Annotated in this window: 51 protein-coding genes (2 of these 51 cut by a window edge); 17 read left to right on the forward strand and 34 right to left on the reverse strand. The window is 63.8% G+C overall.

Annotation, left to right across the window (positions count from 1 at the left end; genetic code table 11):
• Positions 1-654, forward strand: the 3' portion of a protein-coding gene (locus ACWGTO_RS10440; RefSeq protein WP_454574774.1) for a 3-methyl-2-oxobutanoate hydroxymethyltransferase. It extends 150 nt beyond the left edge of the window; the window shows 654 of its 804 coding nt (coding positions 151-804); the start codon falls outside the window, past its left edge; its stop codon occupies positions 652-654.
• 24 nt (positions 655-678) lie between these two features.
• Here ACWGTO_RS10440 and ACWGTO_RS10445 read toward each other — a convergent pair whose 3' ends face one another.
• A complete protein-coding gene (locus ACWGTO_RS10445; protein WP_454574775.1) occupies positions 679-2,160 on the reverse strand; it encodes an HAL/PAL/TAL family ammonia-lyase in 1,482 nt (493 codons plus the stop codon).
• Positions 2,157-3,158 (reverse strand): ornithine cyclodeaminase family protein, encoded by a 1,002-nt coding sequence (locus ACWGTO_RS10450; protein WP_454574776.1) that lies wholly within the window; start codon positions 3,156-3,158, stop codon positions 2,157-2,159. The genes ACWGTO_RS10445 and ACWGTO_RS10450 overlap by 4 nt, the downstream gene beginning before the upstream one ends.
• Positions 3,159-3,270: 112 nt before the next feature.
• Here ACWGTO_RS10450 and ACWGTO_RS10455 point away from each other — a divergent pair, with 112 nt between their 5' ends.
• Together ACWGTO_RS10455 and ACWGTO_RS10460 are read left to right on the forward strand one after the other, a co-directional pair.
• Entirely contained in the window at positions 3,271-4,704 is a 1,434-nt protein-coding gene (locus tag ACWGTO_RS10455) for a DHA2 family efflux MFS transporter permease subunit (RefSeq protein ID WP_454574777.1), read from the forward strand.
• 133 nt (positions 4,705-4,837) lie between these two features.
• Positions 4,838-5,245, forward strand: a complete 408-nt coding sequence (locus ACWGTO_RS10460) for a carboxymuconolactone decarboxylase family protein (RefSeq protein WP_454574778.1) — start codon at positions 4,838-4,840, stop codon at positions 5,243-5,245.
• A gap of 52 nt (positions 5,246-5,297) precedes the next feature.
• Here ACWGTO_RS10460 and ACWGTO_RS10465 read toward each other — a convergent pair whose 3' ends face one another.
• The 12 genes from ACWGTO_RS10465 to ACWGTO_RS10520 all read right to left on the reverse strand — a co-directional run bounded on the left by ACWGTO_RS10465 (position 5,298) and on the right by ACWGTO_RS10520 (position 16,266).
• On the reverse strand, positions 5,298-6,185 hold the full coding sequence (locus ACWGTO_RS10465) for an amidohydrolase family protein (protein ID WP_454574938.1): 888 nt from the start codon (positions 6,183-6,185) through the stop codon (positions 5,298-5,300).
• On the reverse strand, positions 6,185-7,303 hold the full coding sequence (locus ACWGTO_RS10470) for a vWA domain-containing protein (protein ID WP_454574779.1): 1,119 nt from the start codon (positions 7,301-7,303) through the stop codon (positions 6,185-6,187). Before ACWGTO_RS10470 ends, ACWGTO_RS10465 begins: the two co-directional genes overlap by 1 nt.
• 146 nt (positions 7,304-7,449) lie before the next feature.
• The gene (locus ACWGTO_RS10475; protein WP_454574780.1) at positions 7,450-8,331 is read right to left on the reverse strand and encodes an AAA family ATPase; all 882 of its coding nucleotides are present in this window, start codon (positions 8,329-8,331) and stop codon (positions 7,450-7,452) included.
• A 7-nt stretch (positions 8,332-8,338) separates the two neighbouring features.
• Positions 8,339-9,343: a xanthine dehydrogenase family protein molybdopterin-binding subunit gene (locus ACWGTO_RS10480; protein ID WP_454574781.1), complete on the reverse strand. Its 1,005-nt coding sequence runs from the start codon at positions 9,341-9,343 to the stop codon at positions 8,339-8,341.
• Between the two features lies 1 nt (position 9,344).
• Positions 9,345-10,712 carry a xanthine dehydrogenase family protein molybdopterin-binding subunit gene (locus tag ACWGTO_RS10485; protein WP_454574782.1) on the reverse strand — a complete coding sequence of 456 codons (1,368 nt, stop codon included), beginning with the start codon at positions 10,710-10,712 and terminating at the stop codon, positions 9,345-9,347.
• A gap of 13 nt (positions 10,713-10,725) precedes the next feature.
• Positions 10,726-11,208: a (2Fe-2S)-binding protein gene (locus ACWGTO_RS10490; RefSeq protein ID WP_454574783.1), complete on the reverse strand. Its 483-nt coding sequence runs from the start codon at positions 11,206-11,208 to the stop codon at positions 10,726-10,728.
• 61 nt (positions 11,209-11,269) lie between these two features.
• Entirely contained in the window at positions 11,270-12,064 is a 795-nt protein-coding gene (locus ACWGTO_RS10495; RefSeq protein WP_454574784.1) for an FAD binding domain-containing protein, read from the reverse strand.
• 15 nt (positions 12,065-12,079) lie between these two features.
• Positions 12,080-12,523 (reverse strand): SRPBCC family protein, encoded by a 444-nt coding sequence (locus ACWGTO_RS10500; protein ID WP_454574785.1) that lies wholly within the window; start codon positions 12,521-12,523, stop codon positions 12,080-12,082.
• Between the two features lie 113 nt (positions 12,524-12,636).
• Positions 12,637-13,464 (reverse strand): helix-turn-helix domain-containing protein, encoded by an 828-nt coding sequence (locus tag ACWGTO_RS10505; protein WP_454574786.1) that lies wholly within the window; start codon positions 13,462-13,464, stop codon positions 12,637-12,639.
• A gap of 209 nt (positions 13,465-13,673) precedes the next feature.
• A complete protein-coding gene (locus ACWGTO_RS10510) occupies positions 13,674-14,444 on the reverse strand; it encodes an SDR family oxidoreductase (RefSeq protein ID WP_454574787.1) in 771 nt (256 codons plus the stop codon).
• Between the two features lie 24 nt (positions 14,445-14,468).
• Complete coding sequence (locus ACWGTO_RS10515; protein ID WP_454574788.1) at positions 14,469-15,467, reverse strand: ABC transporter permease; 999 nt, start codon at positions 15,465-15,467, stop codon at positions 14,469-14,471.
• A gap of 55 nt (positions 15,468-15,522) precedes the next feature.
• On the reverse strand, positions 15,523-16,266 hold the full coding sequence (locus tag ACWGTO_RS10520) for an ATP-binding cassette domain-containing protein (protein WP_454574789.1): 744 nt from the start codon (positions 16,264-16,266) through the stop codon (positions 15,523-15,525).
• 453 nt (positions 16,267-16,719) lie between these two features.
• Between ACWGTO_RS10520 and ACWGTO_RS10525 the strand changes: the two genes are divergently transcribed.
• Positions 16,720-17,709 (forward strand): sugar-binding protein, encoded by a 990-nt coding sequence (locus ACWGTO_RS10525; protein ID WP_454574790.1) that lies wholly within the window; start codon positions 16,720-16,722, stop codon positions 17,707-17,709.
• Between the two features lie 205 nt (positions 17,710-17,914).
• Entirely contained in the window at positions 17,915-18,697 is a 783-nt protein-coding gene (locus ACWGTO_RS10530; protein ID WP_454574791.1) for a FadR/GntR family transcriptional regulator, read from the forward strand.
• 52 nt (positions 18,698-18,749) lie between these two features.
• Here ACWGTO_RS10530 and ACWGTO_RS10535 read toward each other — a convergent pair whose 3' ends face one another.
• Complete coding sequence (locus ACWGTO_RS10535; protein ID WP_454574792.1) at positions 18,750-19,709, reverse strand: NAD(P)-dependent oxidoreductase; 960 nt, start codon at positions 19,707-19,709, stop codon at positions 18,750-18,752.
• 97 nt (positions 19,710-19,806) lie between these two features.
• Here ACWGTO_RS10535 and ACWGTO_RS10540 point away from each other — a divergent pair, with 97 nt between their 5' ends.
• Together ACWGTO_RS10540 and ACWGTO_RS10545 are read left to right on the forward strand one after the other, a co-directional pair.
• Entirely contained in the window at positions 19,807-20,697 is an 891-nt protein-coding gene (locus ACWGTO_RS10540) for an NAD-dependent epimerase/dehydratase family protein (protein ID WP_454574793.1), read from the forward strand.
• A 120-nt stretch (positions 20,698-20,817) separates the two neighbouring features.
• Positions 20,818-21,594, forward strand: a complete 777-nt coding sequence (locus ACWGTO_RS10545; protein WP_454574794.1) for a FadR/GntR family transcriptional regulator — start codon at positions 20,818-20,820, stop codon at positions 21,592-21,594.
• Between the two features lie 17 nt (positions 21,595-21,611).
• Here the strand turns inward: ACWGTO_RS10545 and ACWGTO_RS10550 are convergent, their stop codons facing one another.
• The 5 genes from ACWGTO_RS10550 to ACWGTO_RS10570 all read right to left on the reverse strand — a co-directional run bounded on the left by ACWGTO_RS10550 (position 21,612) and on the right by ACWGTO_RS10570 (position 26,840).
• Entirely contained in the window at positions 21,612-22,706 is a 1,095-nt protein-coding gene (locus tag ACWGTO_RS10550; RefSeq protein ID WP_454574795.1) for a Gfo/Idh/MocA family protein, read from the reverse strand.
• Between the two features lie 63 nt (positions 22,707-22,769).
• Positions 22,770-23,621, reverse strand: coding sequence for an ATP-binding cassette domain-containing protein (locus ACWGTO_RS10555; protein ID WP_454574796.1), 852 nt, complete (start codon positions 23,619-23,621; stop codon positions 22,770-22,772).
• The gene (locus tag ACWGTO_RS10560; RefSeq protein WP_454574939.1) at positions 23,618-24,733 is read right to left on the reverse strand and encodes an ABC transporter permease; all 1,116 of its coding nucleotides are present in this window, start codon (positions 24,731-24,733) and stop codon (positions 23,618-23,620) included. The genes ACWGTO_RS10555 and ACWGTO_RS10560 overlap by 4 nt, the downstream gene beginning before the upstream one ends.
• 145 nt (positions 24,734-24,878) lie before the next feature.
• Entirely contained in the window at positions 24,879-25,847 is a 969-nt protein-coding gene (locus ACWGTO_RS10565; protein WP_454574797.1) for a rhizopine catabolism ABC transporter substrate-binding protein, read from the reverse strand.
• Positions 25,848-25,910: 63 nt separating this feature from the next.
• Positions 25,911-26,840 (reverse strand): ChbG/HpnK family deacetylase, encoded by a 930-nt coding sequence (locus tag ACWGTO_RS10570; RefSeq protein WP_454574798.1) that lies wholly within the window; start codon positions 26,838-26,840, stop codon positions 25,911-25,913.
• Between the two features lie 256 nt (positions 26,841-27,096).
• Between ACWGTO_RS10570 and ACWGTO_RS10575 the strand changes: the two genes are divergently transcribed.
• Entirely contained in the window at positions 27,097-28,341 is a 1,245-nt protein-coding gene (locus ACWGTO_RS10575; RefSeq protein WP_454574799.1) for a DegT/DnrJ/EryC1/StrS family aminotransferase, read from the forward strand.
• Positions 28,342-28,360: 19 nt separating this feature from the next.
• Here the strand turns inward: ACWGTO_RS10575 and mocR are convergent, their stop codons facing one another.
• The 4 genes from mocR to ACWGTO_RS10595 form a co-directional block, all read right to left on the reverse strand.
• The gene (gene mocR, locus ACWGTO_RS10580) at positions 28,361-29,827 is read right to left on the reverse strand and encodes a rhizopine catabolism transcriptional regulator MocR (protein WP_454574800.1); all 1,467 of its coding nucleotides are present in this window, start codon (positions 29,825-29,827) and stop codon (positions 28,361-28,363) included.
• 1 nt (position 29,828) lies between these two features.
• Positions 29,829-30,035 (reverse strand): LacI family DNA-binding transcriptional regulator, encoded by a 207-nt coding sequence (locus tag ACWGTO_RS10585; protein ID WP_454574801.1) that lies wholly within the window; start codon positions 30,033-30,035, stop codon positions 29,829-29,831.
• Positions 30,036-30,237: 202 nt separating this feature from the next.
• Positions 30,238-31,149: a myo-inosose-2 dehydratase gene (iolE, locus tag ACWGTO_RS10590; protein WP_454574802.1), complete on the reverse strand. Its 912-nt coding sequence runs from the start codon at positions 31,147-31,149 to the stop codon at positions 30,238-30,240.
• A gap of 112 nt (positions 31,150-31,261) precedes the next feature.
• Positions 31,262-31,549, reverse strand: a complete 288-nt coding sequence (locus tag ACWGTO_RS10595; protein WP_454574803.1) for a DUF3175 domain-containing protein — start codon at positions 31,547-31,549, stop codon at positions 31,262-31,264.
• 228 nt (positions 31,550-31,777) lie between these two features.
• Between ACWGTO_RS10595 and ACWGTO_RS10600 the strand changes: the two genes are divergently transcribed.
• From ACWGTO_RS10600 to ACWGTO_RS10630, 7 genes are all read left to right on the forward strand, one after another.
• Positions 31,778-32,947: an MFS transporter gene (locus ACWGTO_RS10600; RefSeq protein ID WP_454574940.1), complete on the forward strand. Its 1,170-nt coding sequence runs from the start codon at positions 31,778-31,780 to the stop codon at positions 32,945-32,947.
• Positions 32,948-33,096: 149 nt separating this feature from the next.
• Positions 33,097-34,125: an HTH-type transcriptional regulator GntR gene (gntR, locus tag ACWGTO_RS10605; protein WP_454574804.1), complete on the forward strand. Its 1,029-nt coding sequence runs from the start codon at positions 33,097-33,099 to the stop codon at positions 34,123-34,125.
• A 320-nt stretch (positions 34,126-34,445) separates the two neighbouring features.
• A complete protein-coding gene (locus tag ACWGTO_RS10610; protein ID WP_454574805.1) occupies positions 34,446-35,570 on the forward strand; it encodes a sugar ABC transporter substrate-binding protein in 1,125 nt (374 codons plus the stop codon).
• Positions 35,571-35,651: 81 nt separating this feature from the next.
• Positions 35,652-37,199 carry a sugar ABC transporter ATP-binding protein gene (locus ACWGTO_RS10615; RefSeq protein WP_454574806.1) on the forward strand — a complete coding sequence of 516 codons (1,548 nt, stop codon included), beginning with the start codon at positions 35,652-35,654 and terminating at the stop codon, positions 37,197-37,199.
• On the forward strand, positions 37,196-38,176 hold the full coding sequence (locus tag ACWGTO_RS10620) for an ABC transporter permease (RefSeq protein WP_454574807.1): 981 nt from the start codon (positions 37,196-37,198) through the stop codon (positions 38,174-38,176). Before ACWGTO_RS10615 ends, ACWGTO_RS10620 begins: the two co-directional genes overlap by 4 nt.
• Positions 38,173-39,159 carry an ABC transporter permease gene (locus tag ACWGTO_RS10625; RefSeq protein ID WP_454574808.1) on the forward strand — a complete coding sequence of 329 codons (987 nt, stop codon included), beginning with the start codon at positions 38,173-38,175 and terminating at the stop codon, positions 39,157-39,159. Before ACWGTO_RS10620 ends, ACWGTO_RS10625 begins: the two co-directional genes overlap by 4 nt.
• Positions 39,160-39,161: 2 nt before the next feature.
• Positions 39,162-39,716 (forward strand): gluconokinase, encoded by a 555-nt coding sequence (locus ACWGTO_RS10630; RefSeq protein ID WP_454574809.1) that lies wholly within the window; start codon positions 39,162-39,164, stop codon positions 39,714-39,716.
• Here the strand turns inward: ACWGTO_RS10630 and ACWGTO_RS10635 are convergent.
• Entirely contained in the window at positions 39,711-40,799 is a 1,089-nt protein-coding gene (locus ACWGTO_RS10635; RefSeq protein ID WP_454574810.1) for a hypothetical protein, read from the reverse strand. The genes ACWGTO_RS10630 and ACWGTO_RS10635 overlap by 6 nt on opposite strands.
• A 172-nt stretch (positions 40,800-40,971) precedes the next feature.
• Here ACWGTO_RS10635 and ACWGTO_RS10640 point away from each other — a divergent pair, with 172 nt between their 5' ends.
• Positions 40,972-42,498 carry an acyl--CoA ligase gene (locus tag ACWGTO_RS10640; RefSeq protein WP_454574811.1) on the forward strand — a complete coding sequence of 509 codons (1,527 nt, stop codon included), beginning with the start codon at positions 40,972-40,974 and terminating at the stop codon, positions 42,496-42,498.
• Between the two features lie 72 nt (positions 42,499-42,570).
• Here the strand turns inward: ACWGTO_RS10640 and ACWGTO_RS10645 are convergent, their stop codons facing one another.
• The 9 genes from ACWGTO_RS10645 to ACWGTO_RS10685 form a co-directional block, all read right to left on the reverse strand.
• Positions 42,571-43,020, reverse strand: coding sequence for an RrF2 family transcriptional regulator (locus tag ACWGTO_RS10645; RefSeq protein ID WP_006202816.1), 450 nt, complete (start codon positions 43,018-43,020; stop codon positions 42,571-42,573).
• Positions 43,021-43,280: 260 nt separating this feature from the next.
• Positions 43,281-44,267: a sulfate ABC transporter substrate-binding protein gene (locus ACWGTO_RS10650; RefSeq protein ID WP_454574812.1), complete on the reverse strand. Its 987-nt coding sequence runs from the start codon at positions 44,265-44,267 to the stop codon at positions 43,281-43,283.
• A gap of 192 nt (positions 44,268-44,459) precedes the next feature.
• Complete coding sequence (locus tag ACWGTO_RS10655) at positions 44,460-45,500, reverse strand: sulfate/molybdate ABC transporter ATP-binding protein (RefSeq protein ID WP_454574813.1); 1,041 nt, start codon at positions 45,498-45,500, stop codon at positions 44,460-44,462.
• 13 nt (positions 45,501-45,513) lie between these two features.
• Entirely contained in the window at positions 45,514-46,398 is an 885-nt protein-coding gene (gene cysW / locus ACWGTO_RS10660; RefSeq protein ID WP_454574814.1) for a sulfate ABC transporter permease subunit CysW, read from the reverse strand.
• The gene (cysT, locus tag ACWGTO_RS10665) at positions 46,391-47,242 is read right to left on the reverse strand and encodes a sulfate ABC transporter permease subunit CysT (protein WP_454574815.1); all 852 of its coding nucleotides are present in this window, start codon (positions 47,240-47,242) and stop codon (positions 46,391-46,393) included. The genes cysW and cysT overlap by 8 nt, the downstream gene beginning before the upstream one ends.
• 31 nt (positions 47,243-47,273) lie before the next feature.
• Positions 47,274-48,302: a sulfate ABC transporter substrate-binding protein gene (locus ACWGTO_RS10670; protein ID WP_454574816.1), complete on the reverse strand. Its 1,029-nt coding sequence runs from the start codon at positions 48,300-48,302 to the stop codon at positions 47,274-47,276.
• 234 nt (positions 48,303-48,536) lie between these two features.
• Positions 48,537-49,259, reverse strand: coding sequence for a M15 family metallopeptidase (locus ACWGTO_RS10675; protein WP_454574941.1), 723 nt, complete (start codon positions 49,257-49,259; stop codon positions 48,537-48,539).
• Position 49,260: 1 nt separating this feature from the next.
• Complete coding sequence (gene pbpC, locus ACWGTO_RS10680; RefSeq protein WP_454574817.1) at positions 49,261-51,351, reverse strand: penicillin-binding protein 1C; 2,091 nt, start codon at positions 51,349-51,351, stop codon at positions 49,261-49,263.
• Positions 51,352-51,524: 173 nt separating this feature from the next.
• Positions 51,525-57,008, reverse strand: coding sequence for an MG2 domain-containing protein (locus ACWGTO_RS10685; RefSeq protein ID WP_454574818.1), 5,484 nt, complete (start codon positions 57,006-57,008; stop codon positions 51,525-51,527).
• Positions 57,009-57,288: 280 nt separating this feature from the next.
• On the opposite strand from ACWGTO_RS10685, the gene ACWGTO_RS10690 reads away from it, so the two are divergent.
• A protein-coding gene (locus ACWGTO_RS10690; protein ID WP_454574819.1) for an autotransporter assembly complex protein TamA crosses the window boundary here: on the forward strand, positions 57,289-57,671 show its 5' end (the start). The gene runs 1,546 nt beyond the window's last position; only the first 383 of its 1,929 coding nucleotides appear in the window; the start codon lies at positions 57,289-57,291; its stop codon lies off the right edge, out of view.

Genomic DNA, 57,671 nt, shown 5'->3' on the forward strand with positions numbered 1-57,671 from the left:
AATCCGCAATACCGCGACGCCGCACCCAGCCTGTTCACCATGCCGGGCGAGAACTTTTATGAGATCGGCACGGCGGACGATTTCCTGCGCTGGGCGTTCAGTCTCTACAAGGCGGGCGCCGACGCGGTCTATTGCAGCGCCGGCTTCGCCACCGTGAAGCGGCTGGCAGACGACGCGATTCCGGTGATTGGCCATGTCGGCCTCATTCCTTCCCGCGCTACCTGGACCGGCGGTTTCAAGGCGGTTGGCAAGACCGCCGACACCGCCGTGCAGATTTTTGAGGCCGTCAAGCAGTACGAGGCCGTCGGCGCGCTAGGCGCAGAGATCGAAGTGGTGCCGGTCGAGGTCGCCAAGGCAATCTCGGAACGCACCTCGCTGATCATGCTGTCGATGGGGGCAGGCACCGGCTGCGACGCGCAATATCTGTTCGCCGACGACATTCTCGGCCAGAACCGGGGCCACATGCCGCGCCATTCCAAGGTCTATCGCAACTTCGCCGCCGAGTATGACCGGCTGCAGGGGGAACGGGTGGCGGCATTTTCCGAATATGTCGCCGACGTCAACAGCGGCGCATACCCGGAAGACAGGCATGTCGTGCGCATGGACCCGGCCGAGCTCAGCCAGTTCATGAAAAGGGTGGATGAAAAGGCCTGAACTCGCCGATCTGGCTGGTCGCTGTTACGCCCGCCAACCGCCGTTGGCGAGCGAGGCGTAAAGCGGCTCGGCGTCCGGGCCGAGCGGCCTGTCTTCCCTAAGGCTCGCCACGTGCGCGCGCACCGCCGCATGGATGACTCCTGTCGCCGGCGCCAGCGTCAGGCCTTGGCGCAAATCGACCGCCTGCGCTGCCGCCATCAGTTCAAAGGCGATCAACCGTCGCCACAGGGTGATCATGCCGGAGCATTTCGTAACAGCGAGCAGCGTCTGTGTCGCATGGTCCTCGACGCCTTCCGAGACCGGAAGGAAGTCGAGCATCACGGGATTGGCCTTGTGGCGGATGGCGGCGAGGATCGCCGTGACTGTCTTTTGTAGCGGCACGAAGCCGGCCGAGGCGCCGCCGATTGGCGACAAATATTTGGGCAGGCCGTTGCGGCCGGAGCCGGTGAGCTGGACGAAGCGTGCGGCCGTTGCGGCTGAGGCCTGCGCGATGGCGAGGCCAAGCGTCTCGAAAGCGAGTGCCATTGACGCCGTGTGGAAATTGCCGGTCGACAACACCAGATTGTCCTCTCCGAGTACCAACGGATTGTCGGCCGCCGCGTTGAGCTCGATTTCTACCGCAAGCCTTGCATTGTCGATCGCCTGGATCAGCGCGCCGTGTATCGACGGCATGCAGCGGACCGAAAGCGGATCCTGCAAGGTGGTGGGCGGCTGCTGCTCGTCGCGGGCGAGCAGATCGCGAAGCTCCTTTGCCGCAAGCTGCTGGCAGGCCGCCGGCCGCGCCAGATGCAGACGCGGATCGAGGATGGTGCGGTTGGCGCCAAGTGCCTCCATCGTCAGTGCGCCGGCTTGTTGCTGTTGTTCAAAGGCTGAGAGGGCATCAACGAGCGCCAGCGCGCCGGCGCCCGTCGAGACCGCCGAAGCGTTGATCAACGACAGTCCGTCTTTCGGCGCCAGAGTGACCGGCGCCAACCGCGCCATCATCAGCGCCTTTGCCGAAGGCATGCGCCGGCCTTGGTAGTCGGCCTCGCCCTCCGCAATCAGCGTGCGGGCTATCGCGGTCATCAGCAGCAGGTCGCCGGCGCCGATTGAACCTAGAGACGGCATCACAGGATGCACGCCCGCATTGAGCGCGTCGACAAGGGCGGTCAAAACCGCCGGCGAAATACCCGAACCGCCAACCGAGAACATCGCGGCGCGCGCCAGCATGGTCGCCCGCACCGCCTCTTGCGGCAAGGGTTCGCCGACGGCGCCGCTGCGCCCTTCCAGCAACTGGCGCTGGAAGGCGCTGCCATCGCCCTCGACCGTGGTGCCGAGATTGGCGCCGAGCCCGGTGTTGAGGCCGTAAATCTGCTGGCCGGACGCGGCGGCCTGGTCGAGCACCTTGCGGGCCTTGTCGAGCCTCTCGATGACGGCGGGCTCAACCTCGACCTTGCGACCGCCACGGGCAACCGCCGCGACGTCCTCGACGCTGATGCCGACGCCGTTGAGGACGAGCGCGCTCATGCGAAGCGCAGCCTCTGGCCAATTCCCTTATCAGCGGCCTTGGCAAGCATCGCCTTGCCCAGCGCAATGTCGGACAGCGACAGGCCGCGATGCCAGAACAGGATCGTCTCGTCGTCGCTCTGCCTGCCCGGCTTAAGGCCGGCGGCGATCTGGCCGAGCTCGGCATGCAGCGTCGTTTCGCTCAGTCGTCCGGTCTCGACATGGGCGCGCAGCGAACCGAACTTGCCACCCTTGCACTGGCCCCAGTCGTCGACGACCATTTTCTGCATGATGTCGGTAAGTGATATCTCCACCGCGCTCATCGTGCCATAGGGCACGACGAACGCGCCGGGCTTGATCCATTCGGTCTTGAGCAGCGGCTGCGGTTCCGAAAGCCGTGAGGCCTCGACGACGATATCGGCGCCCTTGACGCAGCTCTCCCAGTCGGCCACCGCCGTGACTGTCTTGCCGAGATCGGCGGACAATCTTGCGGCAAAGCCGTCGCGGCTTTCCGGGCGGCGCGAATGGACGCGGATCTCGTCGAAGTCGAAGAGATAGTCGAGCAGGCGCACGTTCCAGTAGGCGGTGCCGCGCGCCCCGATATGGGCCAGAACCTTCGAGCTCTTGCGCGCCAGATGCTTGGCGCCGATGGCGGTGACTGCGCCGGTGCGCATGTCGGTGATGACGGTGGCGTCGAGAATGGCGCGCGGTGTGCCGGTGCGCGGATCAAACAGGTTCAGAATGCCGAATTCCGAGGGCAGGCCGTGCAGATAATTGTCGACATAGTCGCCGACGATTTTTACGCCGGCCGCATCGAGCGGCGCGACGTAGCCGCGCAGCACGTTGAAATGGCCGTGGAACGATGGGTCGGGTTCAAGATGGACTCGCGGCTCGATCACTGTCTGGCCGTTGCCTTGCGCGATAAGCCCAGCCTCGACGGCGGCAATGATTTCCCCGTCGGTCATCTCAAGGGCTTCGATATCGAGGGCATTGAGGTAGTCGATATAGATCGGCTTCATCCAGGCTCCTTGCCGCTATGGCGCTAATCCATAACAGGCTGCGGGCCGACACGGAAGTTTGTTGGCTAGGCTCTGGACTGGGCCAGCCATATGCTGTTCAACGCGGTTCGTCATGACTGCCGTTCCCGACACCGAAGCCTCGGCCGCAACCGCCAGCAATGCGCGGCGCGTGGCGCTGATCGTCGCCATCGCGTTTTTCATGCAGCTCTTGGATTCGACGATCATCTCGACCTCGCTGCCGCAGATGGGAGAATCCTTCGGCGTGCCGGCGGTGGCGATGAGCATCGGCATCACTGCCTATATGCTGACCATGGCGGTGTTCGTGCCGCTGTCGGGCTGGCTCGCCGACCGCTTCGGCGCACGCAACATCTTCCTGCTGGCGATCGTATTGTTCACGCTGGCCTCGCTTGCCTGCGGCTTTTCGCAGAGCCTTGCCCAATTCGTTGCCGCCCGCGTCGTGCAAGGCCTTGGCAGCGCGCTGATGACGCCGGTCGGCCGCATTCTTGTGCTGCGCAATGCGCCGAAGTCGGAATTGCTCAATGCCACGGCGCTGATCACCTGGCCGGCGCTGTTTGCGCCTGTCGTCGGGCCAATGCTTGGCGGCTTCATCACCACCTATCTCTCCTGGCACTGGAATTTCTTCATCAACATCCCGCTCGGGCTGATCGGGCTGGCGCTGGTTGCGCGCTTCATTCCGGGTGACCGCGAGGCCGATCTCAAACCGCTGGACTGGCCGGGATTTTTCCTGACATCGCTGGGGCTCGCGCTCCTGCTCTACGGCCTGGAACGCATCGCGCATCCGGAGGACGGCGCCTTGCCGACGGTGCTGCTGATTGCGGCGGGTATCGTCATCGGCTGGCTGGCGGTGCGGCATCTCCGGCGCGCGCCGCATCCACTGCTCGATCTATCCTCATTCAAGGTGCAGACCTTCGCCATCTCGACGCTTGCCGCCGGCACCATCTTCCGGGTGGCGATCAACGCCACACCGTTCCTGTTGCCGCTGCTGTTCCAGGTCGGCTTCGGGCTTTCGCCGGTCGATGCAGGGTTGATGATCCTGGCCTATTTCCTCGGCAATCTCGGCATGAAGACGGTGACGACACCGACGCTGCGGCGTTTCGGGTTCCGCGCAGTGATGGTCGTCAACGGCCTGATCGCCTCGGCCGCGATCATGGCCTGCGCCGCGATCTCGCCTGACACACCGCAGGCTCTGGTGGTGGCGCTGATGCTGGTCGCCGGCCTGTCGCGCTCGATGCAGTTCACCGCGCTCAACACGCTGGCCTTCGCCGATATCGACGCGACGCAGCGCAGCTCGGCGGCAACGCTGTCCTCCATGCTTCAACAGATATCGATGCTGTTCGGCGTCGCGGTCGCGGCGGCGATCCTCAACCTGTCGCAGATCACCAGGGACCGGCCGGCGCTCGACCTCGTCGATTTTCGCATCGCGTTCGTGGTGATCGGTGCCATCGGGTTGGTGGCGGCGTTGCGGTTCCTCGCGCTGCCGCCCGCTGCCGGCGCGGAGGTTTCCGGCCACGCGACGCGGGGTTAAGATCGGGACCGACGGTCGTGGAATAATTCGTTGCCTGGACGGGGCAAATTCAAAGTGCGGCAAAGAGATTAGCCGTGTTTGCTCACGCCTTGATTCACCCGCTTGCTGAATGATCCAAACGAAAGGACACATCATGGCCGCCATAAGACTGCTCAGCGATGATGAGGTGGAGACAATCCCGGTGGTCAAAGCCGTCTTCGACGATATCCGTGCGACGCGCAAATCCGATTTCGTCAACAATTTCTGGCGCGGGCTGGCCAATGATCCGGTGTTGCTGAAACGGACATGGGAGCAGGTAAAGGTAGTGATGGCCACGGAAAGCGCCATCGATCCGCTGACCAAGGAACTGATCTACGTCGCCGTGTCGACCGCCAATGGCTGCTCCTACTGCGTCCATTCGCACACGGCCGCGGCACGCGCCAAAGGCATGACCGATGCGCAGCACGGCGAACTGGTGTCGATCATCGGGCTCGCCGGCCAGACCAACCATCTGGTGACGGCAATGCAGATCCCGGTCGATCCGCAATTCGATGTGAAATAGAGGCGGCGGCACTACTCTTCTCCCACGAGAAGGGGAGAAGGCAGGGGCGCAACTACATCGGCCGATACACCTTCTCTGCCGTGTTCCAGAAGATATCCGCCTCAGCCGCCGCGCCGTGCTTGGCCACCGCAGCGCGGTGCGCCTTGATGAGTTCGGCGTGGCTGGTCCAGAGTTTCTCGATCGGAAAGTTCGAGCCGAACATCAAATGGTCCGCGCCTAAAATGTCGATCGCATTGTCGACGATGTAGGCTATCAGATCCGCGTCGTTGCGGTGGACGAAAGTGCCCAGGCCTGAGAGTTTGGCGTAGAAGTTCGGCGCCGCCGAGAGCGTTCGCAGGCCGGCTTTCCACGCTTCGGTGGTTTTCTCATCCGTTCCGGTCAGCATGCCGGCATGGGTGAGGATGAAATTGGTTTCAGGGTTCTCGCCGACCAGCGTCAGCCCGTCCTTCATCTGGGCGGGGAAAAGCTGCAGGTCGAAGGACAGGCCGTAGTCCTTCAGCCGGGCGACATTGGCGCGCACCCTGGGGTCGATGACCTGATCGGCGGAGGCGGCGAAGCGGAAGGCCGGCGTTTCGTGCCAGTGCAGTTGCATGCGCACGCCGCGCAGCAGGGGGTATTTCATCAGCCGGTCGATCTGGGGACGGACATCGTCCACTGTCATGTCGGCATAACCGACAATGGCATGCGGCCAGCCGGTTTCGTCGGCGGTCTTCTGCAGGAAGGCGACTTCCTTCTCGAAATCCTCCTTGGCCCAGTTGGTCTGGACATAGACTGCCTTTTCGACGCCCGAGCCTTTCTGGTCCTCGAGGAATTCCCCGATCGGATAGTCGCGGCGGATCGGCTCGTAAGGGCCGAAGATGCGCGGCACCATCGGCCCGACCAGCCAGGGCTGATCCTGCTGGCGCCAGATGTGAAAATGCGCGTCGATGGCTTTCTGCATCACGATACCCTTTTCCAGATTGTCGAAGCCGCCGGGGCGGGGCGGGCGAGCGACAGGATGAAATCGGTGAGACTCCTGAGCGACGAGCCGTCGATGAGATCGTCGAGGTCTGGCAGGATGGCTTTGAGTGCTGCTGTTTCAGGGTGGAAACGTGGATCGCCGGCCAAAGGTGTGGCAAGCGACAGCCGGAAGGCGCGGGCGCTCAGCCGGCGCATCGCTGTTACCAACGCGCCACGATCGCCGCGCTCCAGCGCATCCGAAAGGATGACGATTGCTGCACCGCGCGCAAAGGCGGAGAACCGTGGCACGGACAGGAATGCGAGCAAGGTCGGTCCCATGCGGGTGCCGCCATCCCAGTCGTCGACCTGGGCCGCAGCGCGCGCCAGCGCCTGGTCGCGGTCGCGGATGCGCAGCGCCGAGGTGATGCGGGTGAGCCGCGTGCCGAAGGTGAAGATTTCGGCGCGATCCGCGCCTTGCACCACTGCATGCGCGAGCTTGAGATAATCGGCGGTGTGCAATTTCATCGAGCCGGAGATATCGATGAGCATCAGCAGCTTGCGCGGCACCGTCTGTCGGCGGCGAAGCTGCGGCGAGGGGATATCGCCATCGGCGCTGACGATTTCGCTGAGCGAGCGACGCAGGTCGAGCTTGCCGCGCGAATGGGTGCGCACGGTGCGGAAGGAGCGGCGCGCGGGCAGGGCGGACGAGAGCTTGCGGCGAAAGGAACCGAGGTCATCGTCGTCGCGCTGGAAGTCGCGGGTGCTCAGTTGTTCGTTGGCCGACGACAGCTCGCCGCCCTTTTCCTGGCGTGTGGCCCGGTTCTCTTCCTCGCGCCTGCCGCCATCGTCCTTGATGCGTGTTTCCTCGTCTTCTTCGCCTTCGACGGAAGGTTGGCCATCGCCATGGAAGTGGCTGCGGAAATGCGCCTCGAATTCATTGCGGCGGTCGGGTGGAGGCGCGAGCGTCGCAAGAGCCGCCTCGCGGACGTCGTTCATGGAGCGTGGGCCGAGCAGGGTTACGGCTTGCATGAAGCTGGAGACTTGTTCGGGGGCGATGGGGAAAGCGTGGCCGCGCAGCAGGCGTGCGAAATCGAGGAAGGGAGCGGCGGCGCGGGGCAAGCTCACCTCTCCCCGTTTACGGAGAGAGGATGCCGGCAGGCAGGTGAGGGGCAGCCCCGACATCGAAGGTTGGCGCTGCCCCTCATCCGCCCCTTCGGGGCACCTTCTCCCCGTAAACGGGGCGAAGGGGTCACCTAGGTCCCGGCTCACCCCAGCGCCTCCTCGACGATGCGGCCGAGCTCCGGCGCAATCTCGGTCAGGTCTTCCTCGTCCTTGATCAGCACACCGATGGCGCGGCGGAAGGCTTCCGGCCACGGGCTGCCGCCCTTCTCCAGGATGGTCGCGGCATTGGCCCACTCCACCGCTTCGGCGATGCCGGGCGGCTTGGCGAGTGGGCGGGCACGGATGGTCTGCACTGCGCCTGCCACGGCGCGAGCCGTCGCCTCCGCGACATCGCCGGCGCGCAGCATAATGATGGCGGCCTCGCGCTCGGCATCGGGATAGCCGATCCAGTGATAGACGCAGCGCCGGCGCAGCGCTTCGGCGAGTTCGCGGGTGCGGTTGGAGGTCAGGATGACGATCGGCTGCGCTTCGGCGCGAATGGTGCCACGTTCGGGGATGCTGATCTGGAAATCGGAGAGGAATTCCAGAAGCAACGCTTCGAATTCGTGATCGGAACGGTCGATCTCGTCGACCAGCAGCACGCGTTGCCGAGGTGCCCGCAGCACCTGCAGCAGTGGCCGGGCGATCAGAAACCGGTCGTCGTAGATGTCGATCTCGTGTTCGCCGGCATGGCGGATGGCGAGCAACTGGCGCTGATAGTTCCACTCATATAGCGCATGCGCGGCGTCGATGCCTTCATAGCATTGCAGCCGCACCAGATCGCGGCCGAGCAATTCGGCAATCGCCTTGGCCGCTTCCGTCTTGCCGACGCCCGGCGCGCCTTCGAGCAGCAGCGGCTTGCCCAAGCGGACGGCCAAGAAGATCGCGGTGGCCAGGCTTTCATCCGCCAGATAGCGCGAAGCGGCGAGGCGATCGGCAATCGCCTCGGGTGAGGCTGCGAGCTGCTCGGCACTTGCTTCTATCATCGCGTCCTCAGCCAGCCGCTTGCGCCTTCAGCGCGCGCAGGATCCGTTCAGGCGTGATCGGCAGCGTGTCGATGCGGACGCCGACGGCGTCAAAGACGGCATTGGCAACGGCGGGTATCTGCGGGTTGGCGCACATCTCGCCCGGTCCCTTGGCGCCATAGGGGCCATCCGCCGATGGACGCTCCAGCACGATGATCTCGGTTTGGGCGAGATCATCGGGTCCCGGCATCAGGTACTGGTTGAAGTCGGTGCCGCCATGGTCGCGATTGGGATAATAGGGTTCGGTCGTTTCGTAGAGCGCATGGGAGATACCCATCCAGGAGCCGCCGACCAGTTGCTGCTCGACCATCTTCGGGTTCAGCGCGCGGCCGATCTCGAAGATGTTCTTGACCGTCAGCACCGTCACTTCGCCGGTCTCGTCATCGACCTCGACCTCGGCCACCGTGCAGGCATGGGCGTAGCAGGTCGACGGCTTCATCGCCCCGGTCTCTTTCTCGGGATAGGAGCGCGGGATCAGGAACATGCCGCGCCCGGAGATCGAGCGGCCGCGCTTGAAATGCGCCGACAGCGCGACATCGAAGATCGAGATCGATTTTTGCGGTGCGCCCTTGACCAGTATGTTGCCCTGGCCGTCGGTCTCGAGGTCGGAGGCGTTCACCTCCAACTCCTCGGCGGCCACTTCCAGCATCACCTCGCGGGCTTCCTTGGCCGCCTGAATGACGGCATTGCCGGCGCGGTGGGTGCCGCGCGAGGCGAAGGTGCCCATGCAGTGCGGGCCGGTGTCGGTATCGGCTGTGTCGATGGTGACGCGGTCGGTCGGCACCCCGATGGTTTCTGCGCAGATCTGCGCCATGATCTGCTTCAGGCCCTGGCCGAGATCGACGGATGACAGCGTCACCATGAAATTGCCGGTCGGGGTCGAATGCACCAGCGCCTGCGTCGGGTCGCCGCCGAGATTCATGCCCGTGGGATAGTTGATCGCGGCGACGCCGCGCCCGCGCCTGATCGCCATCTCAAGCTCCCGTCTTGTAGGAGGACATCGCCATGTATTTCTCCGCCACCGGCCAGTCGGCGGCGCGCGAGGCCTCCTGCATGCATTCGATCAGGGCTGCCCCCTCGGTCGGCTGGCGATGCGCCTTCATGTCGCCATCGCGGTAGGCGTTGATGAAGCGGAATTCGAGCGGATCCATGCCGATCAGCCGGGCCAGCTTGTCCATCTGCACCTCCAGCGCAAAGTCGCCGATGGTGACGCCGAAGCCCCGCATGGCCGAGGAGGGCGTGCGGTTGGTGTAGACGCAATAGGTGTCGATCCAGACGTTCGGGATGGTGTAAGGCCCGGGATAGTGTGCGGCGCCCTTCTGCGCGCCATAGGGCGAATGGCGCGAATAGGCGCCGGCATCGGTATACCCCGTCACCTTGCGCGCGACGATGCGGCCATCCTTCATCACGCCGTCCTTGATGACGACTTTTTCGGCCGCGCGCGGTGAGGAAATCTGCATCTCCTCCTCTCGGCTGTAGATGAAGGAGACAGGACGCCCGGTGAGCTTGGCGCCGAGAATGGCGATCGGCTCGACGATCACGTCGACCTTGCCGCCAAAGCCGCCGCCGACCGTGCCGCCGACGAAGTGCAGTTTGCTGCCCGGCATTTGCAGGATGATCGAGGCGTTGTCGAGGGTGAAGAACATCGCCTGCGTGTTGGTGTAGCAGGTGAAGCGGTCATTGCTCTCGGGCACCACGACGCAGCCCGTGGTCTCGGTCGGCGCATGTTCGATCGGCGAGGATTGGTAGCTCTGTTCGAGGATATGGTCGGCCTCGGCAAAGCCTGCCTCGACATCGCCGAAGCGGACCTTGCGGCATTCGCCACTGTCATAGAGGTAATAGTTCTGGCCGTGATATTCGTTGACCAGCGGCGCCCCGGGCTTCAGCGCTTCCTCCATGTCGAACACGGCCGGCAGCACCTCGTAGTCGACCTTGACCTTGGCAGCGGCCTCTTGTGCGGCGCGTTCGGTCTCGGCCAGCACCGCCACCACGGCCTCGCCCTTCCAGCGCACCTTGCCGTCGGCCAACACCGTCTCGTCCTCCGGTCCGATCTGGATCAGGATCAGGATGGTGTAGACATTGTGCGGCACATCCTTGGCGGTGAGGATTTTCACCACGCCCGGATGTCTTTCAGCCTCCGACGTGTCGATCGAGCGAATGCGTGCATGATGGTGCGGGCTGCGCACCATTTTCAGATGGAGTGTGCCGGGAAAATTGCGGTCGGCGAAATAGGCCGTTTTTCCGGTGACGTGGCCCGGCGAATCCAGCCGTGGCCGCCCCTGGCCGATCTCGTGCAGGCCGTCTTTGCGCTGATCGGCGAAATAGTTTTTGCGCAATTCCATTCTTTTGGTCCCCTCAGGCGGCGTTCTGCGAATTGGCGCGCGCGGCGGTGAGCACCGCCTGGATGATCGGTTCGTAGCCGGTGCAGCGGCAGATGTTGCCGGACAGCGCCTCGACCACGTCCTCGCGGCTGGGGTTGGGCGTGTGGTCGAGCAGCACCTTGGCGGCCATGATCATGCCCGGCGTGCAGAAACCGCATTGCGTGGCGAAGGCGTCGAGGAAGGCGCGCTGCAGCGGATGCAGAACGCCGGCTTCAACGAGGCCTGATGTCGTCGTAATCACCGCGCCATTGCAGGTTTCGGCCAAGGTCAGGCAGGAGAGCCGTAACTCACCGTCGATGATCACCGAGCAGGCGCCGCAGGTGCCCTGATGGCAACCGCCTTTGGGCGATGTTTCGCCGATCTTGTCACGCAGCGCATGCAGCAGCGTCGTGCCGCTGTCGACGAATTCGGCCTTTTCCGAGCCGTTGAGCGTGAACTGGACCGGGACCTTTGCCATGTTTCCTCCCTTGCGCGCCTGCCCCGAGGGGCAAGCGCGCGCCCCCCGACGTGTTGTCTGGTTAACTCAGCAGTAGCCGCCCGAGATGCACCGGCAGAACTTCAGCGCGATACCAAGCGCTGGCAATCGGATCGGTGATGGGCGAAGTGCCTTTACCGGCGGCGGCCAGGGCCGCCGCGATGCCGTCCTGGTCAAGTTTCCTGCCGATCAGCGCCTTTTCCGCTGCGCGGGCGCGCATCGGCCGGTCTGCCATGCAGCCCAGCGCAATCCGCGCTGACGACACTGTGCCGTCGGCGGCCTGTTCGAGCATCGCTGCGATGCCGAGGACCGAGACGCCCTTCGGCTTGACCCGCGATATCTTCAGGAAGCGGAAGCTGCCATCCTTTGGAAGCGCGAAGCTCACTGACGTAACGATGGCGCGTCTGTCGTCCCGCTTGGCCAGGAAATTCTCCAAAGATAATTCCCCATCATCGGTGCCAATGGTGGCGTCGAGCGCCAACAGGGCGACAGTGAAGTCGCCATAGGGCGCGGGCGCAAACAGATTGCCGCCGACGGTGGCCATGTTGCGGACCGCCGGGCCGCCAACGGCGCGCGCGGCTTTGGCAATGGCGTCGAGGTCCGGATGGCGGGCGATCGCCGCCATCGTCACCGAAGCGCCGATGCGGGCCGTGCCGCCCGATACTGCGATGCCGGACAGGGTCGGGTCGGTCGAGCGGACAAGGCCGGTGACGGAGACATCGCCTTCATTGGTGGCGCGCACGACCAGCGTGCCGCCGCCGAGATAGCGTGTGCCGGCGGCTTTCAAAGCTGCGTTGGCATCCTTCACCGTCGGGAATGTCTGGAGGGCAAGCGCCATGGCGGGCTCCTTGGCTCAGCTCTGGCCGGCGAAATGGCTCTTCAGAGCGTTGAAGCCGCCCTGGAAGACGTTGGCGCCCATGCCGGCGGCGATCTTGTCGGCTTCTTCGGGCGCGGCATCGAAGCTGGCGGTCCATTCGGCATAGGTGCGGTCGCCGTCGGTCACGCGGCGCAATTGCAGCGTTGCCTTGTGGTTGGTCAGCGGCTGCGGCGTCTCCAGTATGGAGTAGCTGACGAGGAAGTTTTTATCGGAGTAGTCGAGCAGTTTTTCGCGGATACGGGCGCCGCTGGCGAGCTCGAAATTGCGCACGCAGCCTATGGTGCCGGCGTCCTTGCCGTCCTCGATATGGCTCTCCACCATGCGTGGGTGCCAGCCTGGGAGGCCGTTGAAGTCGCGTATACGCGCCCAGACCTCTTCGACCGGTGCGTCGATGACGCTGGATATGGTGACATCAACCATGAGCTCGTTCCCTTGCAATCAAATTTGCATTCAAGGGTAGGGCGGCGGCCAGCGCGGCACTTATCAATGGGTCTTGCGGCCCTATCAAGGAGTCTGAAAAACGAGCAGATCGCCTAGGCCATCGCCCGCGCCGCCTCGCGGTAAAGCGTCGGCGGCACACCGACATGATCGCGGAAGAAGCGCGAGAAATTGCCCTGTGTGGTGAAGCCGAGATTGCAGGCGACCGAGATCAGCGGTTCCTGCGACCATTGCAATTGCCGCACGGCTTCCTCCATGCGCAGCGTGTTCCAGTACACGTTGGGTGTCAGATTGGTCTGTTCCTTGAACAGCGCAAAGAAATGCGGCCGCGACAGGCCGACGCTGCGGGCGACGTCATCGAACGAAATGCGCTCACAGACATTGGCCTTCATCAACTGGATCGCCTTGCGGACACGGAAATCCTGCATGGTGTTGATGCGGATGCGCGCCTCTTGTGGCGCTGAAGCGTCGGCGGCGTCGAGCACGGAGTCGATGAAGCGCTCGATCTCGTAATTGGCGATGTCGTCGACGCTTTCATTGTCGTTCAGATGATCGAGCAGATTGGCGGCTGCCTGGTGCAACCAGGGCTCGAGCGTGATCGCGGCCTGCGCAAACAGCGGCGCCGACGAAGGCAGGTCACGGCGCCGGCGCGCCCAGTCGGGATCGATGTAGAAGGCGAGGAACAGACCCGGCCTGCCATTCTGCGACAGGATATGGCTATGCGGCTGGAAAGAGTTGATCCCTGCCGCGGTGCCGGGACCCAAGGCCACCGTCTCGCGGCCGATGGTCATTTCGCCGGCCGTGCCTTCCAGCCAGATGATGATATGGGCCTCGACATGGGCGTGGGTAACGAAGTCGCTGGCGACATTCAGGACAGAAACATGTCCGAACCGGCCCCAATAGAGCCTGATCGCGTCCGTCATGGGTATATCCTCCCGCAGACGACTGGCCTCCCTTCGCCTGCATTGGCGATTGTGCGGCTGAGTTTAGGTTCGCGTCAAGGTATGGAGGTTTGGATGGGCGCCGATGCTGATCCATGCCAGCCGATTTTCAGACTGCGCGATAGGTAGAAAAGAGAATAGCGCTGACGCTGGTTTCTCGTTCTCCCACAAGGGGGAAGGGAAGTGGAACTTTAAACCGAGACCGTCATGCCGCCATCGACATAGAGCGTGTGGCCGTTGACGAAGGACGATGCGTCCGACGCCAGGAAGACGGCGGCGCCGATCAGTTCGTCGACGGTGCCCCAGCGGCCGGCCGGCGTGCGCTTTTCCAGCCAGGCGGAGAATTCGGCGTTGTCGACCAGCGCCTGGTTCATCTCGGTACGGAAATAGCCGGGCGCTATCGCATTGACCTGCAGGCCGTGTTTCGCCCAATCGGTGCACATGCCACGAGTCAGGTTGCGGATCGCGCCTTTGGTCGCGGTATAGGGGGCGATGTTGGGCCGGGCGAGTTCGCTCTGTACCGAGCCGATGTTGATGATCTTGCCCTTGCCGCGCGCGATCATGTGACGAGCCACCGCCTTGCCGGCATGGAAGGCGCCGGAGACGTTGGTCTTGAACAACCGCTCCCACTGCTCCTCGGGAAAATCTTCGAGCGGGGCGCGGAACTGCACGCCGGCATTGTTGATCAGGATGTCGATGGGACCGATTTCGGCCTCGATACGGGCGACATCAGCATCCACCGCGCGAAAATCCGTCACGTCGAAGGTCGAGGCGTGCGCCTTGAAGCCGGCATCGCGCAAGCCTGCGACAGCATTGGCGACTTTGTCCGCCTCGCGACCGTTGAGCACGACGCTTGCGCCATGTTCGGCAAGGCCGCGCGCCAGCGCCAGGCCAATGCCCTGGCTGGAGCCCGTGATGAGTGCCAGCCGCCCGCCAAGGCTGAACAGGGATTTCGGTGTCAACTCAATGGTTTCCAGCGAAAGGTTTTAGTCGTTGCGCCTGAAGTTGCGGATGCGGTCGAACAACACCGCGAGCAGGATAGCGCCGCCGATGAAGACACCTTGCCAGAAAGCGTTGATGCCGAGCAGGCCCAGGCTGTTGCGGATCACTTCGATGAGGGCAGCGCCGACAATGGCGCCGAAGGCGGTGCCGACGCCGCCGGCGAGGTCCGCACCGCCGATGACGGTGGCGGCGATCACCTGCAGCTCCATGCCGTTGCCGAGGTTGGTGGTGACGGCGCCGAGCCAGCCGGTCTGGATGATGCCGGCAATGCCTGCCGAGAGCGCCGAGATCATGTAGACGGCGACCTTGATCTGGCGTACGGGAACGCCGGTCAGCGTCGCCGCATGCTCATTGCCGCCGATGGCGAAGATGTGCCGGCCGAACTTGGTCCAGCGCAAGGTGAAGCCGGTGATCAGCGCCAAAATGATCATGTAGAGCACGGGATTGGCGATGCCGAACACCCAGGCGCCGCCGCCCAGTGCCAAGAGCTTGTCGTGGTCGGGGCCGAACTGGAAGACCACGGTGTTGTTGGAAGCGACCATGGCCAGGCTGCGCGCGATCGACAGCATGCCCAGCGTCACCACGAAGGGTGGAAAGCCGAGATAGGCGATCAGCACGCCGTTGAAAGCGCCGATGGCGAGCGCGGTCGCAATCGAGGCGAGGATGCCGATCTCGATCGAATAGCCGGCATGCATGGTGACGGCCAGCACCATGGACGACAGACACAGCACCGAGCCGACCGACAGGTCGATGCCGCCGGTGATGATGACGAAGGTCATGCCCAGCGCGATGATGGCAACGAAGGTGATGTTGCGGGTGATGTTGTAAAGGTTCTTCGAGGTGGCGAAGGCGTCGGTGGCAAACGACAGGAAGATGCAGGCGAGGATGACGGCGATCACCACCCAGAAGGTCTGGTTGGAGAACATGCGCGACAGAAAAGTGTGCTGTTTCTGCGCGATCGTCTGGTCAAGGGTGACTGCCATTATCGACCTCTCCTGCCGATGGCCAAGTGCGCCGGCGTGGTTGACTGCGTCCTGCTCATGCCACTTGCTCGATGGCTCCGGTGATCAGCCCGGTGACTTCCTCGGGCGAACTTGAAGCAATGGTCTTGTCGGCGACCTTCCGGCCGCGCCGCATGACGATGACGCGATCGGCCACGTCGAAGACGTCGGGCATGCGGTGGCTGATCAGTACGACTGCGATGCCCTGATCGCGCAGATGGCGGATCAGATTGAGCACCTCGGCCACCTGCCTGACCGAAATAGCCGCCGTCGGCTCGTCCATCAGCACGATCTTGGCCTGCGACAGCATGGTGCGGGCGATCGCCACGGCCTGGCGTTGGCCGCCCGACATCTGCTTGACGAGGTCGCGGGGCCGCGTTTCCGATTTCAGCTGAGCGAAAAGCTGGCCGGCGCGCTTGTACATGGCGGCGTAGTCGAGGACGCGGAACGGTCCGACGCCCCGGCGCAGCTCGCGGCCGAGATAGACATTGGCGGCGGCGGTGAGATTGTTGCACAGCGCCAGGTCCTGGTGAACGATCTCGATGCCGTGCTGGCGCGCATCCGCCGGCTTGTGCAGGATCAGTTCCTTGTCTTCCAGCCGCATGATCCCGTGGCTCGGGTGGAAATTGCCGGCGATCATCTTGACCAGCGTCGACTTGCCGGCGCCGTTATCGCCCATCAGGCCGACAACCTGTCCCGGCTCGATCGCCAACGAGACATCGTTGACCGCCTGGATGGCGCCGAAATGTTTCGAGATGTTGGTGAGTTCGAGAACCGCCACCAGACTTTGCCTCCCATGTTTTGGCCGCCGGTCGTTTGCCTCAGCCCTCGCTATCTCAACGTCCTCCCAGAGGCAGCGATAACCGGCATTTACGCAAAGCCTGTGCGGTCGTCAATTGTCAGACGAATAAGAAAGCAGCTTATATCGAATGGTTTGTGCCGCAGGAATCTAAAAATCAGTTTTGTAGGACAAATAGGATTGACGTTGGCCGCGAGCCGATATTAGCTGGATGCTGGAGGGCATCCAGCCGACCCCACGCCGGCTTGCCGGGCGGGTCAGCAGGGATGTGCGGTCTGCGCAGGTTCCATTCGAACCTGACTGACCGAATTGAAAATGCTTATCGATCCGGCCTGGCCACACGAGCGCTCGCATGACGATCCTCGGTCCGCCGCATCCGGGTTGGTCTGTGTGGCGGGCACGCCGTGTCCGTTTGTTTGCAAAGGGAGGACTGACATGAGGAAAACACTTTTGCTTGCCGCCGTCGCCGCCATGGCGCTGGGCGCCGGGCCGGCTTTGGCCAAGAAGCAGCTCGTCATCGTGGTGAAAGGTCTCGACAATCCGTTCTTCGAGGCCATCCACCAGGGCTGCGAGAAATGGAACAAGGAAAACGCCAGCTCGGAATATGAATGCTTCTACACCGGCCCGGCGTCGACCTCCGACGAGGCCGGCGAGGCGCAGATCGTTCAGGACATGCTGAGCAAGGCCGACACGGTGGCGATGGCGATTTCGCCGTCCAACGCGCCGCTGATCGCGCAGACGATCAAGACCGCCAATCCGACGATCCCGATCATGACCGTCGACGCCGATCTCGCCAAGGAGGATGCAGCCCTTCGCAAGACCTATCTCGGCACCGACAACTATCTGATGGGCAAGAAGATCGGCGAGTACATCAAGAAGGGCAAGCCGAACGGCGGCACGATCTGCACCATCGAAGGCAATCCGGCGGCCGACAACATCCTGCGCCGCGCGCAAGGCATGCGTGACGCGCTGTCGGGCAAGGAAGGCCTCGCGGCACTGGCCGGCGAAGGTGGCTGGACCGAAGTTGCCGGTTGCCCGGTGTTTACCAATGACGACGGCGCCAAGGGCGTTCAGGCGATGACCGACATCCTCGCCGCCAACCCCAAGCTCGACGCATTCGGCATCATGGGCGGCTGGCCGCTGTTCGGCGCCCCGCAGCCCTATCGCGACCTGTTCGGGCCGCTCAAGGACCGCATCGCCAGCAACGATTTCGTCATCGGCGCCGCCGACACGATCGGCGACGAAGTGGCGATCGCCAAGGATGGGCTGGTGACCGCGCTGGTCGGCCAGCGGCCGTTCGAAATGGGCTACAAGGCGCCGTCGGTGATGATCGATCTCATCGAAGGCAAGGCCGTCGCCGATCCGGTGTTCACCGGCCTCGACGAATGCACCAAGGATACGGTCGACACCTGCATCCAGAAGTAGTTTCGGCAATACCGGGGCGTCCTTTGAGGGCGCCCCGTCACATCCCTCAGGGACAAGGACAGGCAGCATTGTCGGGGCGGCAAGCTCCGGCTTTGACGGGCCCATGCGCCTTTGCTTCGACGAAGGTTGGCTTTCGGCGAAGAGATGCCGGGCACGGACAATTCCGGACGATTTCCCAGCGACATATTGCCGATGCCGGAACAAGATGCCGGACGACACATCCAGAAAGCGATCCGCCAGGGCGCAAGCGCCGGCCAGCCCGCCCGCAAAGGCCGTTCGACGGCCGGATATGGCGTGGAACCCGGGCTCCAGCGTGCACGCCTCTCTGGCCAGCGAAATCGGGCTGAGGATCGTGCGTGGCGACTATCCGCCGGGCACCATCCTGCCCAATGAAGCCAAATGGTCCGAGATTTTCAACGTCAGCCGCTCGGCTGTGCGCGAAGCGATCAAGATGCTGATGGCGAAAAGCCTTTTGGCGTCGCGCCCCAAGATCGGCAGCTGGGTCGAGCCCAGGGAGCGCTGGAACCTGCTCGACCGCGATGTGCTGGCCTGGTATGCGGCTGGACCGGACCGGGAGGCGTTCCTGCGCACCGTACAGGAGTTCCGCCACATCATCGAGCCGGAAGCCAGCGCCTTTGCCGCGATCCGGCGCACCGACGAGCAGATGGCCGAGATCAGCCAGGCCTGCCGCGAGATGGGCGAGGCGACGAGCCTGCAGCAGCGCATCCGCGCAGACACGCGCTTCCATCTCGCCATATTGCGGGCGTCAGGCAACGATCTCCTGGTGCCGCTCGGCGTGCTGATAGAATCGGCGCTCGACCACCTGTTCGTCTTCGTTACGCGCGAGCACAGCGACCAGCGGCGGGCGCAGTCCCTGCATGAGGCAATCGAAAAGAACGTTCGCCTCAAACGCCCGGCCGCCGCCCGCAACGCGGTCCACAGGCTGCTTGCCAACACCGACGAGGTTGTCGAGCGGTCGCGGCGGTGATTTCAGACGGCAGCCAGAAGCGAGGCAATGCGCGAGGCGCGTATCGCTGAGTTCAGATCGTCTGCTTCTTGCCGTCCTTCATCGGCATCAGGTCGACGCCGTTCACCTTGGCGACATGGGTCGCCAGCATCGGCACGAACTGTTCGGCCGGGCCGGTGGTATGGGCGCCGGCAAAGGAATTCTTTGTGGCATTGCCGAGCGGGTTGGCGATGCCGGCAGCACCCGCCATCGATTCCAGATAGGTCAGGTCCTTGAAGGCATTGGCGATGGTAAATTTGTGCGCGTCGCGGTCGCCTTCCAGCGTCCAGCGCATGAAGGTCTGGTAGAAGCCGCAATCCATGCGACCGTTGCGGATGACGCTGTCGAAACGCGGCGGCGAGATGCCGACCTTCTCGGCCAGCGCCAGCGCTTCGGAATAGATAGCGGCGTAGCCCAGTGAAATGAAGTTGTTGAGCAGTTTCATGCGGTGGCCGTCGCCGGTGTCGCCGATGTGCACGATGCGCCCGGCCCAGGTTTCGATCACCGGCTTCACGCGGGCAAAGAGCGCATCGGGCGCGCCGACCATGGCGTCGAGCGTCCCTTCCCAGGCTTCCTTCGGTGTACGGCTGAGCGGGGCATCGACAAAGTCGACGCCGATCTCCTTCAGTTCCGCCGCCAGCGCCACGGTCGAGACCGGATCGGAGGTCGAGCAGTCGACGACGACGGAGCCCTTTTTAAGGCCCTCCTTGAGGCCGCCTGGGCCGCGGATGATGGCTTCGACCTCGCGCGAGCCGGTGACACAGATGAAGACGATGTCGGATGCCGCCGCTACTTCACGCGAGGTTGCCGCTTCCTTTGCGCCGCGGCCAAGCAGGTCCTCCGCCGGCTTGCGGTTCTTGCGGCCGAGGAAGGTCAGGCCATAGCCCTTGTCGACGATGTTCTTGGCGATGCCGTGCCCCATCAGGCCAAGCCCGATGAAGCCGATTTCTTCGCGCGCGGCGGTCGTATTCATGTCGTGTCGTCCTGTTTGCAATGATTGATATCTGGCGCCGCCGTTTTGCGGGCGAGGGTGGTTGCGGAACGCTATATTGTCTGACAATACACAGAAATCCTAGGCATTGGAGGCGAAAATGACGAAGCGGATCATGTTCACCGGCGGCAGCGGCAAGGCCGGGCGCCATGTCGTGCAGTATCTGGTCGAGCAGGGTTGCCAGGTGCTCAACATCGACACCAAGCCGCTCGACAATCCCAAGGTGCGCACGCTGATCACCGACATCACCGACAGCGGCCAGGTGTTCAACGCGCTGTCGAGCTATATGGGCCTGCACGAGTTCGACCCGTCGCTGCGGCCGCAGCCGGTCGACGCGGTGGTGCATTTCGCCGCCATCCCGCGCATCATGATCACGACCGACAATGAGGTGTTCCGCATCAATGCGATGGGCACCTACAATGTCATCGAAGCGGCGGTGAAGCTCGGCATCAAGAAGGTGGTGATCGCCTCCAGCGAGACGACCTATGGCGTGGTGTTCGCCAACGAACCACGCGACCCCAAATATTTCCCGCTCGACGAAGAGTATGACGTCGACCCGATGGACAGCTACGCGCTCTCCAAGGTCGTCAATGAGCACACGGCGCGCGCCTTTGCGCAGCGCAACGGCACCGACATCTACGCGCTTCGCATCGGCAACGTCATCGAGCCGCACGAATATTCGCTGTTTCCGAAATGGTTCGCCGATCCGGGCTTCCGCAAGCGCATCGCCTGGAGCTATGTCGATGCCCGCGATCTCGGCCAGATCACGCTGCGCGCCGTCGAAAAGGACGGGCTCGGCTTCCAGGTGTTCAACGCCGCCAATGACGACACCTCATCCGACCTGCCTACAGCTGAACTGTTGAAGCGGTTCTACCCCGATGTGCCGGTCAAGACGAAGCTCGGCGAGTACGAAACGCTGCTGTCCAACCGCAAGGCCCGGGACATGCTTGGCTTCCGTCCCGAGCACAGCTGGCGCAAATACGTCAAATAGGGCTGGCAAATAGGGTTTTGGGGGCAAGGTTGTAAGCTGATCTGTGCACAGCCTCAGGCTTTGCCGCCGGCGTGGCCGGCCCCGCTTGACAGCCTTCGAAATCCGGACTTTGTGGAATGTATGAGGGACGGAAAGCCGAATAAGGGAAACAAGCCCGACAAGGCGGCGCCCGCCGAGCGCCCGTCGGCGCTTCGTCGGGCCGACGCAACCCGGGTGCCCGGCTCCAGCGTGCATGCCTCGCTGGCCAGCGAAATCGGGCTGAGGATCGTGCGTGGCGACTATCCGCCGGGCACCATCCTGCCCAATGAAGCCAAATGGTCCGAGACCTTCAACGTCAGCCGCTCGGCGGTGCGGGAAGCGATCAAGATGCTGATGGCAAAAAGCCTTTTGGCGTCGCGCCCCAAGATCGGCAGTTGGGTCGAACCCAAGGAACGTTGGAACCTGCTCGACCGCGATGTGCTCGCCTGGTATGCGACCTCACCCGACCGCGAAGTGTTCCTGAAGACGGTGCAGGAATTCCGCCACATCATCGAGCCGGAAGCGACCGCCTTCGCCGCCATGCGGCGCACCGACGAGCAGATGGCCGAGATCAGCCAGGCCTGCCGCGAGATGGGCGAGGCGACGAGCCTGCAGGAACGCACGCGCGCCGATACACGCTTCCATCTCGCAATATTGCGGGCGTCGGGCAACGATCTTCTGGTGCCGCTCGGCGTGCTGATCGAATCCGCCTTCGATCATCTGTTCACCTTTACGACGCGCGAGCTCGACGACCTGGCGCACGCCCAGCAGCTGCATGAGGCGATCGAGAAGGCCATCCGTCTGCAGCGGCCGGAAGCTGCCCGCAGCGCGGTGCGCAAGCTGCTCGCCAACACCGACGGCGTCATCAACTCAAGATAGAAGCAGGGCCCCGCAGGCTATCCTGCCAAATGCTGCTTGGTGAGCGCTATCAGCAAAGCCTGGTCGCGGGCGGCGTGCTCGGGGCGGTTGACCACTTCATTGCCATTGACGATCGCACTCCAGAAGCCGCGCAGTTCCTCGACGAACGCTTCGCCGTAGCCGGCGCGCAAATCCTTCGTCGAGAGTGTGTGGCCGTCCGATGTTTTCACCGTCAGCCGGGTCGGATGATGGTTGAGCCAGGGCGAGGGGAATTCCAGCTCGAGGCTGGCATCGTCGAAGAACAGCGTGATGCGCTCCTTGTAGTCAGCAAGTTTCGGCACCGTCAGATGCGTCATGGTCCACAGTGCCTGGCCATCGAGCAGCTTCACCGCGCCTTGGCCGCCGTCGCCATTGGCGAAGATCTGCGCGCCGACAACCTCGCCATCGGGCACGCCGAGCGCGTCGAGCAGGCCGTGCACGGCATTGACATCGTGAATCAATGCGGAGCTGTAAGCGCCGGTAAATCCACGGAAAGCAAGCTCGGTCAGGGGCAGGCCAATGGCGTGCTCGACCTGTTTCTTCTGCGCGGCTTGAGCGGCGGCAATCAGCTCCTTGGGAATATCGCTGCCGCGCTTGTAGTGTTGGTGTGCGATGAACGGCCAGGCGTCGGGATCGTTGACCTCGACCGAGACGGAACGCAGCGTCTTCGCCGTGCCGGGCAGCGAGGCCAGCGCCAGCCGGTAGCTCGGATCGAAGCGCTTCATGTAGCCGACCTGCATGACCTTGCCGGCCTTGTCGCGCGCAGCGACGATCTCGGCGATCTCCTTCGGTGAATAGCAGAGCGGCTTTTCGCAGAAGACATGCAGGCCACTCTCAAGAGCCGCCAGCACCTGCTCGTGATGTAGCGGGTCGGGGGAGCCGATGACGACGGCGTCGGGCTTCTGGTCGAACAGCTGCTCCGACGTTTCGAAATTGGCGATGCCGTGGATGTCGGTGACGTATTCGCGCGAAACCTTGGACGGGTCGGCGACGCCGACCAGGTCGAACAGGTCGCCGAGTCGCAGTAGGTTCGGAATATGCTCGACTTGCGAAATCATGCCGGCGCCGATGACGCCGACTCGTATCCGGCTCATGCTGCTACTCTTGATTTTTAGAGACCATGATCTTTGTCCGAAAACCGTTCCCACTTTTCGGGATCATGGTCCTGGTGCCGATGGCCGATTGCCGATCTGCGCCAAAAGCCCGGCGATCTCGGCTTCCACCGCCTTCAAATCCTCGCCGCCCGACATGATCGAAATCACCTCGTCGCGGGAAATATCCGACTTGGCGTAGGTGCCGCGGTTGCGGCCGCGGTTGAGCAAGGTGAAAGTGTCGCCGACGGGGTAGGCGTGGTGGATGTTGTGGCTGATGAAGATGACGGCCAGTCCGCGCATGCGCGCCTCGATGATGAATTTCAGCACCATCGCCGCCTGATGCACGCCGAGCGCCGAGGTCGGTTCGTCGAGGATCAGCACCTTGGCGCCGAAATGCACGGCGCGCGCGATCGCCACCGACTGGCGCTCGCCGCCGGACAGCGTACCAACGGCCTGCGTCGGGTCGCGCACGTCGATGCCGATATCGGCCATCGCCTGACGCGCAATGGTATTGGCACGGTCCTTGTCGATGCGCGAGAAGGGCAGGCTGCTCTTCGTCGGCTCGCGGCCGAGGAAGAAATTGCGTGTGATCGACATCAGCGAGATCATGCCGAGATCCTGGAAGACGGTGGCGACACCGAGGTCCTGCGCGTCGCGCGGGCTGCGGAAGGCGACCGGCTTGCCGTCGACGAAAATCTCGCCCTTGGTCGGCCGGTGCACGCCCGACAGCACCTTGATCAGCGTCGACTTGCCGGCGCCGTTGTCGCCGAGCAGGCAGTGGACCTCGCCGGGATAGACCTTGATGTCGATGTCCTGCAGCGCGCGCACCGAGCCGAAATTGACGGAGACGCCGCGCAATTCCATGGCCGGCTGGATTGTCTGGGCCGGCTGGATGTTTTGGGCCGGATTGGTCATTTGCCGCCTCCGCGTCCGAGCGCCTTGAGGCGAATGTAGTTGTTGACCAGCACCGCCATCAGGATGACGATGCCGAGGAAGACCTTGAACCAGTCGGTGTCGATGCCGGTGTAGAAGATGCCCATCTGCACCAGGCCGAAGATCAGCGCGCCGAACAGCACGCCATAGACGGTGCCGTAGCCGCCGGTGAGAAGCACGCCGCCGATGACCGCGGCAATGATGGCTTCGAACTCCTTCAGCAGGCCGCGCGTGGTGTCGGCGGAACCCGCCTCCATCACCTGGATGGTGGCAAGCAAGGTCGCCGCACAGGCGGTGTAGATGAACAGCGCGATCTTCACCCGGTCGACCGGCACGCCGACGTTGCGGGCGGCGTTGAGGTCGCCGCCGGTGGCGAAGATCCAGTTGCCGTATTTGGTCTGCGTCAGGACATAGCCGGCAAGCGCGGTCAGGCCGAGCCACCAGACGATCGACATCGGAATGCCGACGACGAATGGGATGCCGTCGGTGCGGGTGGCGATCCAGCCCTGCGTGCCCATCCAGTGGAAGAAACCGGTCAGGAGATGGCCATTGAACAGGCCTGATGTGGCCGGGTCCGGCGCACCGTCGAGGATATAGGGGATCTGCGTGCGGCCGGTGACGGCGCGGGTGATGCCGATCGACAGGCCGCGCAGGATATAGAGTGAGGCCAGTGTCACGATGAACGAGGGCAGGCGGGTCTTCACGACGATCAGGCCGTTGAGGTAGCCGGTGAGGATGGCGACCGCGAAGGCGCAGGCGATGCCGCCCCACAACGGCAGGCCCCAATATTTGACCGTGAGGCCGATGACGACACCGGCAAAGCCGACCATAGAACCGACCGAAAGATCGAACTCGCCGGCGATGATGAGCAAAGCGGCGGCGGTGGCAATGATGCCAAGCTCCGCCGCCAACGTCAGGAAGGTCATGGACCCCTGGAGCGAGTAGAGATTCCCGGCACCGGGCAGCAGCGCGAAGATGACGATTGTGGCGATGAGGCCACCGGCGGCGCCCGCTTCGGGCCGGCGCAGCCATTGCGTCAGCCGGCCGGTTTTGGCAAGCCTCTCATCGGCGCCGGCGGCGCGCTTCGACGTCATGCCGAAGCGGTCTTTCGCTGGTGCTTCCGAAGGTATCGCCTTGTCTTCCACGACAGCCATTAGGCTCCCCAATCGCTCAATTCGCAATGTCGATGACTGCAGGGAAAGCGCCACGGGGCCTTCCCCTACAGAGATCGTTCAGGCCTTAGCGGATGCCGTCCTTGGCGAGCGCCAGGATAGCCTTGGCCTTGTCGGGCGTATCGATGAACAGCGGGCCGGTATAGGCGTTGTTCTGCGGCCAGAAGCCGTGCGTTGCGTGCTCGACCAGATAGATCACCGGCAGGTAACCCATCAGATATTGCTGCGCGTCCATGCCGAAGCCCATTTCGCCGGCGACCACCGAGTCCAGGACCTCGGGGCTGATGTCGAAAGTGTAGAGCTTGATCTTGCCGAACAGTTCCTTCTGGCGGAAGAACGGGATCAGCGGGTTGGCCGCGGTGGCGCCCAGCGCGAACACGGCCTGGGTGTCGGGATGCGCCGACAGATAGGCCTCGGTGCGGCGCTGGATGTCGGCCGGATCGGGCGACACGGTCAGCACTTCGGTGCCGCCGCCAGAAGGCTTCAACCCGTCATTCAAACCCTGGCAGCGCTGGTCGAGGCTGACATTGCCGACCTCGTGGTTGATGCAGACGACCTTGAGCGTGCCGTCCTTGGCCAGCCGTTCGCCGGCCTTTTTGCCGGAGTCATATTCGGAGACGGTGCCGACATAGAGCGTGGTGCCTAGCTCGGCGCCTTCCTTCTCGCCGGAATCGAGAACCACCATCGGGATGTTGGCGGCAAGACCTGCCTTGACCGATTTGCCGAGTGCATTGGCGTCCGCAATGGAGACGGCGATGCCGTCGGGATTGGTGGCGATGGCCGCGTCGAGCAGACGCGCCTGCTCGACCACGTCGAACACTTGCGGCGCGTAGTATTCGACTTTGGCGCCGGTCAGTGCCGCCGCATCGTCGACGCCGCGCTTGACCACCGACCAGTAGGGGTCGGAAGCCGAACCATGCACCACGAAAGTGATGCGGACATCCTTAGGGTCTTTCAGCCCGGCCGCATGGGCAATGCCTGTCATCATGCTTGCCGAGACGAGCGCGCCGAGCGCCAGTTTCAGAATGGTCTTCATGTCACTCTCCCATTGTCGTTGCAGTTCCAATTCCCTCTTTGCGCCGCAGGCCGACGGTTCGGCTTACAGCGCTGACCGGGTGGCCGCTTTGCGGGCCTTTGCCGGTGTCGATGCTCCGAGCCGCGCGCGAAGCTCCTCTCGCAACGGCTTCATGCCGATAATGTCGATGTCCTGCGCGCCGAGCCAGTCGCGAAAAGCCTGGTCGCAGAACAGTTCATACTCGTCGGTGCGGATATAGGCGGAGCGCGGCTCGATCAGCTCGAGTTCGCCCGGCGCGTTGAAGTGCAGGCAAAAGAAGGTCAGGCCTTCACGCACGCCTTCGACCAACGCCTTGTAGGCCGGCGCGATCGGCTTCGAACGCGGACGGCCCCAGGTCGTCTGGATAGCGGCGTCGAAGATGACAAAGCCTTTGGCGCGGGCCTCGGCAACGCCGCGCTGGAACGCCGCTTCGGTGACGCCAACCAGATTGTCGTTGGGCGCATAGGCCGACAGCGTTTTGGTCAGCAGCACCGGCAGGCGATATTCCAGGCCGAGCCGGATATAGATGCCGCAGAATTCGGGCGAGAGCGCCGTGCCCATATGGGCATCGAGATGGGTGACGTCGATGCCGGCGCGATAGGCGGTGTCGATCTGGGCGCGGAGTTCGGTCTCGACTGCCTGAGGTGCTGCCTTGCGGCGGGTGGTCGCGACATCGGGCCAGAAATAGCCGAACTCGTCGGTCAGGCCGGCGGCGCGCGAAGGCGACGTCAGCGGCCGCCATTTGTAGTGCTGTTTTTCGCTGTTGAGCGTCAGGTGGACGCCGAGATCGAGGGCGGGGTCCGCCGCCGCCGCCTCGGCCATCTCCGGGAACCACGGGCAGGGCACCATCACCGCACCGGAGCTGCAGGCGCCGAGCCCAGTCAGTTCGAGGAAAGCGCTGTTGGCGCCATGGCACATGCCGACATCGTCTTCATGCAGCACGATCTGTCGTCTGGAAGCGGCAGGGGCATTCATGAACGGGCACCGCCTGTCCGGCATGCCGCTCGCGAGGGTCTTCCAAAGTATGTCCCGTCCTGCATGGAACCGACCGTTTGCCCAACTGGACGCGATGGAACGCCCAAACTGGTTGTTCCAACAGGGCCACTTCAGCGAATTCGGATGGATACGATTTGCCAAAGGCCGGGATGGCTTGGTCCGATCGCGGCGGAGTGGTTCTTTCAAACCGCGCCGGCAAGCGTAGACCTGTGCCACCATCAAGTGGAGACTTGCCATGTACACCGCCGGCGAAGAAGAGATCGAAGCCATTGCCAGGGTGATCCGTTCGGGCGCACTGTTTCGCTATGGTGACAACAGCGAGTGCGACCGCTTCGAGGCGCGCTACGCCAGGCATCTCGGCGTCGAGCACTTTGCGCTTGCCGCAAGCGGCACCTATGGGCTCGCCGCCGGCCTGATCGGGCTCGGCATCGGGCCTGGCGATGAGGTGCTGGTGCCGGCGCACACTTATATGGCGACCGCTACCGCCGTGCTGTCAGTCGGCGCCATTCCGGTCATCGTCGATATCGACGAAAGCCTGACCATCGATCCGGTAGCCCTGCGCGACGCAATCGGCCCGCGCACCAAGGCGGTTATTCCTGTGCATATGTGGGGGGGGGCTTGCAACATGAATGCCATCATGGACATCGCCAAGAAGCGCGGCCTACTGGTTCTGGAGGACGTCTGCCAGGGCATTGGCGGCGGCTATGAGGGCAAGAAGCTTGGCTCCATCGGCCATGCCGGCGCCTACTCCTTCAACTACTTCAAGAACATGACCTCGGGCGAAGGCGGCGGCATCGCCACCAGCGATCCGAAGGTGGCGGAGCGTGCGCGCTGCGCCATCGATCCCTGCCATTTCTACTGGCAGGGCCGCAACGACAGCATCAAGCCGTTCGCCGGCATCGGCGCGCGCGCCTCGGAACTGATGGGCGCGATGCTCAACGTGCAGCTCGACCGGCTCGACGGCATCATCGAGGCGATGCGGGCCGAGAAGAAGAAGGTGCTGGCCGGCACCCGCCATCTCGGCAATCTAGGCCTGACGCCGTCACCGATGAACAGCCCGGAAGACGATTGCGCGGCGCAGGTGATGTATCTGCTGCCCAGCGAACAGGCGGCGCAGACTTTCTCCAAGACCATTCCGAGCGTCATTGCCGGCAAGACCGGCCGACACAATTTCACCCAGTGGGACCAGGTGCTGATGCATGAGGGCGCGCACCATCCGGCGCTCAACCCCTACACGCTGCCGGAAAACAAGGGCTTGCGGCTGACCTACGCCGACGATCTCGGCAAGGGCTCGCTCGACATCCTCAATCGCACGGTGATGGTGGCGATGAACCCGGCACACAGCGATGCCGAGATCGACGACATGATCCACAACATCGACGCGGCCGCGCGAGTAGCGCTTGAACACGCCTCGCTGGACGATGTCGAGGTGCGCAAGGCCGCACCCGTCGATCTGCAGAAATTCGACAGTGTGAATTGAGGCACGCCGGCTGGACCGGCTATTGCCGGTCCAGCCGCACGAAGGCGGCACGCAGCGCCAGCACAGCGCGCAGAATCTGGCGCTCGTCCATCGCGGCGTAGCCGAGCAGCAGGCCGTGTTCGGGCTCGCTCGAATGGTAATTGATCGAAATGCCCTGGACGTCCAGCCCCTCCTTGACGGCGGCGACGACGACGTCGATGTCCTTGTACGGCTTTGTGAAACTCGCCAACAATTGCATGCCGGAATCGTTCTCGGCCACCGTCAGCCATTCGGACAGATGTTCCTGGCACAGCTTGACGAAATTGGCCTGCCGGCGCGCATAGAGCCGGCGCATGCGCTTAAGATGCGTAGCGAAATATCCCTGCGTGATGAAGTCATTGACCGTCGCCTGCAGGATCAGCGGCGCGAACTGGCCGGTGATCGAGACGGCGCGGTCGAAGGGCACCGACAACTCGCGCGGCACGATGAGGTAGCCGATGCGTAGCGCCGGGATTAGCGTCTTGCCGAAGGAGCCGATATAGACGACGCGGTCGGCGTGATCGAGGCCACGCAAAGCCGGCACCGGCCGGCCGCGAAAACGGTATTCACCGTCATAATCGTCCTCGACGATCCAGGCGCCATGGCGTTCGGCGATGTCGAGCAGCTGCAGCCGCTCCTCGATGCGCATGATGGTGCCGAACGGCCACTGGCAGGACGGCGTCACATAGATCAGCCGCGGCGGCGGCAGATCGGGATCGGATAGGTGCCACCCGTGCCGGTTGACCTTTAACGGCGCGAGCTTGGCGCCGCTGGCGAGGAAGGCGCTCTTGGCGCCGAGATAGCCGGGCTCCTCCATCCAGACATGATCGCCCTCGTCCATCAGCACGCGCGAGGCGAGGTCGAGCGCTGCCTGCGCGCCGGTAACGACGATGACCTGGTCGGCGGTGCAGTTGATGCCGCGCGACAGGCTGATGGTCGAGGCGATGGCCTGGCGCAGGCCGGGATGGCCGGCAAAGGAGAGATATCCCAGCAGGTTTTCGTCGCGGCTGCGCGCATTGCGCGTGAGCAGGCTCGACCAGATGGTGAAAGGGAAGGACGCCGTCTCGGGTACGCCGGGGTGGAAGTTGATGACGCCGGCGTTGCGCGGCGGCTGCGGGCCGTTGACGATGGTCTGGCCGCGCCGCGACAATTTTTGCGGAGCGGCGAGGCCAGCCCGCAGCGAGGCCGGCGGGCGTTTCTGCTGGATCGGCGCCACCCAGGTGCCGGACCCGGCGCGCGCCTCGATAAAACCTTCGGCGAGCAGCTGGTCGTAAGCGGCAATCACCGTGTTGCGGCCGACCTTCAGATCCTCGGCCAGCGAGCGGGTCGACGGCAGCAACGTGTTCTGCTGGATCTGGCCGTCCAGAATGAAACGCCGCAAGGCACCGTAGATCTGCCGGTGCATCGGCTCGTCCGAGGCGCGGTCGACCGACATGATGTCGAGGGAAAGGCGCATGTGGTCGGCCAAGCTAGTCTCCGACGAACCTGGCTGCGCGGGCGATCTTTTCTTCGTTGAGCAGGCAGACGGTCTCGAGCACCAGCCGCCTGGTTTCGGCACGGACTTCGCGGCTGTTCTTCAGCGCGCGATGCACGGTGGCCGCGCCGAGTTCCGCCTTTTGCGCAATCTCACGGATGGTGCAAAGCCGTTCCATGCCGATTGCCGCCTCGAATGCCATGTCGCTCCTCCACCTGCATCAAGGCACGGCTTGCCGCCAGCCTCAAGCTGGAAACTCCTTGGAAAGTCCGACCTCCCCAAGCCGAATTATGCGATCCGCGCCGCCAGGGGAGGATGGCGGCGCGGATCGCCGGGCGCTTTCGCGTCGCTACCCCTACCGAGGCGCGCGCCCAACCGGCCAACCACCAGCCCCCCGGCGGTGGTCAGGCCAAGTCTCGTGTCGCTACCTCGAACCCGGCCTTGCGGGCCGTGGCGAGAAGCGAAGCGTAACCCTTCGTGGCATAGGTCAAGGGATTTGCCTTGGTCGGGTCCTGTTCGGCCTCGACGACGATCCAGCCTTCGAAGCCGCGCTTTGCGAGAGGCTTCAGCAATGCCAGGAAGTCGACAGAACCGTCGCCGGGCACGGTAAAGATCCCTTCCATCACCGCCGCCATGAAACTCATGTCTTCGCGCCGCGCCTTTTCGAGCACGGCCGCGCGGACGTCCTTGCAGTGGAAGTGCACGACGCGGTCGAGATGCCGGTGCAACAGAGAGGCCGGGTCGCCGCCCGAAAACAGGCAATGGCCGGTGTCGAACAGCAGGCCGACGCTTTTTCCTGTCGTCGCCATCAACCTGCCGACCTCGTCGTCAGTCTCGACGATGGTGCCCATATGGTGATGGAAGGCCATGCCGACGCCAAAGGCGGCCATACGATCGGCGAGCTCGGTCAGCTTCTCGCCATAGGCGGCCCATTCGCCATCGGTGAGGCGCGGCCGCTGCGAGATCGGCGCGAAAATGCCGTCATGGCGGCCGCGCGACGTGTCGGCATAGACGACGACCTTGGCGCCGAGGTCGCGCAGCAGCGTCAGATGCGGGGTGATGGCGGCGAATTCCTCGTCGACCGTGCGGTCGAGAATGCGGCCGTCATACCAGCCGGAGACGAGCTCCAGCCCGTAGGAGGACAGGATCGCTCCGAGCTCGTCGCTTCGCCTGGGAAATTTGCCGCCGAGCTCGGTGCCGCGATAGCCGGCCTGCCTGGTTTCCGACAGGCACGTCTCCAGCGGCGTGTCGCCGCCGAGTTCGGGAACATCGTCATTGCTCCAGGTGATGGGATTGATGCCGATCTTGACCGTCATGCCGCTGCTTTGCAGGCTTGGGGGAAAGCAATGCCGAGGCTGCAAACTGAAGGGAAAGAGGACCTGTCACTAGGTCCAGTTGAGGTGAATTCGGCAGAACCAATCGCGAGGACTAATGCTGCTCTTGCCGGCCGAAAGCAGCGCGCAGTTCGTCCTTGGCGTCCTCGAGCACTTTCCGGCGCTTCTGCGGCAGGTTCTTGCCGGCACGGTTGATGTAGAAATTGAGCATCGACATGGCCGACTGGAAGGGCTCGGCCTTGCGGCGGTCGCTGTGTTCGGCCGAGCGCTTGAGCGACGCCGCGATCTTTTTGGCATCGTCGGCTTCGAAGATGTGCTCCTCGAGGTCCATCGCATCGCTGTGTTCGGTCACGTCGGCGGACCATTTTTTCTTCGCGGTCATGGCAAACTCCTTCTCGTCGAAAACTCGGCACGGCGTTGCCGGTTCCGAAGAAATTGCCTGGGCGCTGGAGCCACGGATCGGAGCGCTGTGGCGCTGCCCGTCGCCACGAATGCGCCGATAGTGGCGCCAGCGTGGTCGACTTCCCGGAACCGCAGACAGGAAACGCCTTTGACCTCAACCGTCGCCAATCAGGCGAGCAGCCCCGGCATCGACAGCTCCTATGCCTGGATGCGGCTTGCCATCTCGATGCTGCTGGCGACCATCGGTGCGGTCGGCATGTGGGCCGTCGTGGTGGTGCTGCCGGCCGTGCAGGCGGAATTCGGCGTCGACCGCGCGGCGGCATCGATGCCCTACACCGCAACCATGGTGGGCTTTGCCGCCGGCAATGTGCTGGTCGGCCGCGCCATCGACCGCATGGGCTATTGGATCCCGGCGCTGATCTCATCGATGGCACTCGCCGCCGGACTGCTGCTCGCGGCGGCGTCGACGTCGATCCTGCAATTCACCCTTGCCCAGGGGGTGCTTATCGGACTTGGCTCATCAGTGATCTTTGGACCGTTGATCGCCGACATTTCGCATTGGTTCAACCGTCGACGCGGCGTCGCCGTCACGGCGGCGGCGGCGGGCAACTATCTCGCCGGAGCGCTGTGGCCAACCATCATGCCGACGCTGATCAACGCGGAAGGCTGGCGCTTCACCTATGCCGCGATCGGCATCTTTTGTCTGCTCACCATGATACCGTTGGTGCTTTTGCTGCGGCGCGGCGCTCCCGACGCGGCGGCAGGCTCGCCCGGAAGCCGGCCTGTGCAGCCGATTTCAATCTCGCCGGCGGCACTTCAGGTGCTGCTGGTCGTCGCCGGTCTAGGCTGCTGCGTGGCAATGTCGATGCCGCAGGTGCACATCGTCGCCTATTGCATGGATCTTGGTTACGGCATCGCGCATGGCGCCGACATGCTGTCGATCATGATGGCGGCGGGCGTCGTCAGCCGGCTCGCCTCCGGCTTTGTCGCCGACCGCATCGGCGGCGTGAAAACCCTGCTCATCGGTTCCGTGCTGCAATGCCTGTCGCTTTTGTTTTACATCCCGTTCGACGGGCTCGCCTCGCTCTATGTCGTGTCGCTGGTGTTCGGCCTGTCGCAAGGCGGCATCGTGCCTTGCTATGCCATCATCGTGCGCGAATATTTGCCGGCGAGGGAGGCCGGCCAGCGTATCGGCATCGTCATGATGGCGACCATCTTCGGCATGGCGATCGGTGGCTGGATGTCGGGCTGGATCTACGACCTGACTGGCTCCTACGCGGCAGCGTTTCTCAACGGCATCGCGTGGAACCTGGTCAACGTGGCGGCCATCCTTTTGCTGATGTGGAGGGCAGGGCGCCCGGCCATGGTTACGGCCTGAGGACGTCAGTCGGCGGCCGCAATCCGCGTTGGCTTGACAATCGCCAGTTGCTGCGCGACGCCAAGCGGCATGGCGCAGTGGGGAAGCCGGGCAAACATGGCGACACAGACGACGAAGCCGCAATCGCGCGCGACGCAAGGGGCAGGGCTATGACCAAGCCACGCTCGCGCCGCGGCGGCGGCCGCCCGACGATCTCCGATGTTGCGCGCAAGGCCGGCGTCGGCGCCATCACCGTGTCGCGGGCGCTGCGCGAACCCGACCGCGTCAGCCAGGATCTGCGCCGCCAGATCCTGGCCGCCGTCGAGGAGCTCGGCTATGTCCCGGATCCCAACGCACGGGCGCTGGCCTCGGCGCGCGCCGATGTGTTCGGCGTGCTGGTGCCGTCGCTGACCAACAACGTCTTCGCCGAAGTGGTGCGCGGTATCTATGACAGCCTGTCGGACGGCCCGTTTCGCGTCCAGCTCGGCAACACCCATTATTCCGGCCTCGAAGAGGAACGCCTGCTGCAGGTGTTCGCGCCGCAGCGTCCCGCGGCGCTGATCGTGGCCGGCATCGACCAGACGCCGACCTCGCGAAAACTGCTGGAGAGCGCCGGCTGTCCGGTGGTGCAGGTGATGGAGACCGGGCCCGACCCGGTCGACATGCTGGTCGGCTTCTCGCATTTCGACGGCGGCAGGACAGCGACCGAGCATCTGATCGAGGCGGGCTACCGGCGGATCGGATTCATCGGCGCGCGCATGGATCCGCGCTCGCAACGGCGCCTGGCCGGCTATCGCGCCGCAATGGAGAAGGCCGGCCTGTTCGACCCGCGGCTGATCACCACCACGCCGCTGTTGTCCAGCGTGACGCTCGGCCGCGAGCTGCTTCGCGATGCGCTGGCCAAGATGCCGGCGCTCGACGGCGTCTTCTGCAACAATGACGATATCGCGCTCGGCGTTCTGTTCGAATGCCATAGCGCCGCACTCGACGTGCCGAAGACGATCGGCATTGTCGGCTTCAACGATCTTGAGATGATGCAGGCGGCGTTCCCGCCGCTCACGAGCATCCGCACTCCTCGCTATGAAATCGGACGTCGATCTGTTGCCATGGCGCTGGCGGCGATCGCTGGGCGAAGGCCCGAGCAGCGGGTCGTCGACCTTGGTTTCGAGCTCAAGCCGCGCTTGAGCACGGCACGCTGAAAATGCTTTCGAGCCTTCAGCAAATCGTGCTTTACACAACGTCATGGTAGCGCTACCATTTTTGACAAGCAGGCACTTTGGTGGAGGGAGCCAAGCCTGTTTATTATACATAAGCAACAGCTCATCTTGTTTATTATGTATAATATGCTAGGTTTCATTTCTCGCCCGTGAGGCGGCGAGGGGGAGGGGATCGGGCCGGCATCGGGCCCTTGAGACGTGCCACCGGTAAGGCTGCGGAGCCGTCGCCGGACGTGGAAAATCACCACGACAACAGCATCAAGCAGCAGCATCAAACAGAACTGCAAACGGGAGGAATATCGATGATCAAGTCATTCGTTGGCGGCATCGTTGCCGCCACTGCATTCGTCATGTTGAGTTCGTCGGCGATGGCCGAACCTGAAGTCGTCAAGGGACCAGCGGCCGAGCCCGACTGCTTCGCGCCGTGGGCGGCCGATACACAGTTCTTCAAATTCCCCAAGAAGGAAGGCCCATACCGCATCGCGCTCGCCAACGGCTATATCGCCAACACCTGGCGCATCCAGATGATTCAGACGGCCAAGGCCTATGCTGCGCAGAAGGACGTCGCGGCAAAGTTAAAGGAATTCAAGGTCGTATCGACCGGCGAGGATGTGCCGGCGCAAATCTCGGCGATCAATAACTTCATCGATTCCGGTTTTGACGCCATCGTCGTCAACGCGCAGAATCCGACCGCCTTCGGGCCGGTCATCAAGCGCGCCAAGGAAGCCGGTGTCGTGCTGGTCGCCTTCGACAACATCCTCGACACCAAGGACGCCATCAACGTCAACGTGGACCAGAAGGGTCTTGGCGAACTGTGGGCCAAATGGCTAATCAACCATATACCGGATGGCGGCAAGATACTTGAAGTGCGCGGCGTTGCCGGCACGTCGGTCGATACCGACCGCCACAACGGCATCCATGAGGTCTTCGACGCCTCGGGCAAGAAATGGGACGTCACCGAAGTCGCCGGCAAGTGGGATGATCCGACAGCGCAGAAGGTCACGGCTGACGCGATCGCCACCAATGGTCCGTTCGTCGGCATAACCGGCCAGGGCGGCGACACAGGCATTGTTCAGGCGATGATCGACGCCAAGCATCCGTTCGTGCCGTTCGGCGGCGAAACCGAGAACGGTTTCCGCAAATTCTGCGCGGCGCACGCGGCGGACGGCCTGAAATGCTCCTCGGCCGGCACTGGCCCTGCCCAGGTCGCGGTCGCTATCAAGACGGCGATCGCCGCGCTTGAGGGTCAGGTCGTACCGCAATCGGTCAAGCTGCCGCTCGCCATCGTCGAGGATCCAAACTTCAAGGAAGGCCAGGACTACTTCCCTGACCAGTCCGACAATTTCTTCGTCGGCAATTCCTTCCCGACCTGCGGCATCAATTTCACCGCGCAGGAAATCATGGGCCAGACCAAGGCCGACCAATAGGCTGCACGATCGGCGCCGCGGGATGCTCCGCGGCGCCGAACCGCTTGCCATCTCAATCCACAAAACTGCCCCGGAGGGCTGATGGACGGTGCAGTTCCACTCTTTCGCATGGAAGGCATTTCCAAGCGCTATGGCGGCGTGCGTGCGCTGGAGAAGGCCGAACTTTCGGTCACATCGGGCAGCATCCACGGCATCCTCGGCGAAAACGGCGCCGGCAAATCGACGCTGATCAAGGTCATGGCCGGCGTGGTAGCGCCCGACGAGGGCACGATGACGCTGGACGGGCGTGAGGTCAGCTTTGCCTCGCCGGCCGCGGCCAACCAGGCCGGCATCGTCTGCATCTTCCAGGAACTGTCGCTGGTCCCCGAGCTCAGCGTCGCCGACAACATCGTCATTTCCGACCCGCCGACATGGTTCGGCATGATAGACCGCAAGGCCCAGCGCCGCATTGCCGAAGAGGCGCTGGCACGCGCGGGTGCGGCCGACATCCACCCGCTGGCGCTGGTCAAGGATCTTCCCCTTTCACGAAGGCAGATGGTCGAGATCGCCAAGGCGTTGGCCAGGAAGCCCCGCATCCTGATCCTCGACGAGGCAACGTCGGCGCTGGCTGCCGCCGATGTCGCCAAGATCTTCGCGGTCCTGAAGCGGCTGCGTCGCGAAGGGCTGGCGCTGCTCTACATCTCGCACCGGATGAACGAGATCGCCGAACTCGCCGACCAGTGCACGGTGTTTCGCAACGGCCGCACCGTCGCTTCCTATGCGGCAGGCACCAAGAGCGACAATGAGGTTGTCGAGCTGATGATCGGCCGCGAATACAGCCACATCTTTCCGCCGAAGCCGACGCGGGCGCTCGACACCGCCCCGCCGGTTCTCGAGGCGCGCAAGCTCTCCTGGACGGACCGGCTGGACGACATCTCGCTCAGCGTCAGGGCTGGCGAAGTCGTCGGTCTCGGCGGGCTGGACGGGCAAGGCCAGCGCGAATTGCTGCTTGCCTTTTTCGGTGTGCTGCGCGGCCTCAGCGGCCAGATCCTTATCGACGGCAAGCCGGTTTCGATCGCCAGCCCGGCAGCGGCGCGCGACAACGGAGTCGGCATGGCGCTGATCCCGGAAGACCGCAAGACCGAAGGGCTGATGCTGCCGATGACGGTTCGCGAGAACCTCTCCTTCGCCGCCCTCGACCGGCTGTCCAAAGCCGGCATCATCGACCGCGCCGCCGAACAGCGGCTGATCGACGACATGGTCGGGCTGCTGGCGATCAAGACCGCCGGCCTCGACATTCCGGTCGGCGCGTTGTCGGGCGGCAACCAGCAGAAGGTCGTCATCGCCAAATGGCTGATGCGCCAGCCGCGCATCATCCTGCTCAACGATCCGACGCGCGGCATCGATGTCGGCACCAAGCAAGAGCTGTACCAACTGATGCGCAAGCTTGCGGATGCGGGTGCCGCGATCCTGTTCTACTCGACCGACTATGACGAGCTGATCGGCTGCTGCGACCGGGTGCTGGTGCTCTATGACGGCGCGGTCAAGCGAGAGCTGGTCGGCGCCGAGATCACCGAACGGGCGCTGATCGCCAGCGCGCTCAACATCCATGGCGGCGACGCCACCCCCAGGCATGGAGCGGACGCGTGAAGGATTGGCGCTACTGGCTTGCCGAACAACGCGGAACGCTGCTGGCGTTCGCCATCTTCATCGTCATGTTCGCGATCTACACCGCGAACCATCCGGCGGGATTTACCGCCAATGTCGTGCAGACGGCCTCCAACAAGGGCGTGCTGCTCGCCTTCGTCGCCATGGCGCAGACGCTGGTGGTGATCACCGCCGGCATCGACCTTTCCGTCGGCATGATCTTCACGCTGACCAATTGCCTGGCCTCCTGGCTGGTCATCGGCACCGGCCTCGAGACCGCCTTCGGCGTCGTCGCCGTGCTCGGCACCGGGCTGCTGTGCGGCGCGATCAACGGCGCCATCGTCATCTACGGCCGACTGCAGCCGATCGTGGCCACCATCGCCACGGGAGCCGTCTATTTCGGCATCGCACTGCTGCTCAGGCCGTTTCCGGGCGGCTCGGTCAATGAGGATCTGGCCGATGCGCTCACCGGGCGCCTCTTCGGCGTCGTGCCGGCGAGCCTGGTCACGCTGTTCGCCGTGGTGCTGATCGTCTGGGTGCCATTCAGCCGTTCGGTGCTGGGCCGTGCTGCCTACGCCGCGGGTTCCTCCGAGACGGCGGCCTACATGTCAGGTGTGCCGATCCGGCGCGGCAAGTTCGCCGCCTACGCGCTTGCCGGGCTGCTGGCGGCGATCGGCGGGCTGTTCCTGACCTTCTTCACCTATACGGGCGATGCCGCCTATGCCAGCGGCAACGCCTATACGCTGTTTTCGATCGCCGCCGTGGTGCTGGGCGGGGTCTCGCTGTTCGGCGGCAAGGGCAGCGCCATCGGCGCCATCTTCGGCGCGCTCGCCTTCCGCACCATCGGCGACCTGCTGTTCGTCTTCGATTTCGACCCGCTGTGGCAGCCGCTGTTCCAGGGCGTTGTCCTGCTGATTGCGGTCAGCCTCGGCGCTTTCGCCCTGTTTCGGGTCCGCAACCGGCTGGAGTGGTTCCTGTGAGCGAGACGACCATCGGCGGCATCGCCGGGCGCATGCCGAAATTCATCCGCCGCGCCGATCCGGCAGTTATCACCGCCTTTGCCTGCATCGTGCTCTTGCTGTTTCTCGGCAGCCTTTATTCGCGCAGCTTCCTGTCGCCGGAATATCTGTTGCAGCAGCTCAAGGTGGCGTCTTTCCTCGGGGTCATCGCCACAGGCATGATGCTGGTCATCCTGCTTGGCCAGATCGATCTGTCGGTGCCGTGGTCGGTGGCGGTCGGCGCCATGATGGCGGCCGCGGCTGCGGCCTACGGCCCCGTCGGCGTGGCGCTTGCCATCCCGTTCGGCATCTTCTGCGGCATCATGATCGGCATCGTCAACGGCATCGGCGTCGCCTATCTGCGCATCCCCTCGATGATCATCACACTCGCCACCAACGCCGTCGCGCAAGGGCTCATGGTCGTCTATACAGGTGGCTTCTCGCCACAGGATTCGGCCACCGGCGCCATGCGTTATCTCGCGACAGGTTTTACCATTCCGGGCGTGCCCAATGCCGTCATCATCTGGGCGCTGATCGGTGCTGCAATGGTGTTCGTGCTGACCCGCACCAGCTTCGGCCGCACCGTCTACGGCATCGGCAACCGCGAGCGTGCCGCCTATCTCTCCGGCGTCGACACAAGACGCGTGGTGATGATCGCCTTCGCCATATCGGGTGGCCTATCGGCCTTTGGCGGCGTGCTTCTCGCCGGCTATGCTTCCAAGGCCGCGCAGTCGATGGGCGACGCCTATCTCCTGCCGTCGATCGCCGCCGTGGTACTGGGCGGCACCTCGATCCTCGGTGGTCGCGGCTCCTATCTCGGCACCGTCGCCGGCGTCATCCTGATCACGCTCCTGCAGTCCATTCTTTCGGTCATGCAGATGCCGGAGGCGGGGCGGCAGATTATCTATGGTGTTGTCATCGTCGCCATGCTCCTGCTCTACGGCCGCGCGCCGGCAAGCCGCTGACCGTGGACGAAAAGACGGCAAAAGCGCCAACGGGCGCTCCCGGCCCGGCGCCTCGGGCCATTGTAGTGATGGGCGTCGCCGGTTGCGGTAAGTCGGCCGTCGGCAAGGCGCTGGCAGCAGCGCAGGGGGCCGTCTTTGTCGAAGGCGACAGGCTGCACCCGCCCGAAAACGTCGCGCGCATGGCGAGCGGCGAGCCGCTCACCGATCAGCTTCGCGAAGGCTGGCTCGATGCCATTGGCGAGCAGATCGCGGACCTGGCCGGCAGCGGCCAAAGCGTAGTCGCTGCCTGTTCGGCGCTGAAGCGCAGCTACCGCGATCGGCTGCGCGGCTTCCGCCGGGACATCGTTTTCGTCTATCTGGAGATCGATCCCGCCACCGCCAAGCGGCGCGTCGCCAACCGTAAGGGGCATTTCATGCCGGCCAGCCTGGTCGAAAGCCAGTTCGCCATCCTTGAGCCACCTGGCGCCGACGAGCAGGCGCTCACGGTCGACGCCACACTTCCTGTGGCCGGCATCGTCACCGCCGTTGCCAGCCTGCTGGCCGGCGCAAAATCATGAACCACCGTCATCGGGCAAGGCGCTTTCCGGTCGTTCGGTGAACCGGTCGTGGCCGGACCAGACCATCATTTGCTCGGGATAGAGTTTCAGCGCCTCCAGCAAGCGGTCGCGCTTGAGCAGGATGTACTCGGCCTGCAATGCCATGTTCTTGGCGCCGCCGGTCCTTGTCGTGGGCTCACCGGTTCCCGCCGGGGCCGGCACCAGTTCGGAGCTCAGGATGGCACGGTATTGGCGGAACGGGTCGGTCTCGAAGGTCGACATGGAAAACAGCGCCGACTTGCCCCTGGCGGCGAAGTTCGTCGGCGCCGAGGCGAGGTGGGTCCAGCCGCTTTCGCCAATGCCGACTTCGGTGAATGTCGAGCCGGCATGCACGGTGTTGGTCACCAGCACGACGCCGTTGCTGCCAAGGATCTTCTGGATCCGGCCGGTGACCTGGTAGGCGTCGCTGCGATCGAAGACGATCCGGCCTTTCAGGAAACGATTCTCGACCCGGACCATCGGCGGGTTCAGGAAGCGCAGGCCGAAGGTCGAGTCGGATATGCCGTGAGCGCTGACGCTGAGCTGGTGCGCCTCGATGCCGGCTTCATGGAGCGCGCGCTTGCCGATGATGGTTTGGGTTGTGAATTGGTCGCACCAGATGATGGCGCCGTGGCCGCGCTTCAGCGCCGCTTGCAGGCCTTCCAGGCCCTCCAGCTGGATATCGGGGGACCAGCGGCGGCCGACGAGATGCACGGCAAGCAGCAGGCGCCGGCGATGGTTGGCGTAGAGCAAGGCCCGGAACTGCTTTTGTGCATCGATGCCATTGCCGAGCACCGCGCGCGTCGCGGCGGCGTAGCGCACGAAATCCTTGCGGATATGGCGCTTGAGGCGCAGCCCCGATACGCGGCTGCAGATCGCGGCCCACCAACCGACCGGCAGCACTGCCGCGACGCCGAGATAGAAGGCGGCCAGCAGCAGCTCGCGAAGATCCCGGTTGTTGAACGTGCGCAACTTGCCTGCCCGAACGATCTTCCGGCTGAAGAAGCGGACATGTTCGGCGCGATCGGGCACCAGCACGTCGGCAATGATTTCAGTGTGGTACATGACGGCGGACGATGGTGTCCGATCGGCTTTCCGGGATTTTCCCAGCCACGGCAGCCTCATCCGATCGGTGTCCACCTGTTCTTGCGCGCGTCCTAAAATCGCTTTACTGCGTCTGCCACGGGCGCGCAATCGGCGCCGGCAGGCCACGGTGAACGCCATTCAGGGTTCGAGCTTGAAACAGGCCCTATCGGTAGCACTTCCGCAACTGGCGCCCTGGCAGCCGGCCGCGGTGGCGCTGATGGCGCCGGACCGGGCTCCGCTCAGCTTTGCCGGCCTCACAAACCATGTCGACCAACTCTGCGGCGATCTCGCCAGGCGCGGCGTTCGCCGCGGCACGGCTGTCGGCATCGTCCTGGCCAACGGCCCGGAAATGGCGGCTTGTTTCCTGGCGGTCTCGGCACTGGCGACGGCGGCGCCGCTCAATCCAGCTTACGGCGAAGACGAATTTCGTTTCTATCTCGGCGATCTCGACGTGAAGCTTCTGCTGTGCGGACAAGGCATGGGCGATGCCGCGCGCAACGCCGCAAAGGGGCTCGGCATTGCGGTGCTCGATGTCGTCGTGCCTGAAGGCGCGAAAACTGGCGAGTTTGTGCTTTCGGGCAACGCCCAGCTTGCCGGCGCCGGCGACGCGCAGCTCAACGGACCCGACGATTTCGCGCTGGTCCTGCACACATCGGGAACCACGGCGCGGCCGAAGATCGTCGGCTTGCGGCAGCGCAATCTGCAGGCATCGATGGCCAACATCGCCCGCACGCTGGCGCTGTCGGCAAACGATGTCTGTCTCAACGTGATGCCGCTGTTCCACATTCACGGGCTGATGGCGGCGCTCAGTGCACAGCTGGCAGTCGGCGGCGCCGTCGTCTGCACGCCAGGCTTCAACCCGCTCAAATTCTATGGCTGGCTGGCCGACTTCCGGCCGACCTGGTATAGCGCGGTGCCGACCATGCATCAGGCGATCCTGGCGCGCGCCGCGCGCAATGGCGAGACGATCGCGGCAGCGCGGCTGCGCTTCATCCGATCGTCTTCGGCAGCGCTTCCCGATACTGTGTTCCGCGACCTCGAGCGCGTCTTCGGCTGTCCGGTGGTCGAGACCTATGGCATGACCGAGGCGGCGCACCAGATGACGTCGAACGGCCTGCCGCCGGCGCGTCGCAAGCCGGGCTCGGTCGGCCTGCCTGCCGGTCCCGAGGTGACGATCCTCGACGACAAGGGGGCAATCCTGCCGGCGGGCCAGAAGGGCGAGATCGCTGTGCGCGGCGCCAACATCCATGATGGCTATCTCAACAATCCGTTGGCCAATGAAGCTGCCTTCACCGATGGCTGGTTCCGCACCGGCGACCAGGGCCTGATCGACGGCGATGGCGACCTCAAGATCACCGGGCGGCTGAAGGAGATCATCAATCGCGGCGGCGAAAAGATCTCGCCGCTTGAGGTCGACAATGTGCTGCTCGATCATCCGCTGGTGGCGCAGGCGGTGACCTTCGCCGTGCCGCACGCCATGCTGGGCGAGGAGGTGGGGGCGGCCATCGTGCTTGCCGAGGGCGCCATTGCCGATGCCGAGCAGATCCGCGATTTCGCGCGCAGCCGCATCGTCGAGTTCAAGGTGCCGCGCCACATCCTGTTTCTGCAGGAGATACCCAAGGGTCCGACCGGCAAGATCCAGCGGGTCGGCCTGGCCGGCAGGCTCGGTCTGGTCTGAGAGATCAGATCTATCTCTTTGTTTTTACGCAATTCCGGACGGAAAACCGCTTCACACTTTTCCTGGAATTGCTTAGATCTGCGACGTCAGCTCGACCGGAAAATCGTCATTGTCGGCATCACGCATGGCGGCGAGGCTTCTGTTATCCAGCACCTCGGCGATGGCCTGGCGCACCTCCAGCATCATGTGCCGGACCTGGCAGGTCGCCTCGTCGCAATCCTCGCAGCGCTGGTACTGCGTGCGGCTGGCGCAGGGGATTGGCGCCAGCGGCCCGTCCAGGACGCGCACGACATGGCCGATCTTGATCTCGGAGGCTGGCCTGGCGAGGCGATAGCCGCCTTCTTTGCCCTTGCGGCTCTGGACGAAGCCGGCATTGCGCAACTCACCCAGGATGGCATCCAGGAATTTCTTCGGGATGTTGTTGGCAACAGCAATGTCGTTGACGAATGCAAGCTGGCCGACCGGCAGGCCGGAAAGATGCACGAGGGCCTTGAGGCCGTATTTGCCTTTTTTGGTAAGCATGCCCGATTCAGTTCATGAAAACCCCAACCACCCGCATCTGGCGGTTGTTTGTGTGCAAATCATGACGTTTCGCCTGAACAACCCGGTTTCGCGTAGAACAAGCCGCCCGGTTGAGAGGTTAGGCACAAAGGCGTTGATTCTTTGTAACGTTTTTCACGGATAGCGCTGATCGTTCGGGGAAGCAGTTTGTCTGTGCCAAACGAAAAAGCCGGCAAAGAGCCGGCTTTCTTGTTCAGTTTTCAGTCCGGACGCTGCTGATATCAGCGGCTGCCGTAGATCTGGTCGAGCAGGCCGCCGGCGGCGAAGTGTTCCTTCTGCACCTTGTCCCAGCCGCCGAAGACGTCTTCCACCGTCAACAGGCGGACATCGGGGAAATCGGCCTTGTATTTGGCGGCGATTTCAGTGTTGCGGGCGCGCAGGCCATTTTCGGCGGCGATGGTCTGACCCTCCGGTGTGTAGAGGAAGTCGAGATAGCTCTTGGCGAGGTCGCGGCTGCCATGCTCGTCGGCGACCTTGTCGACAATAGCCACCGGGAATTCGGCGAGCAGGCTGACGGTAGGGGTAACCTGTTCGAACTTGTCGTCGCCATACTCCTTGCGGATGCCGCGCGTCTCCGACTCGAAGGTGATCAGCACGTCGCCGATCTCGCGCTGCACGAAGGTCGTGGTGGCAGCGCGGCCGCCGGTGTCGAAGATCGGCACGTTGTTGAACAGCTTGGTGACGAACTCCTTCACCTTGGCGTCGTCGCCGTTGAAGGCCTCCTTGGCGTAAGCGGTCGCCGCCAGATAGGTGTAGCGCGCATTGCCCGAGGTTTTCGGATTGGGGAAGATCACCTGCACGTCGTCGCGCACGAGGTCATTCCAGTCCTTGATGTGTTTCGGATTGCCAGCGCGCACCAGGAAGGACGGCAGCGAATAGAAGGGCGAGGCGTTGTCGGGGAAATCCTTCTGCCAGTCGGCGGAGACGAGGCCTTTCTTGACCAGGAAGTCGATGTCGGTGACCTGGTTGAAGGTGACGACGTCGGCGGCAAGGCCTTCGGCAATAGCGCGCGCCTGCGCCGAGGTGCCGGCATGCGACTGGTCGATGGTGACGCCGGGATGTCCGGCAATGAAAGCCTTGTTCACCTGAACGAACAGCTCGCGCCCGACATCATAGGAGGCGTTGAGCAACCTGTCGGCCGACCATGCCTGGGAGGATGCGAGGACCAGGCCGGCGGCGGTGGCAAGCTTGAGCAAAAATCGCTTCATGAAAAGGGACTCCTTGGGACTGCCGGCTCGAATGCATCGATATAATGCGCCAACATAATAGGACCATGTCCAGCGCGACCAGACATGCAGACGCGGCCTGCCGTCCAGTGGTGAGAAATAGTATTGCCGAAACAGCCGGTTGGTAGGATTTCCTTCCAAGTTGAATCGCTTCGGCCCGTTGATGGATGACGTCTATGCCGCCGGAAAAAGCTTCCAGCGCCGTGGCCTGAACGCTACCCGGCTCTTCTGCGCAGCCGGATGGTCGACGGGCAGTTCGATTTCTACCCGCTGGCGTTCGCCGCCGATTTCGAGTTCAACGCGCCTGGTGCCGGCAACGCGACGGCTGGCGGCGACGGTGCCGGCGATGCAGCCGCTGCAGCCGTCGAGCAGTTCGATATCGTGCGGACGGAAGTACAACGTCGCTTCGCCCTCTGGCGCATGCGGGGCCGACACGCCGATCGGACGGTCGGCAAGCCAGATCTCGCCATTGTCGACCTTGACCGGAAGCGAGCTCGATTCACCGATGAAGGAGTAGACGAAGGGCGAGTTCGGGGTGTCGTAAATCTCGTCGGCCGAACCGACCTGTTCGATGCGGCCCTGGCTCATCACCACGACGCGGTCGGCAAGCTCCAGCGCCTCTTCCTGGTCGTGGGTGACGAAGACGGTGGTGTGGCCGGTTCGATCATGAATCTCGCGCAGCCAGCGGCGGAGTTCGCGCCGCACCTGCGCGTCGAGCGCGCCGAACGGCTCATCGAGCAGAAGCACCTTGGGCTCGATCGCCATGGCGCGCGCCAGCGCCACGCGCTGCCGCTGACCGCCCGAAAGCTGCGCCGGGTAGCGCTTTTCCAAGCCGGAAAGCTGGACGAGGTCAAGCAGCTCCGAGGCGCGGCGGCGGATTTCGGCTGCCGGCGGCCGCGACGGTCCATGCCGGACCTTCAGGCCGAAGCCGATATTAGCGGCGACCGTCATGTGCCGGAACAGCGCATAGTGCTGGAAGACGAAGCCGACATTGCGATCCTGGATCGACTTCTGCGAGGCATCCTCGTCGCCGAAGAAGATCTTTCCAAGCGTCGGCCGCTCCAGCCCGGCGATCAGCCTCAGCAGCGTCGTCTTGCCGGAGCCGGACGGCCCCAGCAGCGCGATCAGCTCACCCGACTTGATGTCAAGCGATACGTCATGGAGGGCCGGAAACCGGTCAAACTCCTTGCGCACGTTGGCAACGCGAACTTCCATGCAAATCCCTCAATCAATGCCCGCGTGTCGCGGCGATCTCGGCGCCGTAGCGCATCTCGAGAAGTGTTTTCAAGACCAGCGTCACCAGTGCCAGGCCGGCAAGCAGCGAAGCGACGGCAAAAGCGCCAACGGCGTTGTACTCGTTGTAGAGGATTTCGACATGCAACGGCATGGTGTTGGTCAGCCCGCGTATGTGGCCGGACACGACCGAAACCGCGCCGAATTCGCCCATTGAGCGTGCGTTGCACAGAAGCACGCCGTAGAGCAATCCCCATTTGACGTTGGGCAGCGTCACATACCAGAAGGTCTGCCAGCCATTAGCGCCGAGCGAGAGCGCGGCCTCCTCATCGCCATTGCCCTGTTCCTGCATCAGCGGGATCAGTTCGCGGGCCACGAAGGGGAAGGTGACGAAGACGGTGGCGAGCACGATGCCGGGCACGGCGAACAAAATCTGGATGCCGTGCTCCTTCAGCCAGCCGCCAAGCAGCCCTTGCGCGCCGAACAGCAGGACATAGACCAGGCCGGAGATGACCGGCGAGACCGAGAAGGGCAGGTCGATCAGGGTGGTGAGAAACGCCTTCCCCTTGAACTCGAACTTGGCGATCGCCCAGGCGGCCGAAATCCCGAAGACGACGTTGAGCGGCACGGCGATGGCCGCCACCAGCAGCGTCAGCCGGATTGCCGATCGTGTGTCGGGATTGGACAGCGCTTCCGAGTAAGCGCCCACGCCTTTGGCCAGCGCTTCGTGGAAGACGATCATCAGCGGCAGGAGCACAAAGATCGCGAGGAAGGCGAAGGCCACCGCCATCAGCAGCAGCCGCACGGGCAGGCTCTCGGTCACCGCCGCCGACTGGCTCTCGTGATGCGGCTCGTAGGATTTGATTTCGGGATCAGCCATAGCGTTTGCGACTCCATGACTGCGCGAGATTGACGATCAGGAGCATCAGGAACGACAGCAGAAGCATGATCGCCGCGATCGCGGTCGCTGCGGGGTAATTATACTCCTCCAGCCGGATGACGATCAGCAGCGGCGCGATCTCCGACTTGTAGGGCAGGTTGCCGGCGATGAAGATGACCGAGCCGTATTCGCCGACGCCCCGCGCGAAGGCGAGCGAGAAGCCGGTCACGATGGCCGGCGCCAGTCCCGGAAACAGGATGCGAGTGATGATCTGGAAGCGATTGGCGCCGAGCGTGGCGGCTGCCTCCTCCACTTCCTTGTCGATCTCCTCCATGATCGGCTGCACCGTGCGCACGACGAAGGGCAGGCCGATGAAGACCAGCGCCACCACGATGCCGAGCGGCGTATAGGCGACCTTGATGCCGAGTGGCGCCAGGAGATGGCCGATCCAGCCATTGGGTGCATAGAGCGTGGTCAGCGCAATGCCGGCCACTGCGGTCGGCAGCGCGAAGGGCAGGTCGACCATGGCATCGACGATGCGGCGGCCGGGGAAGCGGTAGCGCACCAGCACCCAGGCAACGAGCGTGCCGAATACGACGTTTACGGCAGCCGCGATGAAGGCGGTGCCAAAGCTGATCTCAAGCGCGTTGAGGGTGCGCCGGTCGGTGGCGATCGCCCAGAAATCGGCCCAGCCGAGGGCGGCCGAACGCCAGATGAGCCCCGACAAGGGGATGAGGATGATGAGCGTGAGGTAGGCAAGCGAGAAGCCGAGCGTCAATCCGAAACCCGGAATGACGCTCGGCTGCCTGAATCGCCACCCCGCCTTGGCGGGTGCTGTGGTCATGTCGTCCTGATCTTAGCTCGCGGGTCTTAGCTCATTGGGCCGGCTTGTAGATCTGGTCGAATATACCACCATCGCCGAAATGATAAGGCTGCGCCTTCTTCCAGCCGCCGAAAAGCGGATCGTCGATGGAGATCAGCTTGATTTCCGGCGTCTTCGGAACATCCGCCGCATCCACCAGCTCGGGCTTGGCCGGACGATAGTGGTTCTTGGCGATGATGGTCTGAGCTTCCTTGGAATAGAGCCAGCCGAGATACGCTTCGGCCACCTTGCGCGTGCCCTTGGCATCGACATTGGCGTCGACCACGGCGACCGGCGGTTCGGCCAGGATCGAGGTCGGGGGGTAGACGATCTCGAAATTGTCGGCGCCGAATTCATTGAGCGCCAGATAGGCGTCGTTTTCCCAGCCGATCAGCACGTCGCCGAGACCCTTTTGCGCGAAGGTGACGGTGGAGCCACGCGCGCCGGTGTCGAGCACCGGAGCATTGGCGTAGAGCTTGCCGACGAATTCCTTGGTCTTGGCTTCGTCGCCGCCGTCATTGGCGTTGGCGTAGGCCCAGGCGGCGAGGTAGTTCCAGCGCGCGCCGCCCGACGTTTTCGGGTTCGGCGTGATCACCTGGACGCCGTCCTTGACCAGATCGCTCCAGTCATGAATGCCCTTCGGATTGCCCTTGCGGACCAGGAAGATGATGGTCGAGGTGTAGGGCGCCGAATTGTTTTCGAACTTGGTGCGCCAGTCGGGATTGATCTTCTTCGACTTGGCGACGATGGCGTTGATGTCGCCTTCGAGGGCCAGCGTCACCACATCGGCGTCCAGGCCATCGATCACCGCGCGAGCCTGGGCGCCCGATCCGCCATGCGATTGCTGGATGGTGACCGTCTCGCCGGTCTCGGCCTTCCAGTGCGCGGCGAAGGCCTCGTCATAGGCCTTGTAGAGTTCGCGTGTCGGGTCATATGACACGTTGAGAATGGTGGTATCGGCAAACGCGAAACCGAGCGTGCCGAACTGGATCGATGTGGCGACCAGTGCGCCGAGCAGTTTCCTGAAATGAGGTTTGGTCATTTCCGCCTCCGTTGATGACGGCTGAACTCTATCGAATTGATAGAAATTAGATGCATTCAACGTTGCCTTTTTTGCCCCTCCGAAGCAATTTTTCGCCGATATTGGGCGCCGAGAGGAAACATTTTCCTCATATTAGCCTGCGCCGACTCCAAGCCGGTCGGGCGCTATTTAGAAGCGGGCCGCGCGGAGGCAAGGCCGCTACGGTGGAGATTCGTCGGAGCATTTTGGGTGGCTTCACTTCGCAGTGATGGAGAAGTCGAAGCGCTGCTTAGGAAACGGTTCATTCCCGAGCGTGTAATGCCACCACTCGCGCGAATAGTTCTTGAAGCCGCCGGCGCGCATGGCATCGAGCAGTCTTTTGCGGTTTGCCGCCGCCTCTGTTGCCAGCGGGCGGTGGGCGGTTTCGCTTGCCGGGTCGAAGCAGTCGAAGCTGGTGCCGAAATCGAGGGTCCCGGCGCCGGTCGCACCGCAAGTGGCGAATGACGTACTCTTGCCGTCGCTGCGGGCGATGGCGACATCGACGGTCGAGCCGCGTGAATGAGTGGACAGTTCGCCGATATAGCCCTTGGCGGTCAGGTCGCCGCGCTTGACCTGGGGATACCATTGCGGATCGGGTGGTCCGCCTTCTCTGGTCCACTTGCCCATGTCGGCGACGGCGCGCGCCGGTCGGTAGCAGTCGAAGACGACCAGCGTCAGGCCGTCGGTCGCGAGTTCCTTCTGCACACCGGACAGAGCCTTCGCAGCTTGCTTCGTGAGAATGCAAACCGGTGCGTCATAGCCCTGTGCCTTGCGATGCAGGAAATTTTCCAGGCCGGCATAGCGGATGTCCTGGCGGATCGATGGATCGACATCGGCCAGGCGAACAAATCCGGCGGGCAGGGGGGCGGCGGAGGCGGGGAGAACGAAGACGACAAGCTGCAGGACGCAAAGTCCAATGCTTTGAATCGCCTGCCGCACTCTATTCAACGAACACCTTCACGCTGGCCGCACGGCCCACGGCATCGATGACCGTCAGCGTCGAATAGCCGGCGCCGTCGGGCAGCCAAGTTGCGGTGCGGCGGCGGTCGATGCCGACGAGCGGCTTGCCGTTGGCGAGCCAGCGGAATGGCGCGCGGCCGCCCTGCAGCTTGAGCACCAGCGGTGAGGCTTCGGCGGAATTGGTGGCGAGATCGACGCGGGCGCCGTTGGGCGGGAATATGATCGTTGGCGCCGGTTCGGTCTGGCTTGCCTGCACCAACCCGTCGGCGCCGGCTCCGAAACGCGCCAGTGTCACCGGCAGATCCTCGCGCTTTGCCTTGACAACGCCGGCCGGCTGGCTGGGCAGCGGAACGGCGGCGAGGCCCGAGCGGACAAAGCCCTCGAACAGGATGGGTGCGGCCGAGACATAGCCGGACAAGCCGGGCACCGCGCCGGCATCGGCGCGGCCGACCCATACGCCCAGCACGTAGCGGCCATCGAAGCCGACCGACCACGCATCGCGATAGCCGTAGGACGTCCCGGTCTTGTAGGCGATGCCGCGCTGCAAGGCGCCTTCGGGCGGCTTAACGCCTGACAATATGTCGGTGATCTGCCAGTTCGCCTGGGCCTCGAGAATGGTGGCGGTGGTGCGTTCGGCATTGGCCGGCTCGGTGCCGTCGTGCAGCGTGTTCGCCTTACCGCCATTGGCGAGCCCGGTATAGAGCTGGACGAGATCGCGCAGCGTTACGCCAACGCCGCCGAGGCCGATGGCGAGGCCCGGCGCCTCGTTGACCGGCAGCACGGGACTGACGCCGGCCTGGCGGAAGCGCGCCATCAGCCGTGCCGGGCCGACAGAATCAAGCACACGGATCGCCGGCACATTGAGCGATAGTTGCAGCGCCTGACGGATCGATACATCGCCCTGATAGCCCATGTCGAAATTCTTCGGCCGGTAGCCGCCAAAATCGACCGGACTGTCCTCGATCAGCATTTCCTGCGCCACCAGACCCTGCTCGAAGGCGAGGCCATAGATGAACGGCTTCAGCGTCGAACCGGGCGAGCGCACGATCTTGGTCATGTCGATCCAGCCGGAGCGGCTGGCGTCGAAGAAATCGGCCGAGCCCACTTCGCCCAGAATGTCGCCGGTGCGGGCGTCCGCCATGACCATGGCGACGGAAAGGCGAGGGCCGAGCTTGATCGCGGCATCGCGCGCCACCTGTTCCAGCCCTTGCTGGACGCTTTTGCGGATGGTCAGCTGCAGCGGCTTGCCGGGCACGGCCTTGGGCAGCATGGCAAAGGCGGCGTGCGGCGCCAGCGCCGGCAGTTTGCGGCGCAGGCCCGAGACATCGTCAAGGGCTGCGCGCGCGGCCTCGCGCTCGCCAAGCAGGCCTGAAGAAACCATGCGGTTCAGCACGCGGTCGCGGGCGGCATGCGCGATGCCGAGATTGCGGTCCGGCCGGCGCTTTTCCGGTAATTGCGGGAGTGCAACCAGCAGGGCGGCTTCCGAAACGGTGAGCCGCTTAGGTTCCTTGCCGAAATAGGCGAGCGAGGCGGCGCGCACGCCTTCGAGATTGCCGCCATATGGCGCCAGCGTCAGATAGCGCTCAAGGATCTCCTGCTTGGACAGACGCCGTTCGATCTGGATGGCGCGCAGCATCTGCTTGACCTTGGAGCCGAGGCTGCGGCTTTCGCGCGGCTCAATCAGCCGGGCGAGCTGCATCGACAGTGTCGAGCCGCCGGAGACGATATGGCCTGATGTGGCGAACTGGCCGGCGGCGCGTGCCAGCGCCAGCACGTCGACGCCATCATGGTCCCAGAAGCGTTTGTCTTCATAGGTGACCAGCATGTCGATAAACTGCTTGTCGATCTGGTCGAGATGGGTGTCGAGGCGCCAGTAGCCGTCCGGTGTGGCGAAGGCGCGCAACAGCTGGCCGTCGCGATCCTGGACTTCGGTGGAGACGGTGAGTTTTTCGGGCAGCGGCGGCGGGAAGGCGCGATCGAGTTCCCAGAGAGAAGCAGCAGCGATTGCCGCAAAGCCCGCGAGGGAAGCTGTGGCGATGCCTGTTCGACGGAGAAATTTTCTGGAGAGCATGGTGCTGCCCCTCATCCGCCTGCCGGGCCGACGGCCCTTCGGGCGTTCGTCATTCGAAAAGCCAAGCAATTGGCTTTTCGTCCGCTGCGCGGACCATTCCTCACCTCCCCGTGTCTTGACGGGGAGAAGGTGACTGTCACTGCCGTCGGCGCGCTCATCTTCGCCAAGGCGCCTTACGGCGCCTTGATCTCCATCATGCCGGTGGCGGTGCGGGCCGAGTATTGCGGCCGGTACATGTCCTCCACCGTGGCTGCCGGATGAGCATAGGTGCCCGGCGTCACCGCGCGTACGACGTAGGCCAGCATGATGTTGCGGTCGCCGTCGCCGTCATTGGGGTTGAACGCCGCGACGAAACGGTCGTCGCGGAATTCGAGATGAGCGGCGTCGGTCTGCGCCAGCCAGGTGAAATTCGACAGCTGGGCGCTGGAAACCAGGCCCGGGTTGTCGATCTCGAAGCCGGCCGGCAGCAGGTCGGTGATCAGCAGGCGCGACGGCCAGCGGTTCTGCTCGTAGATCTTGAGCACGACCACGTAGCGTTCGTTCTGCGTCGCCTCGGTGACGTTGGCCTCGGTGCCATCGAGCTTGTAGTAGGTGCGATCGATGGTGAAGCCGTCACCGCCGGCCGGCAGAGGTTCGACCGGAGAGGCGACCGTGGTGACGACCGCCTGCAGCGGCGTCGAGCCGGTGTTGGCGATGGTCAGCGGGCTGCCGGATATATCAGTGCCGCTGAGCTGGGTGGAGTAACCACCGGCATGCGGCGCGCCGTTGACCGACAGCTTGATCGAGTCGTTGCCCGACTTCAGCGCCCGGGCCGCCAGCAGCATCCAGGACTCGTCCTGCGTGCTGGTCCAGCGGGCATCGGCGCGTTCCCTCGCCACCAGCCGGATCAGCTCCGGCACGATGGTCGGCACCGGCTTCGATTCGGCGGCGAGCGCCAGGATCGCGGCGCCGTCACGCAGCCGCGAGCCATAGTCGGACCGGTAGTAATCGTAGTCCGTGGTCGACTTGGCCAGCTGCAACGCCGTCTGGAAGGTCGCTTCCGAACGTTGCGCGTCGCCGTAGAGCGCCAGGCTCGCCGCCAGCTGGGCGACGGCCATCGGGCTCGAGAAGGCTTCGAGCTTGGTGTCGGCGTAGTAGCGCAGATCGCCGACCGAGGCCTTCTTGTTGCGGGCCAGAACGTAGAGCGCGTAGGCGATTTCGCTGCCGCGGTCCTGGACATCCTGGTCGTAGCCGACCGAGTTCTGCAGATTGCTCAGCGCCTGGTTCATGGCGAGCGCCGGCACATCGTAGTTCTGCTCGCGCGCCCGGGTCAGGAAGTCAGTGACATAGGAATCGAGCCACAGATCGCCGGAGCCCGGACCCCACAGGCCGAAACTGCCGGCCGAAGCCTGGTAGCTCAGCACCTTGTAGATGGCGGCCTGGACGCGGTCGTGCAGATCGGGATCGCTTTGCATGCCGACGGATGACGCCAGATCGTTGACGTAGAGCAGTGGCATGGCGCGGCTGGTGGTCTGCTCGGCGCAACCATAGGGGTAGCGATCGAGCGTCATCAGCAGCGACGGCACGTCGAAGGCGGCTGCCTGCGAAACGCCGACGCTGACCGAGGCGCCGTCGAGCAAGCTTGCCGCGAGCAGTTCCTTGTCGACGCGCAGCGAACCGCCATTGCCCTTGAGGTCGACCACCAGCCGGGTGGTGACCGGCAATTGCGCCGGACGCACCGGCACATAGAGCGTCTGTTCGACGGAGGTGCCGTCGCCATGGGCGAGCTTGATGGTCAGTGAAGCGTTGCCGGCCGTCTTGGCGATCAGCGGCACCGTCAGCGTCTGGCGCTTGCCCTTGGCCAGCGTCAGCTTTTCCGGCAACGGCTTGTCGCCGGTCGAGAGGTCGCCCGTGGTGTCGATCGACAAGGCATAGTCGCCTTCCGGACCGTCCGTGTCGGCGACGTCGAGCCGCATGACGGCATTGTCGCCAGGCGCCAGGAAGCGCGGCAGGCCGGCGGTGATCACCACCGGATCACGCACGATGACGTCTGTCGAGGAATGGCCGACGGCATCCTTGGTCCAGGCGACGGCCATGACGCGCACGGTGCCGTTGAACTGCGGAATGTCGAAGTCGACCCTTGCCTTGCCGTCGGCGTCGAGCTGGACCGGGCCGGAGAAGAAGGCGACCAGCTTTTCGGTCGGCGGACTGCCTTGCGTCTGCATGGCGGCGCCGTCGCCGCCGGTCCTGAGCTTGCCGGTGGTGCCGAGCGAGCCATCGATCAGGCGGCCATAGATATCGCGGACCTCAAGCCCCAGCATGCGCTGGCCGAAATACCAATTCTCCGGATCCGGCGCCTTGTAGTTGGTGAGGTTCAGGATGCCGACATCGACGGCAGCGACCGTGACATAGGCATTGCTGCCCGGTGCAACGCCGGCCACCGAAACGGGGATCGACAGCTGCTGGCGCGGCATGGTCTTGTCCGGCGGCGTGAGCGTAACGGCGAGCTTTTTCGAGCCCGGATCGACCGTCAGCCATTTCACGCCGATGGCGCGGGCAGGCATGCGGGTTTCCTGCGCATCGCCGGGCCGGAACAGGGTTGCGGTGATGTAAGCGCCGGCGCCCCAATCGTCGCCGACCGGAATGTCGACCGTGCTGCCGCCGGCCGGTACGGTTGCCGTGACGGTCTTGAGCAGCTTGTCGGCGCCGATGGTGACCAGCAGTTCGCCGGCAAAATGCGGCGACACTTTCAGCTTGGCCACCTCGCCGGCGGCATAGCTGTCCTTGTCGAGGGCGATCTCGAGGCCATCAGGGGTTTCGGTGGAGGTCGAGCTGACATACCAGCCGGCGTCGAACTCATAGCTGGTCGCCGGACCCTCGGGGTCGGCAGTCTCGATCTCGAGCCGGTACTGGCCCCAGTCGACTGGCATCGTCACGGTCGCCTCGGCATCGGCGCTGAGATCGACCTGGCCGTTGGCGATCGACTTGGTGAAGGTCACCGGTTCGTAGTTCCAGGAGTTGTTGTTGCGGTACCACTGGTAATTGCGTTCGACCTTGACCAGCGACCATTGCGCGCCTTTCAGCGTCTCGCGCTTGCCGTCGGGATCGACCGCGATCAGGCTGAATTTGGCGGTGCCGCCCTGCGGCACCTCATTGTCGGCGAAATCCGGACGGATGCCGATCATGTGGCCCTGCGGGCGAATGCCGATGTTGAGCGAGCGCTCGATGGCACGACCGCCGGTTTCGCGCATGCGGACCGTGACCTTGGCGTCGACCAGCTTGGTGGTCGCGGGCAGCTGGTCGACGCTGACCGGGAAGGTCGCCTTGCCGTCGTCGCCGACCACCGGAAGACCGGTGAAGGGCGTGACCGAGGGTTCGGCCGACTGCTCGTCGGCGAGGCCGAACGAATAGCCGGCGAAACGGTCCCAGTCGCGAGCGGTCGACAGCGTCAGCTCGCCTTCGAGCGCGAGACCGGCAGCCGGCGCGCCATAGAGGAAGCGGCCGTCAATGTCGATGTTGGCGGTTTCGCCCTGTGCGATCTCCTGCTTGTCGGACTTCATGTCGAATTCGATGCGATCCGGCACGAAGTCTTCGACCAGGAACATCTGGCTGGAAACGGCGGCCTGCTCGGGATCGGTGTAGATCGACACCGTCCAGGTGCCGCGCATGGCGTTGGCTTCGAGCGGCAGGTCGACGGCATAGCCGCCGGCCGACACGCCGTCGGCGACAATGCGGCGGTTCTCGACGCCGTCGGGACGGGTGAAGATGAAGGTCAGCGGCAGGTTCTCGACCGCCTTGGAGGCGCCGTCGCGGGCAAGGGCTGCAACATGCACGTCCTCGCCCGCGCGGTAGATGCCGCGTTCGGTCCAGGCATAGACATCGAGCGCACCAGGTGCGGCTCGTCCGGAGACGCCGCGATCGGAAAGATCGAAGCCGGCGCGGCCCATGTCGAGGAAGACGAAGTCGTTGTCGCCCTGCTTGGCCATCAGCACGGCCGGCACCATGCCGCCGTCGCCGCGTGTCAGGCCTGGGTTGAAGACGGCGTGGCCTTCGGCATCCGACGTCGCGGTGCCGAGGATTTCATTGTTCCTGGCTAGCAGCGTCAGTTCCGCGCCTGCGATCGGCTTGGCGGTGCCGAGCGAGCGGGTGAACACATTCAGCCCGTCCTGGCCGGTATAGGTCGAAAGGCCGATGTCGGAGACGACGAACCACTGGGTGGCAAGCGAATTGTAATTGTCGTCATCATTCTCGTTGACCGGTTCCGCGGTCAGCACGTAGACGCCGGGCTTGCGCTGCGGCAAGGCCTCGTCGACCGGGAACGACGTCGTGACGTCCTTGTTGAGGTCGTTGGCGATGTCGAGCTGGCCCTCCCAGACAGGCTCGCCCATCTGGTCGGAAATGCTTGAGATGTCGTAGCCGTCGAGCTGCTTCAGGAACTGATAGCCGGACAGAAGCTGCGCCAGCGAACGATCGCCGATGCGGTAGAGCTTCATCTGCGCGGCGGTCATGTTGACGGTGACGACCGGAATGCCGCGGCGGGCGCCGGCCGGCAGCACGAAGCTGTCGCCGGTGAAGCGAGCGGACGGTGCGCGATCCTGGACATAGATCGACAGCACAACCGGGGCGGCAGTCACTTCGCCGATCGCCGCCGGCAGGCCGGCGCGGAAGGTTACTTCGTAATGCTGGCCATGCTCCAGACCTTCGACGCAGATCTGCTTGTCCTTGGCTTCGACGCCCTTGGGCGGCTGGTTGTCGACGGTGACGAACTGGGCGTAATCGACGCCGGTCTTGACCAGTTCCTCGGAAAACTGCGCGCAAATGCGCGGCGCGCTGGTATCTGCGTCGACCGAGTGATCGATGACACGGAAGCCCTTGCGGGCCTTGAGGTCCTCATATTCGGCCTTGACCGCCGGCGAGCTGACCAGAGCAAGGCTCGCCTCATAGGCCTGCAGGGCCGGACGGTAGAGATCGCGGCGGTCGAGGCCGTTTCCGAGCAGCGCCAGCACCTCGGCGCGGGTCTTGGTGGTGCGCAGCAATTTGTAGGCATTGAAGGCTGCCGACGTACCCTTGACCGGCAAATTATAAGCTCCCGAGCTGCCATTAGCCGGCTGCTGGGCAAGCGTTTCGCGGGCCAGGCCGAGCCACAGCTGGGCGTCATCGGGCAGGACCGAAACGGCAGCCTCGTATTTGTTCATGGCCTGGGCATGGTCGCCGGTCAGTGCGGCCTGTTCGGCCGCGGCGCGGAGCGCTTCCAACCCATCGGTCGGCTTGTCATAGGCCGGATCGGTCAGCTTGTTGCGGTATTGCTGGGCCTGGTCGGCCATCCAGTTAGGGAAGAAGGCGAGTTCCGGCGGGGCGCCGATATCGGGGTCGCCATCGACATTGACGACCTTGCCCGCGATAGCGCCGCTGAACGGTTTCAGCTGGTTGTAGTCGGATTTGAGGAAGCACCACTTGGCCTTATTATTGTAGGTGAAGGCGCGGCAGGCGGGGTCGCCAAGGCATGTGGTCTTGCACTGATCGAGGCTGACATTCTGGTCCGATCGGAGATCGAAGCCGAAATAGTCGGAATTGTTTGAGGTCACCACCCGGCGGGCTTCGGCCGCTTGCGCGACAGCTCCCCAGGCGAAAAAGAGAAGGATCAGGATAGACAGACCACGAGCCGCGCGCATTGCCATAACACCCTCCAGACACTGCTTACGTCCGCGGCATGTTCAAGCTTCAGTCAAGCTTGTCAACACGAGGACGGACAGGTTAACGCCTGCCAACGGTTCCCATGCCGGCCGATGGCCAGTATGTGAGATGTTTCATCCACAGGGAAAGGGATCACGCTTTCTTGCGGCAACGCAGAAGGTGTGAATTCCAAGCCCTGCCTATTTCAGACAATTGGATTGTGGCCCCTTTACGAGCACTTCAAAACTTCATTCCAATTTTAGTTTTGTCATCTAGGTTGTCTTAATGCCGGCGTATGAAAGGCACATGTCAGGGGGAGGCGCGCCACAGCGCGTGCTTTCGCGCGCGCTGCTTTTGGCGTTGGCGTGCTCGATCGTGCTTGTCTTCGAATCGGGGTCGGCGGCCGCCTTCGAGATCTTCGGCATCAAATTGTGGGGCTCATCGAACGATGAGGACGCCGATATTGTCGACCCGCTGCGCTATTCCGTCAGCATCGAGGCGCCCGATGCCGACAAGGACCTGGTCAAGAAGCTCGAAAACGCCTCGTCGCTGAAAGCCGACGAGGAGCGCCCGGTTTCCGGTTCGCTCGGCCTTTTGGCCAAGGCGCGCAGCGACCGCGAGCAGCTGGTCGCCGCCCTCTATTCGGATGCCCGCTATGAAGGCGTCGT

The organism is Mesorhizobium sp. PL10 (assembly GCF_053714315.1).

Bases quoted from the DNA above. Each gene is read 5' to 3' on its own strand.
- ACWGTO_RS10445 (WP_454574775.1), bottom strand. From the start codon at position 2,160: ATGAGCGCGCTCGTCCTCAACGGCGTCGGCATCAGCGTCGAGGACGTC.
- ACWGTO_RS10450 (WP_454574776.1), bottom strand. From the start codon at position 3,158: ATGAAGCCGATCTATATCGACTACCTCAATGCCCTCGATATCGAAGCC.
- ACWGTO_RS10455 (WP_454574777.1), top strand. From the start codon at position 3,271: ATGACTGCCGTTCCCGACACCGAAGCCTCGGCCGCAACCGCCAGCAAT.
- ACWGTO_RS10460 (WP_454574778.1), top strand. From the start codon at position 4,838: ATGGCCGCCATAAGACTGCTCAGCGATGATGAGGTGGAGACAATCCCG.
- ACWGTO_RS10465 (WP_454574938.1), bottom strand. From the start codon at position 6,185: ATGCAGAAAGCCATCGACGCGCATTTTCACATCTGGCGCCAGCAGGAT.
- ACWGTO_RS10475 (WP_454574780.1), bottom strand. From the start codon at position 8,331: ATGATAGAAGCAAGTGCCGAGCAGCTCGCAGCCTCACCCGAGGCGATT.
- ACWGTO_RS10480 (WP_454574781.1), bottom strand. From the start codon at position 9,343: ATGGCGATCAGGCGCGGGCGCGGCGTCGCCGCGATCAACTATCCCACG.
- ACWGTO_RS10485 (WP_454574782.1), bottom strand. From the start codon at position 10,712: ATGGAATTGCGCAAAAACTATTTCGCCGATCAGCGCAAAGACGGCCTG.
- ACWGTO_RS10490 (WP_454574783.1), bottom strand. From the start codon at position 11,208: ATGGCAAAGGTCCCGGTCCAGTTCACGCTCAACGGCTCGGAAAAGGCC.
- ACWGTO_RS10495 (WP_454574784.1), bottom strand. From the start codon at position 12,064: ATGGCGCTTGCCCTCCAGACATTCCCGACGGTGAAGGATGCCAACGCA.
- ACWGTO_RS10500 (WP_454574785.1), bottom strand. From the start codon at position 12,523: ATGGTTGATGTCACCATATCCAGCGTCATCGACGCACCGGTCGAAGAG.
- ACWGTO_RS10505 (WP_454574786.1), bottom strand. From the start codon at position 13,464: ATGACGGACGCGATCAGGCTCTATTGGGGCCGGTTCGGACATGTTTCT.
- ACWGTO_RS10515 (WP_454574788.1), bottom strand. From the start codon at position 15,467: ATGGCAGTCACCCTTGACCAGACGATCGCGCAGAAACAGCACACTTTT.
- ACWGTO_RS10525 (WP_454574790.1), top strand. From the start codon at position 16,720: ATGAGGAAAACACTTTTGCTTGCCGCCGTCGCCGCCATGGCGCTGGGC.
- ACWGTO_RS10530 (WP_454574791.1), top strand. From the start codon at position 17,915: ATGCCGGACGACACATCCAGAAAGCGATCCGCCAGGGCGCAAGCGCCG.
- ACWGTO_RS10540 (WP_454574793.1), top strand. From the start codon at position 19,807: ATGACGAAGCGGATCATGTTCACCGGCGGCAGCGGCAAGGCCGGGCGC.
- ACWGTO_RS10545 (WP_454574794.1), top strand. From the start codon at position 20,818: ATGAGGGACGGAAAGCCGAATAAGGGAAACAAGCCCGACAAGGCGGCG.
- ACWGTO_RS10550 (WP_454574795.1), bottom strand. From the start codon at position 22,706: ATGAGCCGGATACGAGTCGGCGTCATCGGCGCCGGCATGATTTCGCAA.
- ACWGTO_RS10555 (WP_454574796.1), bottom strand. From the start codon at position 23,621: ATGACCAATCCGGCCCAAAACATCCAGCCGGCCCAGACAATCCAGCCG.
- ACWGTO_RS10560 (WP_454574939.1), bottom strand. From the start codon at position 24,733: ATGACGTCGAAGCGCGCCGCCGGCGCCGATGAGAGGCTTGCCAAAACC.
- ACWGTO_RS10565 (WP_454574797.1), bottom strand. From the start codon at position 25,847: ATGAAGACCATTCTGAAACTGGCGCTCGGCGCGCTCGTCTCGGCAAGC.
- ACWGTO_RS10570 (WP_454574798.1), bottom strand. From the start codon at position 26,840: ATGAATGCCCCTGCCGCTTCCAGACGACAGATCGTGCTGCATGAAGAC.
- ACWGTO_RS10575 (WP_454574799.1), top strand. From the start codon at position 27,097: ATGTACACCGCCGGCGAAGAAGAGATCGAAGCCATTGCCAGGGTGATC.
- ACWGTO_RS10585 (WP_454574801.1), bottom strand. From the start codon at position 30,035: ATGGCATTCGAGGCGGCAATCGGCATGGAACGGCTTTGCACCATCCGT.
- iolE (WP_454574802.1), bottom strand. From the start codon at position 31,149: ATGACGGTCAAGATCGGCATCAATCCCATCACCTGGAGCAATGACGAT.
- ACWGTO_RS10595 (WP_454574803.1), bottom strand. From the start codon at position 31,549: ATGACCGCGAAGAAAAAATGGTCCGCCGACGTGACCGAACACAGCGAT.
- ACWGTO_RS10600 (WP_454574940.1), top strand. From the start codon at position 31,778: ATGCGGCTTGCCATCTCGATGCTGCTGGCGACCATCGGTGCGGTCGGC.
- gntR (WP_454574804.1), top strand. From the start codon at position 33,097: ATGACCAAGCCACGCTCGCGCCGCGGCGGCGGCCGCCCGACGATCTCC.
- ACWGTO_RS10610 (WP_454574805.1), top strand. From the start codon at position 34,446: ATGATCAAGTCATTCGTTGGCGGCATCGTTGCCGCCACTGCATTCGTC.
- ACWGTO_RS10615 (WP_454574806.1), top strand. From the start codon at position 35,652: ATGGACGGTGCAGTTCCACTCTTTCGCATGGAAGGCATTTCCAAGCGC.
- ACWGTO_RS10635 (WP_454574810.1), bottom strand. From the start codon at position 40,799: ATGTACCACACTGAAATCATTGCCGACGTGCTGGTGCCCGATCGCGCC.
- ACWGTO_RS10645 (WP_006202816.1), bottom strand. From the start codon at position 43,020: ATGCTTACCAAAAAAGGCAAATACGGCCTCAAGGCCCTCGTGCATCTT.
- ACWGTO_RS10650 (WP_454574812.1), bottom strand. From the start codon at position 44,267: ATGAAGCGATTTTTGCTCAAGCTTGCCACCGCCGCCGGCCTGGTCCTC.
- ACWGTO_RS10655 (WP_454574813.1), bottom strand. From the start codon at position 45,500: ATGGAAGTTCGCGTTGCCAACGTGCGCAAGGAGTTTGACCGGTTTCCG.
- cysW (WP_454574814.1), bottom strand. From the start codon at position 46,398: ATGGCTGATCCCGAAATCAAATCCTACGAGCCGCATCACGAGAGCCAG.
- cysT (WP_454574815.1), bottom strand. From the start codon at position 47,242: ATGACCACAGCACCCGCCAAGGCGGGGTGGCGATTCAGGCAGCCGAGC.
- ACWGTO_RS10670 (WP_454574816.1), bottom strand. From the start codon at position 48,302: ATGACCAAACCTCATTTCAGGAAACTGCTCGGCGCACTGGTCGCCACA.
- pbpC (WP_454574817.1), bottom strand. From the start codon at position 51,351: ATGCTCTCCAGAAAATTTCTCCGTCGAACAGGCATCGCCACAGCTTCC.
- ACWGTO_RS10685 (WP_454574818.1), bottom strand. From the start codon at position 57,008: ATGGCAATGCGCGCGGCTCGTGGTCTGTCTATCCTGATCCTTCTCTTT.